The sequence below is a fragment of the Thioalkalivibrio sp. ALE14 genome, assembly GCF_000376845.1.
Classification (GTDB): Bacteria; Pseudomonadota; Gammaproteobacteria; order Ectothiorhodospirales; family Ectothiorhodospiraceae; genus Thioalkalivibrio.
In genome coordinates this window covers 112,875-168,235 of the sequence record NZ_AQXY01000030.1, presented here as the reverse complement: position 1 = coordinate 168,235, position 55,361 = coordinate 112,875, and the positions used below count along the sequence as shown (strand labels likewise).

Annotated in this window: 55 protein-coding genes (2 of these 55 cut by a window edge); 35 read left to right on the top strand and 20 right to left on the bottom strand. The window is 67.8% G+C overall.

Going from position 1 to position 55,361, the window contains the following annotated elements; all coding sequences use genetic code 11:
• From F572_RS0111955 to ubiB, 9 genes are all read left to right on the top strand, one after another.
• Positions 1-1,110, top strand: partial view of a GGDEF domain-containing protein gene (locus F572_RS0111955; protein ID WP_017942978.1) — the 3' portion only. 177 nt of this gene lie to the left of the window's left edge; 1,110 of the gene's 1,287 nt are visible here — the last part of the coding sequence; its start codon lies off the left edge, out of view; the stop codon is at positions 1,108-1,110.
• Positions 1,111-1,129: 19 nt separating this feature from the next.
• Complete coding sequence (locus F572_RS0111950; RefSeq protein WP_017942979.1) at positions 1,130-2,020, top strand: PfkB family carbohydrate kinase; 891 nt, start codon at positions 1,130-1,132, stop codon at positions 2,018-2,020.
• Positions 2,021-2,149: 129 nt separating this feature from the next.
• Entirely contained in the window at positions 2,150-2,524 is a 375-nt protein-coding gene (locus tag F572_RS0111945; protein ID WP_017942980.1) for a hypothetical protein, read from the top strand.
• A 68-nt stretch (positions 2,525-2,592) separates the two neighbouring features.
• On the top strand, positions 2,593-3,045 hold the full coding sequence (locus F572_RS0111940) for a hypothetical protein (protein WP_017942981.1): 453 nt from the start codon (positions 2,593-2,595) through the stop codon (positions 3,043-3,045).
• Positions 3,046-3,166: 121 nt separating this feature from the next.
• Entirely contained in the window at positions 3,167-4,720 is a 1,554-nt protein-coding gene (locus F572_RS0111935) for an FMN-binding glutamate synthase family protein (protein WP_017942982.1), read from the top strand.
• A 159-nt stretch (positions 4,721-4,879) separates the two neighbouring features.
• Positions 4,880-5,245 (top strand): gamma-butyrobetaine hydroxylase-like domain-containing protein, encoded by a 366-nt coding sequence (locus F572_RS0111930; protein WP_012981520.1) that lies wholly within the window; start codon positions 4,880-4,882, stop codon positions 5,243-5,245.
• A 13-nt stretch (positions 5,246-5,258) separates the two neighbouring features.
• On the top strand, positions 5,259-6,008 hold the full coding sequence (gene ubiE / locus F572_RS0111925; protein ID WP_017942983.1) for a bifunctional demethylmenaquinone methyltransferase/2-methoxy-6-polyprenyl-1,4-benzoquinol methylase UbiE: 750 nt from the start codon (positions 5,259-5,261) through the stop codon (positions 6,006-6,008).
• 7 nt (positions 6,009-6,015) lie between these two features.
• Positions 6,016-6,636, top strand: coding sequence for an SCP2 domain-containing protein (locus F572_RS0111920; protein ID WP_017942984.1), 621 nt, complete (start codon positions 6,016-6,018; stop codon positions 6,634-6,636).
• Positions 6,636-8,321 (top strand): ubiquinone biosynthesis regulatory protein kinase UbiB, encoded by a 1,686-nt coding sequence (gene ubiB, locus F572_RS0111915; protein WP_017942985.1) that lies wholly within the window; start codon positions 6,636-6,638, stop codon positions 8,319-8,321. The genes F572_RS0111920 and ubiB overlap by 1 nt, the downstream gene beginning before the upstream one ends.
• A gap of 148 nt (positions 8,322-8,469) precedes the next feature.
• Here the strand turns inward: ubiB and odhB are convergent, their stop codons facing one another.
• Entirely contained in the window at positions 8,470-9,819 is a 1,350-nt protein-coding gene (gene odhB, locus F572_RS0111910; RefSeq protein ID WP_017942986.1) for a 2-oxoglutarate dehydrogenase complex dihydrolipoyllysine-residue succinyltransferase, read from the bottom strand.
• A 35-nt stretch (positions 9,820-9,854) separates the two neighbouring features.
• A complete protein-coding gene (locus tag F572_RS0111905; protein WP_017942987.1) occupies positions 9,855-12,665 on the bottom strand; it encodes a 2-oxoglutarate dehydrogenase E1 component in 2,811 nt (936 codons plus the stop codon).
• 181 nt (positions 12,666-12,846) lie between these two features.
• On the opposite strand from F572_RS0111905, the gene uvrD reads away from it, so the two are divergent.
• A complete protein-coding gene (gene uvrD / locus F572_RS0111900) occupies positions 12,847-15,054 on the top strand; it encodes a DNA helicase II (protein ID WP_017942988.1) in 2,208 nt (735 codons plus the stop codon).
• A gap of 286 nt (positions 15,055-15,340) precedes the next feature.
• Here uvrD and F572_RS0111895 read toward each other — a convergent pair whose 3' ends face one another.
• Complete coding sequence (locus F572_RS0111895; protein ID WP_017942989.1) at positions 15,341-15,871, bottom strand: DsrE family protein; 531 nt, start codon at positions 15,869-15,871, stop codon at positions 15,341-15,343.
• A gap of 159 nt (positions 15,872-16,030) precedes the next feature.
• On the opposite strand from F572_RS0111895, the gene rpsT reads away from it, so the two are divergent.
• Positions 16,031-16,300, top strand: a complete 270-nt coding sequence (gene rpsT / locus F572_RS0111890) for a 30S ribosomal protein S20 (RefSeq protein ID WP_026143153.1) — start codon at positions 16,031-16,033, stop codon at positions 16,298-16,300.
• A gap of 219 nt (positions 16,301-16,519) precedes the next feature.
• On the opposite strand, the gene ggt is transcribed toward rpsT, so the two are convergent.
• Genes ggt through coaD form a run of 3 tightly spaced genes read right to left on the bottom strand, consistent with a single transcriptional unit; the run spans position 16,520 to position 19,012 of the window.
• Positions 16,520-18,232 carry a gamma-glutamyltransferase gene (ggt, locus tag F572_RS0111885; RefSeq protein ID WP_017942991.1) on the bottom strand — a complete coding sequence of 571 codons (1,713 nt, stop codon included), beginning with the start codon at positions 18,230-18,232 and terminating at the stop codon, positions 16,520-16,522.
• Between the two features lie 9 nt (positions 18,233-18,241).
• Positions 18,242-18,493 carry a YfhL family 4Fe-4S dicluster ferredoxin gene (locus F572_RS0111880; protein ID WP_017942992.1) on the bottom strand — a complete coding sequence of 84 codons (252 nt, stop codon included), beginning with the start codon at positions 18,491-18,493 and terminating at the stop codon, positions 18,242-18,244.
• A 30-nt stretch (positions 18,494-18,523) separates the two neighbouring features.
• Positions 18,524-19,012, bottom strand: coding sequence for a pantetheine-phosphate adenylyltransferase (gene coaD / locus F572_RS0111875; protein ID WP_017942993.1), 489 nt, complete (start codon positions 19,010-19,012; stop codon positions 18,524-18,526).
• Positions 19,013-19,109: 97 nt separating this feature from the next.
• Here coaD and F572_RS0111870 point away from each other — a divergent pair, with 97 nt between their 5' ends.
• Entirely contained in the window at positions 19,110-19,334 is a 225-nt protein-coding gene (locus F572_RS0111870) for a hypothetical protein (protein ID WP_017942994.1), read from the top strand.
• A gap of 107 nt (positions 19,335-19,441) precedes the next feature.
• Here F572_RS0111870 and F572_RS0111865 read toward each other — a convergent pair whose 3' ends face one another.
• The 3 genes from F572_RS0111865 to F572_RS0111855 form a co-directional block, all read right to left on the bottom strand.
• The gene (locus F572_RS0111865; protein ID WP_026143154.1) at positions 19,442-20,467 is read right to left on the bottom strand and encodes a PA2778 family cysteine peptidase; all 1,026 of its coding nucleotides are present in this window, start codon (positions 20,465-20,467) and stop codon (positions 19,442-19,444) included.
• Positions 20,468-20,483: 16 nt separating this feature from the next.
• Positions 20,484-20,906, bottom strand: a complete 423-nt coding sequence (locus tag F572_RS0111860; RefSeq protein WP_017942996.1) for a PA2779 family protein — start codon at positions 20,904-20,906, stop codon at positions 20,484-20,486.
• Between the two features lie 99 nt (positions 20,907-21,005).
• Positions 21,006-21,443 (bottom strand): hypothetical protein, encoded by a 438-nt coding sequence (locus tag F572_RS0111855; protein ID WP_017942997.1) that lies wholly within the window; start codon positions 21,441-21,443, stop codon positions 21,006-21,008.
• 158 nt (positions 21,444-21,601) lie between these two features.
• On the opposite strand from F572_RS0111855, the gene F572_RS0111850 reads away from it, so the two are divergent.
• Both F572_RS0111850 and merB read left to right on the top strand, forming a co-directional pair.
• Entirely contained in the window at positions 21,602-21,826 is a 225-nt protein-coding gene (locus tag F572_RS0111850) for a GDCCVxC domain-containing (seleno)protein (protein WP_017942998.1), read from the top strand.
• Positions 21,823-22,473, top strand: a complete 651-nt coding sequence (gene merB / locus F572_RS0111845; RefSeq protein WP_017942999.1) for an organomercurial lyase — start codon at positions 21,823-21,825, stop codon at positions 22,471-22,473. Before F572_RS0111850 ends, merB begins: the two co-directional genes overlap by 4 nt.
• Here the strand turns inward: merB and F572_RS0111840 are convergent.
• Positions 22,460-23,725 (bottom strand): 6-phosphofructokinase, encoded by a 1,266-nt coding sequence (locus F572_RS0111840; RefSeq protein ID WP_017943000.1) that lies wholly within the window; start codon positions 23,723-23,725, stop codon positions 22,460-22,462. The genes merB and F572_RS0111840 overlap by 14 nt on opposite strands.
• Positions 23,726-23,865: 140 nt before the next feature.
• On the opposite strand from F572_RS0111840, the gene F572_RS0111835 reads away from it, so the two are divergent.
• The 3 genes from F572_RS0111835 to chrA all read left to right on the top strand — a co-directional run bounded on the left by F572_RS0111835 (position 23,866) and on the right by chrA (position 27,322).
• Positions 23,866-24,879 carry a class 1 fructose-bisphosphatase gene (locus F572_RS0111835; RefSeq protein ID WP_017943001.1) on the top strand — a complete coding sequence of 338 codons (1,014 nt, stop codon included), beginning with the start codon at positions 23,866-23,868 and terminating at the stop codon, positions 24,877-24,879.
• 125 nt (positions 24,880-25,004) lie between these two features.
• Positions 25,005-25,976: a chromate resistance protein ChrB domain-containing protein gene (locus F572_RS0111830; RefSeq protein WP_017943002.1), complete on the top strand. Its 972-nt coding sequence runs from the start codon at positions 25,005-25,007 to the stop codon at positions 25,974-25,976.
• Positions 25,973-27,322 (top strand): chromate efflux transporter, encoded by a 1,350-nt coding sequence (gene chrA / locus F572_RS0111825; protein ID WP_017943003.1) that lies wholly within the window; start codon positions 25,973-25,975, stop codon positions 27,320-27,322. The genes F572_RS0111830 and chrA overlap by 4 nt, the downstream gene beginning before the upstream one ends.
• Positions 27,323-27,337: 15 nt before the next feature.
• On the opposite strand, the gene F572_RS0111820 is transcribed toward chrA, so the two are convergent.
• The 3 genes from F572_RS0111820 to F572_RS0111810 all read right to left on the bottom strand — a co-directional run bounded on the left by F572_RS0111820 (position 27,338) and on the right by F572_RS0111810 (position 32,007).
• Positions 27,338-28,333 (bottom strand): 2-hydroxyacid dehydrogenase, encoded by a 996-nt coding sequence (locus F572_RS0111820; protein WP_017943004.1) that lies wholly within the window; start codon positions 28,331-28,333, stop codon positions 27,338-27,340.
• A gap of 336 nt (positions 28,334-28,669) precedes the next feature.
• Positions 28,670-30,697, bottom strand: a complete 2,028-nt coding sequence (locus F572_RS0111815; protein WP_017943005.1) for a CocE/NonD family hydrolase — start codon at positions 30,695-30,697, stop codon at positions 28,670-28,672.
• Entirely contained in the window at positions 30,694-32,007 is a 1,314-nt protein-coding gene (locus tag F572_RS0111810) for an acetyl-CoA carboxylase biotin carboxylase subunit family protein (protein WP_017943006.1), read from the bottom strand. The genes F572_RS0111815 and F572_RS0111810 overlap by 4 nt, the downstream gene beginning before the upstream one ends.
• Positions 32,008-32,193: 186 nt before the next feature.
• Between F572_RS0111810 and F572_RS0111805 the strand changes: the two genes are divergently transcribed.
• The 10 genes from F572_RS0111805 to F572_RS0111755 all read left to right on the top strand — a co-directional run bounded on the left by F572_RS0111805 (position 32,194) and on the right by F572_RS0111755 (position 41,412).
• A complete protein-coding gene (locus tag F572_RS0111805; protein ID WP_026143155.1) occupies positions 32,194-33,306 on the top strand; it encodes a 4Fe-4S dicluster domain-containing protein in 1,113 nt (370 codons plus the stop codon).
• The gene (locus F572_RS0111800) at positions 33,303-33,776 is read left to right on the top strand and encodes a cyclic nucleotide-binding domain-containing protein (protein ID WP_017943008.1); all 474 of its coding nucleotides are present in this window, start codon (positions 33,303-33,305) and stop codon (positions 33,774-33,776) included. The genes F572_RS0111805 and F572_RS0111800 overlap by 4 nt, the downstream gene beginning before the upstream one ends.
• A complete protein-coding gene (locus tag F572_RS0111795) occupies positions 33,766-34,626 on the top strand; it encodes an FAD/NAD(P)-binding protein (protein ID WP_017943009.1) in 861 nt (286 codons plus the stop codon). The genes F572_RS0111800 and F572_RS0111795 overlap by 11 nt, the downstream gene beginning before the upstream one ends.
• Positions 34,623-35,417: an oxidoreductase gene (locus F572_RS0111790; protein ID WP_017943010.1), complete on the top strand. Its 795-nt coding sequence runs from the start codon at positions 34,623-34,625 to the stop codon at positions 35,415-35,417. Before F572_RS0111795 ends, F572_RS0111790 begins: the two co-directional genes overlap by 4 nt.
• Positions 35,414-36,712 (top strand): Ni/Fe hydrogenase subunit alpha, encoded by a 1,299-nt coding sequence (locus F572_RS0111785; RefSeq protein WP_017943011.1) that lies wholly within the window; start codon positions 35,414-35,416, stop codon positions 36,710-36,712. The genes F572_RS0111790 and F572_RS0111785 overlap by 4 nt, the downstream gene beginning before the upstream one ends.
• An 81-nt stretch (positions 36,713-36,793) precedes the next feature.
• Positions 36,794-37,066 carry a BrnT family toxin gene (locus F572_RS15435; RefSeq protein WP_081602054.1) on the top strand — a complete coding sequence of 91 codons (273 nt, stop codon included), beginning with the start codon at positions 36,794-36,796 and terminating at the stop codon, positions 37,064-37,066.
• Positions 37,067-37,091: 25 nt separating this feature from the next.
• A complete protein-coding gene (gene brnA, locus F572_RS0111775; protein WP_017943013.1) occupies positions 37,092-37,301 on the top strand; it encodes a type II toxin-antitoxin system BrnA family antitoxin in 210 nt (69 codons plus the stop codon).
• 204 nt (positions 37,302-37,505) lie between these two features.
• A complete protein-coding gene (locus F572_RS0111770; RefSeq protein WP_017943014.1) occupies positions 37,506-37,985 on the top strand; it encodes a hydrogenase maturation protease in 480 nt (159 codons plus the stop codon).
• A gap of 478 nt (positions 37,986-38,463) precedes the next feature.
• Positions 38,464-39,572, top strand: a protein-coding gene (locus F572_RS0111760; RefSeq protein ID WP_155983927.1) for an IS3 family transposase whose coding sequence is annotated in 2 segments (ribosomal slippage) — positions 38,464-38,716 and positions 38,716-39,572 — 1,110 coding nt in all. Because the reading frame shifts where the segments join, the coding sequence is not laid out codon by codon here.
• Between the two features lie 70 nt (positions 39,573-39,642).
• Positions 39,643-41,412, top strand: a complete 1,770-nt coding sequence (locus F572_RS0111755) for a bifunctional diguanylate cyclase/phosphodiesterase (protein WP_017943016.1) — start codon at positions 39,643-39,645, stop codon at positions 41,410-41,412.
• A 99-nt stretch (positions 41,413-41,511) separates the two neighbouring features.
• Here F572_RS0111755 and F572_RS0111750 read toward each other — a convergent pair whose 3' ends face one another.
• Positions 41,512-42,414 (bottom strand): DMT family transporter, encoded by a 903-nt coding sequence (locus tag F572_RS0111750; protein WP_017943017.1) that lies wholly within the window; start codon positions 42,412-42,414, stop codon positions 41,512-41,514.
• A gap of 310 nt (positions 42,415-42,724) precedes the next feature.
• Between F572_RS0111750 and F572_RS0111745 the strand changes: the two genes are divergently transcribed.
• A complete protein-coding gene (locus F572_RS0111745; RefSeq protein ID WP_017943018.1) occupies positions 42,725-43,858 on the top strand; it encodes an acyl-CoA desaturase in 1,134 nt (377 codons plus the stop codon).
• 55 nt (positions 43,859-43,913) lie between these two features.
• On the opposite strand, the gene F572_RS0111740 is transcribed toward F572_RS0111745, so the two are convergent.
• The 3 genes from F572_RS0111740 to F572_RS0111730 form a co-directional block, all read right to left on the bottom strand.
• On the bottom strand, positions 43,914-44,513 hold the full coding sequence (locus F572_RS0111740) for a hypothetical protein (protein WP_017943019.1): 600 nt from the start codon (positions 44,511-44,513) through the stop codon (positions 43,914-43,916).
• Positions 44,514-44,605: 92 nt separating this feature from the next.
• Complete coding sequence (locus F572_RS0111735) at positions 44,606-44,920, bottom strand: hypothetical protein (RefSeq protein WP_017943020.1); 315 nt, start codon at positions 44,918-44,920, stop codon at positions 44,606-44,608.
• 93 nt (positions 44,921-45,013) lie between these two features.
• The gene (locus tag F572_RS0111730; RefSeq protein WP_017943021.1) at positions 45,014-45,955 is read right to left on the bottom strand and encodes a manganese-dependent inorganic pyrophosphatase; all 942 of its coding nucleotides are present in this window, start codon (positions 45,953-45,955) and stop codon (positions 45,014-45,016) included.
• 316 nt (positions 45,956-46,271) lie between these two features.
• Between F572_RS0111730 and F572_RS0111725 the strand changes: the two genes are divergently transcribed.
• The 6 genes from F572_RS0111725 to F572_RS0111700 all read left to right on the top strand — a co-directional run bounded on the left by F572_RS0111725 (position 46,272) and on the right by F572_RS0111700 (position 51,600).
• A complete protein-coding gene (locus F572_RS0111725) occupies positions 46,272-46,532 on the top strand; it encodes a hydrogenase maturation nickel metallochaperone HypA (protein ID WP_017943022.1) in 261 nt (86 codons plus the stop codon).
• Positions 46,529-48,841, top strand: coding sequence for a carbamoyltransferase HypF (gene hypF / locus F572_RS0111720; protein ID WP_026143156.1), 2,313 nt, complete (start codon positions 46,529-46,531; stop codon positions 48,839-48,841). The genes F572_RS0111725 and hypF overlap by 4 nt, the downstream gene beginning before the upstream one ends.
• Positions 48,842-48,845: 4 nt before the next feature.
• Positions 48,846-49,100 carry a HypC/HybG/HupF family hydrogenase formation chaperone gene (locus F572_RS0111715; RefSeq protein WP_017943024.1) on the top strand — a complete coding sequence of 85 codons (255 nt, stop codon included), beginning with the start codon at positions 48,846-48,848 and terminating at the stop codon, positions 49,098-49,100.
• Positions 49,097-50,185: a hydrogenase formation protein HypD gene (gene hypD / locus F572_RS0111710; RefSeq protein ID WP_017943025.1), complete on the top strand. Its 1,089-nt coding sequence runs from the start codon at positions 49,097-49,099 to the stop codon at positions 50,183-50,185. The genes F572_RS0111715 and hypD overlap by 4 nt, the downstream gene beginning before the upstream one ends.
• Complete coding sequence (gene hypE / locus F572_RS0111705; RefSeq protein ID WP_017943026.1) at positions 50,182-51,186, top strand: hydrogenase expression/formation protein HypE; 1,005 nt, start codon at positions 50,182-50,184, stop codon at positions 51,184-51,186. Before hypD ends, hypE begins: the two co-directional genes overlap by 4 nt.
• A gap of 213 nt (positions 51,187-51,399) precedes the next feature.
• Positions 51,400-51,600: a hypothetical protein gene (locus F572_RS0111700; protein ID WP_017943027.1), complete on the top strand. Its 201-nt coding sequence runs from the start codon at positions 51,400-51,402 to the stop codon at positions 51,598-51,600.
• 2 nt (positions 51,601-51,602) lie between these two features.
• Here F572_RS0111700 and F572_RS0111695 read toward each other — a convergent pair whose 3' ends face one another.
• On the bottom strand, positions 51,603-52,136 hold the full coding sequence (locus tag F572_RS0111695; RefSeq protein ID WP_017943028.1) for a GNAT family N-acetyltransferase: 534 nt from the start codon (positions 52,134-52,136) through the stop codon (positions 51,603-51,605).
• A 131-nt stretch (positions 52,137-52,267) separates the two neighbouring features.
• Between F572_RS0111695 and F572_RS0111690 the strand changes: the two genes are divergently transcribed.
• Positions 52,268-53,218 (top strand): PDC sensor domain-containing protein, encoded by a 951-nt coding sequence (locus F572_RS0111690; RefSeq protein WP_017943029.1) that lies wholly within the window; start codon positions 52,268-52,270, stop codon positions 53,216-53,218.
• A gap of 37 nt (positions 53,219-53,255) precedes the next feature.
• On the opposite strand, the gene F572_RS0111685 is transcribed toward F572_RS0111690, so the two are convergent.
• Together F572_RS0111685 and F572_RS0111680 are read right to left on the bottom strand one after the other, a co-directional pair.
• A complete protein-coding gene (locus tag F572_RS0111685; RefSeq protein WP_018158466.1) occupies positions 53,256-53,801 on the bottom strand; it encodes a copper chaperone PCu(A)C in 546 nt (181 codons plus the stop codon).
• A gap of 53 nt (positions 53,802-53,854) precedes the next feature.
• Positions 53,855-55,361, bottom strand: partial view of a TonB-dependent copper receptor gene (locus F572_RS0111680; protein ID WP_017943031.1) — the 3' portion only. The gene runs 422 nt beyond the window's last position; the window shows 1,507 of its 1,929 coding nt (coding positions 423-1,929); its start codon lies off the right edge, out of view; the stop codon is at positions 53,855-53,857.

The following is a 55,361-nucleotide window of genomic DNA, read 5'->3' as shown; positions in this document are numbered from 1 at the left end:
CCTGGCGACACCGCCTGGCTGGACCGCCTGAGCGGCCAGCTGGCCGATGCCGTACGTTCCAGTGACCAGCGCCAGGATCTGGCCGAGGGCATCCTCGAGGTGGTGCGCCGCGGCCTGCACGGCTTCGAGTTTCTCGACTCCGAGGTGGACGCCCTGGCCCGTGCGGCCGACCGGCGCGACAAGGCGGAGATCGAACGCACCCTCGGGCGCCTGTTCTCGGTGTTGCACGACAAGTGCCAGCAGGCGATGACCGAGCGCGAGGAACTCACCGAGGTCGTCGGCGAGATCTGGCATCGCCTGGAGGACGTCGACACCGCGCTGTCCGAGGACGAGGCGCGCGGCGAGCGCGCCCGCGAATCGGTCTCCGAGCTGCACGCCGGGATCTCCGGCGATGTTGCGCACATCAAGGGTAGGGTCGTCGACGTCGAAGACCTGGCGACCCTGCGTACCGAGGTCACCCGCGGCCTCGACCGCATGGTGGAACGGGTCACCACGTTCCGCGATGAACAGGAAAGCGAACTGCAGACGGCCCTGGAACGCAACCGCGCCCTGCGCTCCAAGGGCCGCAGCCTGGAAGGACAGGTACAGGCATTGCGCACACGGCTGGAACAAGCCCGTGCGGAAGCAACCCGTGACAGCCTGACGGGCCTGCCCAACCGGGCGGCCTTCGAACAACGCCTGGAACAGATTCCCGGGGAGCTGAAAAAGTCCGGTGCCGCATCGCTGCTCGTCTGGGACATCGACCACTTCAAGTCGATCAACGACGAGTACGGCCATACCGCGGGCGACAAGGTCCTGCGCGCGGTCGCCGAGATCCTCGCCGAAGGGGTCCGGGAGCCGGACTTTGTCGCACGCTACGGCGGCGAAGAATTCGTGATGATCCTCTACCGCGAACCCGCGGCCGCCCATACACAGGCGGACACCATCCGCAAGGCCGTCGACCGGCTGATCGTGCGGGCAGGGAATACCCGGCTGAAGGTCACCATCTCCGCGGGTCTCGCCGGCATCAATCCGGCCGCATCGCCGGAGGCGATCTTCGACGCGGCTGACCATGCGCTGCTCCAGGCCAAGAAACGCGGCCGCGACCGTATCGAACGCGCCGCTGACTGACACACTGCAGGGAGCCCCCATGAGCGGCCCATCTCCATCCCACCTGATCTTCGGCGAAGTCCTGTTCGACTGTTTCCCCGACGGTACGCGCGTACTCGGGGGGGCCCCGTTCAATGTCGCCTGGAACCTGCACCAGCTGGGCGAGGCGGCCTGTTTCGTCGGCGGCGTGGGGGACGACGCGGACGGGCGCGACATCCGCGAACACATGGACCGCATCGCGATGGACACGCGAGGCCTGTACCGCCACCCCTCCGCGCCAACGGGCCAGGTCCGCATCGCACTTGAGAATGGCGAGCCGACCTACACCATCGTCCCCGATCAGGCCTACGACGACGTGCCGGCGGACTGGGCGCAGGCGCTCCCCGAGAGTGCCGCACTGCTCTACCACGGCACCCTGGCGCTGCGCTCCGGCAACCGCGACCTGCTGGAACGCCTGCAGGCCCGCGCCCGCCGGCGCTTCGTCGACGTGAACCTGCGCGCCCCGTGGTACGAGCCGGGCGACGTCCTCGCGCTGATGCGCGGGGCCGACGTGGTCAAGCTGAATACCGACGAGGCCGTGACGCTGGCACCGGACGTGGTCGCGCCGGAGCGCCCGGCGGCGCTCCTCGAACGTGCGGCCATCCGCTCCGCGCTGATCATCACCCATGGTGCCGACGGCGCCGGCATCCACACGGCCGACGACCAGCACCACCGCGCCCCGGCGCCCACCGTCGACGGCTTCCGCGACGCCGTGGGCGCCGGCGACGCCTTCGCCAGTGTCGCCATCATCGGCCTCCAACACGACTGGCCGTGGGCGACCACCCTGGAACGCGCGCTCCGGTTCGCGGCCGCCGTCTGCACCCTGCAGGGCGCCACCACCGACGACCCCGCCTTCTACCATCAGGCCACGCGCGACTGGACTCCGGCCTGACACGCCGGGACGGCCGGACACAAAGACCGCACTGCGCGGCATATCCCGCGGATACAGCCCCCTCTACGGTACAGGGCAGGGCGATCAATAACCGATCGCCCATTCGGAAGCCATAGACGAGGCATTGCCATGAATCATTCAACCCGTACACACATCAAGAGTCTGGCGCTGCCTATCGCGCTGGCATTCTCGACCACGGCGAATGCCGACGAGGTCACCCGCATCCACCTGGAACAGCACAACGGCTATTTTGCCGCGCAAGAGACCCTGGCCGACCTGAAGGCCGGCGAATACGAGTTCATCGTCACGAACCAGGCCGGCAAGGTGGCCGGCTTCCAGGTTCAGAACCATCGCACCAACGAAACCCTGGCCATGTTCCCGCTGCAGCCGGGCGAGACCGGATCGGCTCGGGTCACCATCAGCGAGGACGGCTTTCGCTATCGCTGCCCGATCAATCCGACCCCCTGGTACGAACTGGACAACGTCGGCCCGGCCGGCGACTGACTGACCGGCACTTCCGGGCAGCACGGACCATCGCGCTGCCCGGCATTGGCCCGTACAAGGAGTTCCACATGGCCCTGCGACATACCTATTTCTCGGCCGCCGGTTTCAATCCGCTGCCGCATATCGACCGCTGGTTGCATCCCTACCGGCTAGCGGCCGAAGTCACCCTCCGCGAGCGGACCGTCCACGTTTACTGGACCGACCGCGCCCGGCAGGCCCTGGAGGAGCAAGCAACGCCTCTCTATGTCGAGATGCAGCTCTATTTCTCCTGCGTGGTGAAGAAGCGGGTCCTGTTCCACGAGCCACCGCGGCGCTCCGATTTCGTCGAGGTCGTCCCGCAACTGTATGTCCGTGCGAGCACGGTGGAATCCGATGTCTGCTCGCCCGAGGCGTTCGCCGCCGGCTACCCCGCCCGGCGCGAACTTTCCAGCACCGGCGCCCGGCGCATGGTGCCGCGCAACCTGTGGCTGGATTACCAGGGCGGCCAGTGGGTAGGCGAGATGGCCGTCGGCGGGCTCTGAACGCGCCACCCGGACCCTGGGACACGTCTCCCGGACGCTCGACCCTTACGCCCGCGCACCGCTGCGCCAATACTCGGAGACAGATCCAGGCAAACGGGTAACCACCCGAAGAGGGGCCTCCATGGGACAGTCCGGCTGGCTGATGGGCCTGATGGAATTCATGTCGCTGCTGTTCATCTTCGTGGTAGGCAGCATCATCGCCGCGCTGTTGGTGCTCTACGTCATCGACCGCACTCAGCGTACCCAGGCGATCCGCCGAAACTATCCTGTCATCGGGCGGCTGCGCTATCTCCTGGAACACCTCGGCAAGTTCTTTCGCCAGTACTTCTTTGCCATGGACCGCGAAGAGTTGCCCTTCAACCGCTCGCAGCGCAGCTTTATCTACCTCGCCGCCAAGGATCTGGATACCACTTCGGCGTTCGGTTCCACCCGCGATCTCACACCGGTCGGCTCGGTGTTCTTCGTCAACTGCCCCTTCCCCACCCTGGCGACCGACGCCGCTGCCAGCGAGCCGCTCGTGATCGGCCCGCATTGCCCCCACCCCTATGCCGCGCCGTCGCTGTTCAATATCTCCGGGATGAGCTACGGCGCCATCTCGAAGCCCGCAGTGCAGGCCCTCGCACAGGGCGCCGCGCGGGCGGGTTGCTGGCTCAATACCGGTGAGGGCGGCCTGTCGCCCTACCACCTGGAGGCCGGATGCGATCTCGTGTACCAGATCGGCACGGCCAAGTACGGGGTGCGGACCCCGGACGGGCGGCTGGATCATGATCGGCTGCGGGAGATGGCCGCCCTGGCGCCCGTGCGCATGTTCGAGATCAAGCTGAGCCAGGGGGCCAAACCCGGCAAGGGCGGCCTGCTGCCGGGGCGCAAGGTCACCGAGGAGGTCGCACGGATTCGCGGCATCCCCGTCGGGCTAGACTCCGTCAGCCCCAATCGCCATGTCGAGGTCGACAGCGTTCCGGACCTGCTGGACCTGATTGCCGAGGTGCGTGTGACCACCGGCAAACCGACCGGCATCAAGTTCGTGGTTGGCGCCTACGGCTGGCTCGAGACCCTGTGTCAGGAGATCCTCGAACGCGGCCCGGCTTCGGCACCCGACTTCGTGACCGTGGACGGGGCGGACGGCGGCTCCGGCGCCGCCCCCGGGGCGCTGATGGACAGCATGGGGCTGCCATTGCGCGAAAGCCTGCCAATGGTCATCGACATCCTCGAGCGCTACGCGCTGCGCGAGCGCGTCCGTGTGATTGCCTCTGGAAAGCTTGTCACCCCGACCGACGTCGCCTGGGCGCTGTGCGTGGGGGCCGATTTCGCGGTGTCCGCACGCGGCTTCATGTTCGCCCTCGGCTGCATCCAGGCCATGCAGTGCAACAAGGACAGCTGCCCCACGGGCATCACCACCCACAACCCCCGACTGCAGCAAGGCCTGGACCCGACCCGCAAGGCCGTCCGGGTGGCGAACTACGTCCGCAACACCATCCACGAAGTCGAAGTGATCGCGCACTCCTGCGGCGTTCATGAACCACGCGAACTGGAACGCTTCCACGGCCGCATCGTCGCCAGCCACGGCCAGTCGGTCCCGCTGGACGCCTTCTACCCCACATTGCGGGAAATCCACCAGGGCCTTGATGTGCACTCCGGCTCGCCCGGCGCGATGCATCCCGGCGACCACGATTGAGACATGGCGTAGCGTGCGGCACGGGCAGACCCTCGACGCACAGGGAGATGCCACGACAGCGAGCGGGGCTGGTATCCTCGCAGTCCATTACCAGCCACCTTCGTGGTGGCTGAAAGATTCGGACCGGGTTCCCCCGGACCCATGGATGCTGGAGGCCGCATGAGCAGTACGCACCGTCCCACCGATATCCAGTTGCATCAGAAGTCGCGCATCCTGGAACTGACCTATTCCGATGGCTCGCATTTCGAGCTGCCCTGCGAGTTTCTGCGCGTGTACTCGCCCTCGGCCGAGGTGCGCGGACACGGCAAGGGCCAGGAGGTGCTGCAGGTCGGCAAGGAGGATGTGAACATCACCGAGATCGAGCCGGTCGGCAACTATGCGGTGAAGCTCGTGTTCTCCGACGGCCACGACACCGGCATCTATGACTGGGACTACCTGCACGAGCTCGGCACGGACCAGGAGCGTCTGTGGCAGGATTACCTGGATCGGCTGAAAGAGGCCGGGCACGAGCGCAAGACGCACTGACAACGGCACTTTGATGAAAGAAGAACCCGGCAAGACCCACTTCGGCTACCAGACCGTCCCCGAGTCCGAGAAGGCCTCGCGCGTGGGCGAGGTATTCCACTCGGTCGCCTCGCGCTATGACGTGATGAACGACCTGATGTCGATGGGCGTCCATCGCATCTGGAAGCGCTACACACTGGAGCGCACCGGCGTGCGACCGGGCATGAAGATCCTGGACCTGGCCGGGGGCACCGGGGACCTGGCCGGGGCCTTTGCTCCGCGGGTCGGACCGAAGGGACAGATCGTGGTCTGCGACATCAACGCCTCGATGCTGGAGGCCGGGCGCGACCGCATGCTGGACGAGGGCCACGTGGGCAACCTGGACTTCGTGCAGGCCGACGCCGAACAGCTCCCCTACCCGGACGACTATTTCGACCGCGTGACCATCGCCTTCGGCCTGCGCAACGTGACCCGCAAGGAGCGCGCGCTGGCCGAGATGCGCCGGGTGATCAAGCCGGGCGGGCGTGTGCTGGTGCTGGAGTTCTCGCAGCCGATGGCGCCGCTGCGTCCGATCTATGACATCTATTCGTTCAAGATGCTGCCGCTGATGGGCAAGCTGGTCGCGAACGACGCGGACAGCTACCGCTATCTGGCCGAGTCCATCCGCATGCACCCGGATCAGGAGACCCTGGCCGGCATGATGCGCGGCGCCGGGCTGGAACGCGTGGAGTACGACAACCTGACCGGCGGCATCGTGGCCCTGCACCGCGGCACGAAGTTGTAGCGTCTTTATGGCCGAACCCTTCGCCCTGCCCAGCCCGTTCACGGCCCTGATCGAGGCCACGCTGAACGAACACCTGGCGAGCGCCCCGGAGAAGGACCGGGCGCGGCTGGCCGGGCCTGCGATCGCGATCGTGATCGAGCCTCCGGGGATCGCGCTGTCGCTGGTCGGGGCCGCCGATCGGCTACAGGTCGTGGGCGGCATCGAAGACCCGGTGGATGTGCAGCTCTCGGGCTCCCCGCTGTCGCTGGCCGCCGCGATGGCGCGCGACGACCGCTCCGGACTCACCATCACCGGCGATGCCACCGTGCTCTCCGATCTTCAGCACGCACTGCGTGACGCCGGGATCGACTGGGAGGACCTGTTCGAGCGCTTTGCCGGCGCCGGGGCGGCCGGGCCGCTGCGCCACCTGCTGGACCAGGCACGCGACAGCCTGCGCCACCTCGGCCGGCGCTCTGCCGAGGACACGGCCGACTACCTGCGCGACGAACTCGAATGGCTGCCGGCCGGCGGCGCGTTCGAGGCCTTCGCCGAAGACGTGGCCGATCTGCGCGACGACCTCGCCCGGCTCGATGCCCGGCTGCGTCGACTGGAGGCAAAGCCCTCCGCACCTGACGACCGGCAGGCCTGATGCGCCGCGCGTTGTACCGGGGCCTGCGGCTGTGGACCATTGCGCGGGTCCTGGTGCGCTATCGCCTGGACGTCATCCTGTTCACGCTGAAGCCGCTGCGCCCGCTCAGCTTCCTGCTTCATCTCGCCCCCTGGAACTGGTTCCGCCGCACTGAAGGCACCCGCGGCGAGCGCATCCGCCGCGCGCTGGAGGATCTGGGCCCGATCTTCATCAAGTTCGGACAGATGCTCTCCACCCGGCGCGACCTGCTCCCGGACGACATCGCGATCGAGCTCGCGCGCCTGCAGGATCGGGTGCCGCCGTTCCCCAGCGATCAGGCCCGCGCGGTGATCGAATCGGAACTGGAACGCCCGATCGAGATCGCCTTTGCCGCCTTCGAGGACACGCCCATCGCCTCGGCCTCCATCGCCCAGGTGCACGCGGCCACGCTGCAGGACGGGCGCGAGGTGGTGGTCAAGGTGGTCCGCCCCGGCATCCTCAAAACCATCCGCGCCGATCTCGAGGTGATGCACCTGATCGCGGACCTGGCGGATCGCTACTGGTCGGAGGCCAAGCGTCTGCGCCCGCGCGAGGTGGTGGACGAATACGAGAAGACCGTCACCGACGAGCTGGACCTGATCCGCGAGGGCGCCAACGCCGCCGCGATCCACCGCAACTTCGAGGACAGCCACCTGCTGTACATCCCGGAGATCATTTGGGACTACACTCGCCGCAGCGTCGTCGTGATGGAACGCATCGGCGGCATCCCGGTGGCCGACATCGCCGCTCTGCGCGAACGTAACGTGGACCTGAAGCTGCTGGCCGAGCGCGGGGTGGAGATCTTCTTCACCCAGGTGTTCCAGCACAACTTCTTCCATGCCGATATGCATCCGGGCAACATCTTCGTCGATGCCACCCACCCGGATGACCCGACCTACCTGGCAGTGGATTTCGGCATCGTCGGCTCGCTGCTGGACTCGGACCAGCGCTATCTGGCGGAGAACTTCCACGCCTTCTTCAACCGCGACTATCGCCGCGTGGCCGAGTTGCATGTGGAATCCGGCTGGGTGCCGAAGGACACCCGCGTCGACGAGTTCGAGGCGGCGATCCGCACCGTCTGCGAACCGATCTTCCAGCGCCCGCTGGACGAGATCTCCTTCGGCCAGGTCCTGCTGCGCCTGTTCCAGACCGCGCGCCGCTTCAACATGGAGGTCCAGCCGCAACTGGTGCTGCTGCAGAAGACCCTGCTGAACATCGAGGGCCTGGGCCGCCAGCTCTACCCCCAGCTCGACCTGTGGACCACCGCCAAGCCGTTCATCGAGGAGTGGATGCACGAACGCATGGGCGTGCGCGCGTTCATCCGCAATGCGCAGCAGCACCTGCCGCGCCTGCTGGCGCACCTGCCGGAGCTGCCGATGCACCTGGAGAAGGCCCTGACGATCGAGGAGCAGCGTGCCGAGCGCGACGCCGCGCTACGCCAGCAAATCCGCGAGCTGGAAGAGGGCCTGCGCCGCCAGAACCGACGACGCCATGAGGCCTGGGGCGGCGCGGGACTGCTCGCCCTGGCGGGGCTCGCCACACAGCTGGAGGTCTCCACCTGGCTGGGCCTGGCCTGGCCGGTCTGGCCGCTGGGCCTGCTTGGTGCAGCGATGCTGTTGTTCAGCCTGCGCCCGGGCCCCTACCGTCGCCCCGTCGACCGCGGCTGACTACCTCCCTTTCCGCGGCAGCGGCCGCTGGGTGTGTTCTCCCAATAATGCGAAAGAGAGCAGCCTCTGGCGGACGAAGACCGGCGGGCGTCCGGTCGCCGGGGGGCTCGGCTCCTACAGGGGCCGGGGCGGCCGAGTCCGCCCGGGTTCAGACATCGAGCAGTAAGCGCGCCGGGTCCTCGATGACCTCCTTGATCGCGACCAGGAACTGCACCGCCTGGGCGCCATCGACCAGGCGGTGGTCGTAGGACAGGGCCACGTACATCATCGGCCGGACGACGACCTCGCCATCCACCGCGACGGGACGCTCCTTGATCGCGTGCATGCCGAGGATCGCGCTCTGCGGCGGGTTCAGGATCGGCGTGGAGAACAGCGAGCCGAACACGCCTCCGTTGGTAATGGTGAAGGTGCCGCCGCGCAGTTCGTCGATGTCCAGCTTGCCGTCTCGGGCACGCTCGGCGAAGTCGCGGATGCGCCGTTCGATGTCCGCAATCGAGGCGTTGCCGGTATCGCGCAGCACCGGCACCACCAGTCCGCGCGGCGACGACACCGCGATGCCGATGTCGCTGTAGTGGTGGTAGACGATCTCCTCGCCGTCGAGTGCTGCATTGATCACCGGAAAACGTTCCAGCGCGTGCGTGGCCGCGGCCACAAACAGCCCCATGAAGCCGAGCTTGGTGGAGTGGCGCTTCTCGAAGGTCTCCTTGTAGCGTCCGCGCAGGGCCATCGCCGCGGACATGTCGATCTCGTTGAAGGTGGTCAGCATCGCGGTGGACTGCTTGGCCTCCAGCAGCCGCTCGGCGATGCGCGCGCGCAGCCGCGTCATCGGGACGCGCTCGATGCGCTCGGCGCGGTCCGCCGGCTCGGCCGCGCGTGCCGCAGGGCGAACGGATGCGCCGGAATCCTTCGCCTGCGCGGCCGTACGGGTACCCACCCCCGTGGCTCGCTGGTCACGAACGCGCTCCACATCCTCGCGCTGGATACGCCCGTCTTCTCCGGTCCCGTCGACCTCCCCGGCGCTGAGTCCGGCCTCCTGCAACAAGCGCCGAACGGAGGGAGAGGGCGGAGGCGCACTGCTGGCTTCCTCCGTTGCCGCACGGGAGGCGCCGGACTCGGCGGCGGGCTGAGCGGCGGCGCGTACCTCCCTTGCCTCGGCGGCCTGGGCGGGCTCGGCAGGCCGCGCCCGATCCTCTGTCTTCGCCGCCGCCGGTGCTCCAGTGGCCTCGTCTTCCGGGTCCTCCGTCGCGGCCTCGGCCGCCCCCAGATAGCCCAGCACGGCATCGGCCTTGACCACGTCGCCCTCGCTGACGGACAGCTCGAGCAGGGTGCCCGGGCTGGGCGCCGAGACCTCGAGTACGACCTTGTCGGTCTCCAGCTCGGCGATCAGTTCGTCGCGCTTTACGGTATCGCCGGCCTTCTTGTGCAGGGCGATGACGGTCGCGTCGGCGACCGACTCGGGGAGTTCCGGGACCTGGATCGGGGTACGATCGGATGCCATTTCGCTTCCTTGTGCTGTACGTCAGTGTCGAAGGTTCAGGGAGTCGGGTGCGGGGTGTCGCGCGAGCTGATCGGCCCGAAGGCGCGTTCGAGCAGGTCCTTCAGCTGTGCCTTGTGCACCTCGGGATAGCCGACGGCGGGCGCGGCGGCCGGGGGCCGGGCGACCGCGTGCAGGGTCTGGCCACGCACCGCCAGCAACGGGTTGATGCGGGGGGCGACGAACTCCAGGTAGCCCTGGTTCTCCGGCTCGTCCTGCACCCATACGAACTCGTCGGCCTCCGGGTAGCGGCCGAGCAACTCGGTCAGGCGTTCCTCGGGGAAGGGGTAGCACTGTTCCAGCCGCAGGATCGCGGTATCGGCGTGCTCGCCCTCGGCCTGGCGCGAGGCCAGGTCGTAGAAGATCCGCCCGCTGGTCAGCAGCACCCGCCGCACCTTGCCGGGATCCTCGATGCGGGCGTCGTCGATCACCGTCTGGTACTGGCCGGTGGTCAGCGCCTCGAGATCGGAGACGGCATCCTTGTGTCGCAAAAGGCTCTTCGGCGTCATAACGATGAGCGGCTTGCGATAGGGCCGCAGCATCTGGCGGCGCAGCAGGTGGAACATCTGCGCCGGCGTGGTCGGCACGCAGACCTGCATGTTCTCCTGCGCCGCGAGCTGCAGGAAGCGTTCGGGGCGCGCCGAGGAATGCTCCGGCCCCTGCCCTTCGTAGCCGTGCGGCAGCAGCAGGGTCAGACCGGACAGGCGCCCCCACTTCTGCTCGCCGGAGGAGATGAACTGGTCGATCACCACCTGGGCGCCATTAACGAAGTCACCGAACTGCGCCTCCCAGATGACCAGGGCCTCGGGCGCGGCGGTCGCGTAACCATATTCGAAGGCCAGCACGCCCTCCTCGGATAGCAGGGAATCAATCACCAGGAAGCGCGGGTGGTCCGGATCCAGCCGCCGCAGCGGCACGATGGCCTTGCCGGTTTTCTGGTCGTGCAGCACCGCATGGCGGTGAAAGAAGGTGCCGCGGCTGGAGTCCTGCCCGGACAGGCGGATGCGGTAGCCATCCTGGATCAGCGCGCCATAGGCCAGGGTCTCGGCCGCGCCCCAGTCCAGCGGCTGCTCGCCCCGCGCCATGGCCACGCGGGCCTCCAGGATCTTTTTCACGCGGTCGTTGGGATGAAAACCCTCCGGGGGCGTGGACAGCTGCTCCAGCGTGCGCGCCAGCCGGTCCGCGGGGGCACCGGTGTCCACGTCCTGATCCCAGGTCTGGTTCAGGTAGGGGCCCCAGTTGGTGGAAGAACCGGCGTGCCCGTTGCGCTCGCGCAGCAGCGACAGAGCCACCGGCTTGCCGGCATCCAGGCGCCCGCGGTAGTCCTCCAGTGCCTGCTCCTGTGCGTCCTCGGTGGTCAGCCCCTCGCGGATCAGGTGCCGGGCGTAGCGCTCGCGGGTGGTCGGCAGCTCGCGGATCCGGTGGTACATGCGCGGCTGAGTGGCCGCCGGCTCGTCCGCCTCGTTGTGCCCCTGGCGGCGATAACAAACGAGATCGATGACCACGTCCTTGCCGAAGCGCATGCGGTAGTCGAGCGCCATCTGGGTCACGAATACCACCGCCTCGGGGTCATCACCGTTCACATGCAGGATCGGCGCGCTCACCATCTTGGCGACATCGGTTGCGTAATGCGTCGAACGCGCATCTTTCAGGGTCGACGTCGTAAACCCAATCTGGTTGTTCACCACCACGTGCACGGTGCCCTTGGTGGAGAACCCCCGGGTCTGGGACATGTTCAGGGTCTCCATCACCACGCCCTGCCCGGCAAACGCGGCATCGCCATGGATCACGATCGGCATCACGCGGTTGCCCTTGCGGTCGCCGATGCGCACCTGGCGCGCGCGCACCGAGCCCTCCACCACCGGGGTCACAATCTCCAGGTGCGAGGGGTTGAAGGCCAGGGCCAGATGCACGGCACCGCCCGGGGTTTCCAGATCCGACGAGAACCCCATGTGGTACTTCACGTCCCCGGTCCCGCGGTCATCGCGCGGGCGCCCCTCGAATTCGTTGGCCAGTTCTTCCGGGGACTTGCCGAACAGATTGACCAGCACGTTCAGACGCCCGCGATGGGCCATGCCGACCACGAGCTCCTGCAGGCCCCGCGCACCCCCTCGCTGGACCAGTGCGTTCAGAAGCGGGATCAGGCTCTCCGCCCCCTCCAGGGAAAAACGCTTCTGGCCGACATAGCGCCGGTGCAGATACCGCTCCAGCCCCTCGGCCGCGGTCAGGCGTTCGAGAATGGCCAGGCGCGTGTCGGAGTCGAAGCCGAAGCGGCCATGCGCGGATTCCAGGCGCTCCTGCAGCCAGCGCTTCTCGTCGGTGGCCATCAGGTGCATGTATTCCGCGCCGATGCTGGCGCAGTAGGTCTCCTTCAGGACCCTCTCGATCGTATCCAGGGAGACCCGGCCGTCGATGAACAGCGAACCGGGGTCAAAGGTCACATCGGGCCCGACGCGATCCAGGCCGTGGTGCTCGCGGCTCAACTCGCGTGGCGGCTCCGGCGACTCGCGCTCCAGCGGATCAAGGCGCGCGCCGAAGTGGCCGAGGTAGCGGTAGGCATTAATGAACTGCAGCACGCGGATCTGCAGCTGCTCGTGCGCCAGATCCGGACGATCGGTCGATCGCCGGCGGCGTTCAGGACGCCCCGCGCCCTCCAGCGAGCGAAAATAGTCGGCCCAGGCCGGCGGTACCGAGTCGGGGTCTTCGCGGTAGCGCTCCAGCAGCCCTTCGGCAAAGGCGAGGTTGTCCGGGTGCAGTTCCTGGCCGGAGACGGGGCTGTCCAGCCGGTGCCGGGATGGCATCTCGTTCATTCGCGGTCTTCCCATTCCTGATGCGCCTACCCTTGTGACTCCCTCGGCGCGCGAGGTTCCTTGGAGACACCGTGGCGCTTCGACGCAGGCTGGGTTCGAGAGTAGCGCGTTTGCCCGGCCGAAGGCACACGGCCCGCATGCGGAACGTGCGATTCCGGCGCGCTTTCCCTACCATTCGCGCATGGATGTCTCCCCCCTGCTCGATTCCCTGAACCCGGCCCAGCGCGAGGCCGTGGCCGCCCCGCCACAACCGCTGCTGGTCCTGGCCGGCGCCGGTTCCGGCAAGACCCGCGTGCTGGTGCACCGCATCGCCTGGCTGATCGGCGTCGAGGGCGTGGCCCCGCACAGCCTGCTGGCGGTCACCTTCACCAACAAGGCGGCGGCCGAGATGCGCGGGCGCATCGAATCGCTGCTGGGTCACCCGGCGACCGGGCTGTGGGTCGGCACCTTCCACGGACTGGCCCACCGCCTGCTGCGCCAGCACTGGCAGGAGGCGAAGCTGCCCCAGGGCTTTCAGATCCTCGACTCCGACGACCAGCTGCGCATGGTCAAGCGCGTGCTGCGCGGGCTGGAACTGGACGAGTCGCGCTGGCCGCCGAAGCAGGCGCAGTGGTACATCAATGCGCGCAAGGACGAGGGCTCGCGCCCGGAACACCTGCCGGACACCGGCGACCCGGTCGCGCGCCAGTGGGTACGCGTCTACACCACCTACCAGCAGGCCTGCGAACGCGCCGGCGTGGTGGACTTCGCCGAGCTGATGCTGCGCTCGCTGGAGCTGCTGCGCGACAACAAGGCCCTGCTGGAGCACTACCGCACGCGCTTTCGCCACGTGCTGGTGGACGAGTTCCAGGACACCAACGACATCCAGTACGCCTGGCTGCGCCTGCTGGCCGGTGACAGCCCGGTGTTCGCGGTCGGCGACGACGACCAGTCGATCTACGGCTGGCGCGGCGCCAGGATCGAGAACATCCAGCACTTCCAGAAGGATTACCCCGGCACCCAGGTGGTCCGCCTGGAACAGAACTACCGTTCCAGCGCCAACATCCTGAATGCGGCCAACGCCCTGATTCGGCACAACTCCGGACGCCTCGGCAAGGAACTGTGGACCGAGGACACCGAAGGCGCGCCGGTACGCCTGTACACCGCGCTGAACGAGCAGGAAGAGGCGCGCTTCATCGCCGAGACCATCGCCCGCCACGTGGACGAGGGCGGGCTGTACCGCGAGTGCGCGGTGCTCTACCGCTCCAACGCCCAGTCGCGCGTACTGGAAGAGACCTTCATCGGCCGGCGCATGCCCTACCGCGTCTACGGCGGCCTGCGCTTCTTCGAGCGCCAGGAGATCCGTGACGCCCTGGCCTATCTGCGCCTGGCGGGCAATGGCGATGACGACGCCGCCTTCATGCGCGTGGTCAACCAGCCCCCGCGCGGGATCGGCGAAAAGACCCTGGAAGGCCTGCGCCAGGCCGCCCAGGCGGCGGATACCAGCCTGTTGCAGGCGGCCACCCAAGCAGTGGATTCCGACGCCCTCCCCGGGCGCGCGCGCAACGCGGTCGCCGGCTTCGTGCAGCTCGTTCGCACCCTGCAACAGGAGCTGCCGCGCCAGCCGCTGGCGGACCAGGTGGAACAGGCGATCGAGCGCGCACAGCTGCGCGAGCACTACAAGAAGGAAAAGGGCGAACGCGGCGAGGCACGGCTGGAGAACCTGGACGAGCTGGTAGGGGCCGCGCGCGCCTTCGACATGGAGTCCACCGCCGAGAGCGAGGAAGGCGAGGGCAATCGCCTGACGGAATTCCTCGCTCACGCGGCGCTGGAGGCCGGCGAAGGTGCGGCCGATCCGCACGAGGACGCGGTGCAGATGATGACCCTGCACTCGGCCAAGGGCCTGGAGTTCCCGCTGGTCTTCCTGACCGGCATGGAGGAGGGCCTGTTCCCCAACGCCCGCTCGCTGGAGGAACCGGGCCGACTGGAGGAGGAACGCCGCCTGGCCTACGTCGGCATGACCCGCGCCGAGAAGGAGCTGTACCTGATCCACGCCGAGACCCGGCGGCTGTACGGGCGCGAGTCCTACAACGTCGCCTCGCGTTTCATCAACGAGATCCCGGAAGACGCGCTGGAGGTGCTGCGCCCGCAGGCCTCGCCGTATGGCGCCGGACGCTTCGCCGCGGCCCGACAGAAGACCGCGGGCTTCGGGTCCATGGATGCCCAGGCCGCCTCGGCCTCCGCGGCGGGCCTGGCCATCGGCGCGCGCGTGCATCACGCGAAATTCGGCGAGGGCCTGATCACCCAGTTCGAGGGTTCCGGCAACTCGGCCCGGGTGCAGGTGAACTTCGCCCACGCCGGCTCCAAGTGGCTGGTCCTCAGCTTCGCCAAACTGGAGGTCCTGGGTTAGGCTTTTTTCACCACAGAGAACACAGAGGGCACGGAGAAGGGCCAGGGCGATTTACAGGAAGGTGGGGAGACAGGAAAAGAAGGACTGGATTAATGGGGCTGGCATGGTGAGCGAGTAGGATGCGATTCGCAGCGCTCATCACATCCTACTTTTTACCGTTTTCTCCGTGTCCTCTGTGCCCTCTGTGGTGCAAACGCCCTTGACCCCCTTCGTGTCTTCGTGCGCTTCGTGGTGCAACAAAAAGCCCCGCTTCGGCGGGGCTTGTGATCATGAGCACGCGTAACGATCACTCGATCTTGATGTAGGCGAAGCCTTCCTCATTCTGCAGCTCGGCCACGCGCACCACACCCGAGGGCACGAAGTTCACGTGGTCGTAGACCAGGTCCTCGTCCAGACCGATCTGCGAACGGGTGATCTCGCACAGCTCCAGCTTCACGCCGTGGGTGGTCGCGAGGCTCATCAGGCGGCCGCGCAGCGTGTCACGCTCTTCCTTCAGCTCCTCGTCGGCCTCGAACGGGGTATCCGCCAGGTCGTCATCGGTCAGGAAGCGGATGCCGTGGGCGACGAACACGATGCGCACGTCGGCGTCGATGAACTGGTTCTGGTAGTGGGTCATCATGTTGTTGATGCTGGTCAGCATCGCGGAGAAGCGACGCGGATCGGCAAAGTCGGCGTGATAGACGACCTTCGCCTCCGGCTCGAAGGCCTTGGCCTGCGGCATGAAGGCCAGGCTGGCGACCAGCAAGGCCGCCAACAGGAAGACCATGCCCGGGACAGCCGCTGGCGCGGCCCGAAGGGTCTGTTCGAAACGGTTCATCGTAGGCTCCTTTGGATGGTTGTCTTCTCTCTAGAGTAGACGCGCCGAAAGCCTGCTGTCATTCCCGTCACGCCCCGTCTCCAGTTGACGCGCGACCCGGCCGGCGGTATGCTCTGCCGCCTTTTCCAGAACCTAGCGATTCAACGCGAGGGAAGTACTTTGGCGAATATTGCTTCTGCCCGTAAGCGGGCCCGTCAGGCGGTCAAGAACCGCGCTCACAACATGGCACTGCGCTCCCGTTTCCGTACGGCCATGAAGGCCGTTCTGAAGCCGCTGCACAAGGGCGACGCCCAGGCAGCCGCCGAGGCCTACAAGTCGGCCGTGACGGTGATCGACAAGACCGTGAGCAAGGGCCTGATTCACAAGAACAAGGCGGCGCGTCACAAGAGCCGCCTGAACGCCCGCATCCGCGACCTGGCCCAGGGCTAAGCCCCGGGATCCGGCCGGCCTCGCGCCGGCCGCGGAAAGGTGAATCGCGAAGCCGCGCCCCGCATACGGGCGCGGCTTTTTGCGTGGGCGGCATTGCGTCAGCCCGCGCCTCGAACGTGCGGATACCCGGACCCGAGACCCCGTCATCGCCAGTCGCACAGCGACGTGGCGATCTCTCGGGATACCCCGTGACCGTCACGCACCTTCCACAATGATGGTTTACCGGGGCGGGAAGACGCGCGCCTCGCCCTCGCCACGCGGATCGGAGGCGGCCTCCAGACGGCCGTCCCCAAGCTCCCACAGGATGGCGTGCATGTCGCCGAACGGGCGTACCTGCGGGACCAGCTGGTGGCCGCGCGCGACCAGCTGACCACGGAGCTCGGCATCAAAAGCACCGGTCTCGTGTTCTACGCGATCCGGCAGGTACTGGTGGTGGTAGCGCGGCGCGGCGACCACGTCGTCGATGGTCCGCCCCTCGAGCACCCCGAAGATGCCGTGCAACACCATGGTGATGATGCGGCTGCCGCCCGGGGTGCCCAGGATGGCCACCCGCTCGTCGGTCTCGACAAAGGTCGGGCTCATGCTCGACAGCGGCCGGCGCTGCGGGGCGATGGCATTGGCCTCGAAACCCACCAGCCCGTAGGCGTTCGGCTCGCCCGGCTTGGCCGAGAAGTCGTCCATCTCGTTGTTCAGCAGGACGCCCGTGCCGGGCACCACGTAGCCCGAGCCGAACGGATAGTTGAGCGTCAGGGTGGCCGCGACGCGATTGCCCTCGGCGTCGATCACGGAGAAGTGGGTGGTCTCCCGGCTCTCGGGCGCGGGTTGCGGCGGGCGTTCGGCCTGCGGCTCCACCGACAGGGGCAGGTAGCGGCTGGGAGTGGCCGTATCCGGATGGATCGTGGCGCGCAGGCCGGCCGCATAGTCGCGAGACAGGAGCCGCTCCAGAGGCATCTCGACGTGATCCGGGTCGCCCAGGTATTCGGCGCGGTCGCGGTAGGCGCGACGCATGGCCTCGATGGTCAGGTGGACGCGCATGTCCGGCGCCAGCTGCTCGAGGTCGTAAAAGGACAGGATGTTCAGGATCTGGCCGAGGGCGACGCCCCCGGACGACGGCGGCGATGCCGTCGTGATCTCGGCCCCGAGATAGTCCAGGCGGACGGGGTCACGCTCGACCACCTCGTACCCGGCCAGGTCCTCCAGCGTCCAGATACCCCCAGCCTCGCGAACGCCCTCGACCAGCTGTCCGGCCAGCTCGCCGGTGTAGAAGCCGTCGTGACCGGCGTCCGCCAGCCGCCGCAGGGTCGCGGCAAGGTCGGGCTGGCGCAGGATCGCGCCCGCGTCCGGCAGGTGGCCGTCGTCCAGGTAGATGTCACGGGCACCGGCCCCGTCGCGCAGGGCCTGATGACGAAAGCCCGCCATCTGCAGATAGCGGCCGCTGACCGGCACGCCGTCTTCGGCCAGGCGGATCGCCGGGGCCAGGCTGTCGGCGAGGGACAGCCGCCCGTAGGTACGCGCAATGTGGTCCATGCCTGCAGGCATGCCGGGGATCCCGGCTGCGAGCACGCCATCCAGGGACAGCCCGTCGATCACCTCGCCGTCGGCATCCAGGTACATGTCGCGGTCGGCCGCGGCGGGGGCGGTCTCGCGGGCATCCACCATCACACTGCGACCGGTCCCGGCCTCGTGCAGCAGGAAGAACCCACCACCCCCGAGACCGGAACCGTAGGGCTCGGCCACCCCCAGCGCGGCGGTGATGGCGACGGCGGCATCGAAGGCATTGCCGCCGTCGCGCAACACGGCCTCGCCCGCCTCGCTGGCAGCCGGATGGGCGGTGGCCACCGCGTGCTGCCCGGGCCCGGCGAAGGCCAGCGGGGCCGCCAGCGTCAGGGTGACGAGGACCGCGCCGTACAGGAGGGGGCGATGCCAGCCCATGGGGGTCGCCTACTTCGCGGCCATCAGGGCTTCATATTTAGCCTGCAACTGCTCGCGGGTCTCCTTGTGATCGGGGTCCAGCGGAATGCAGTCCACCGGGCAGACATCCTGACATTGCGGCTCGTCAAAATGCCCGACACATTCGGTGCACAGATTGGGGTCGATCTCGTAGATCTCGTCGCCCGGATAGATGGCCTCGTTCGGGCACTCGGGTTCGCAGACATCACAATTGATGCATTCATCGGTGATCATCAGGGCCATGGGCCAGTCCTCGTGTCGAGTGTCGGCCGGCTAGCGCGCCGCGCCGTTTTGTTCTGCCAGCATGCGCGCCACGCCGGGACTTACGAAGTTTGAGACGTCTCCGCCCAGACGGGCGATTTCCCGTACCAGACTCGAGGAGACAAAGCTGTATTCCTCTGCCGGCGTCAGGAACAGCGTTTCGACCTCCGGCGCAAGCTGACGGTTCATTGCCGCCAGCTGGAACTCGTGCTCGAAATCGGACACCGCCCGCAGGCCGCGCAGGATCACGTTGCCCCCCTGCTCGTGGACAAAATGCGCCAGCAGGACGTTGAAACCCTGCACCTCCACACCGGGGATCTCGCCCACCGCCTCGCGCGCCAGGGCGACACGGGTCTCGAGCGGGAAGGCTGGCCCTTTGTTCGGGTTGGCCGCCACCGCGACGACCACGCGATCAAACAGGCGCGCGGCACGCCGCACGATATCGGTATGGCCGTGGGTGATCGGATCGAAGGTGCCAGGATAGATGGCGGTGACGGGCATGGGCGAAAGGCCGACCGGGAAAACCCCCATTAGACCCCAAGCACCGCGAGCAGACAAAATACGGGTTACGCCTGTCGCCCGAATCAAGGATTGCCCCATGACTGATGACTACCGCCCCCCGCTGGCCGACTACTGGGATCAACTGGAGGCACGCTACGGCGGTAGCTTCAACTTTCACCAGATCTCGCGCGACGAACTGGCGCAGCTGGTGGAACACCTGCGTCACGCGGTAAAGGACGACCCGCAGGTCACGGACGTGGAAAAACAGAACCTGGGCCTGGTGCTCAAGCACGCCGAACAGACGCTGGAGAAACGCAAGTAGGAACCGCCACGGCAATCCCGGCGGCGTCGAGATGGTCCCCCGCGGCGCAACCGGGAGCCGTGGGGCCCCGCCGATGACCGCGTCAGGGCCCAGCCCGCCGTAAAGGCTCAGCGGGCACCGGCCTCGAGTGCGGTGGCACAAGGCGGCAATGCACGACACTCGGCGCCTCCGTCCGGGGCGTTCGCCACCGCACCAAGGGTGCGAGCATAGCGGCCCGGCCCCGCCAGGCCGGCCGCGCAACTCGCCGCCTCGCGTGCCTGCTCGCCGCATTCGCGGGCAATCAGCACATGCGCCAGGTTGTTCCAGCCCTCGTGGCGCGCCGGGTCGCGCTCCACCAGCCTGCGCAAGGCGTCCTCGGCCGTGGGCAGGTCGCCCTGGGCAAACGCCACATTGGCCCGACCCACATAGGGAATCGGCTCTTCGGGCCAGCGCTCCATCGCCGTCTCGTAGCCGGTGGCCGCCGCCGCGAACCGCCCGGTCTGCTCCAGCTCGTTGACCGCCCGCAACCAGCGCAGCGGGGTCGCCGTCGCCGGCAGGGTATCCGGCGCCATCACCAGAAACGCCCAACGCTCCCCGCGCGCCCAGGTCCGCTCGAAGCGGGCAAACGAGTTCACGTGGCGCTGGATGGGGCCGCTGCGCAGGAAGATCTCGCGATCGTCCAGGTCATAGCCGATGACCACCGCGAAGTGCCATTCAGGGATCAGGGCGACCCCGAGGTTCTGGAACACCACCACCGGGTTGCCCGCGGCGACCTCGCGCAGGATGGCCTCCAGCTGGGGCTCGATGCGATAGGCGATCTGGTCGCGCGCGCGCACCGCCGCGCGCATCTCGGTCTGCAGGCTGCCCTCGCGGGCGGGGATGTAGACCTCGTCGATGAGATCATCCAGAGCGGCATCAATACCCCGGGCGCTCAGGGCGGTGGCCAGCGCGGCGGGGCCGCACTGGTACTGCTCCTGGGGGAAGAAAGGGGTGTCGGTCAGCTCCACGCGCGACGGCAGGTCCGCCGGACGCTCGCTGGCCAGGCCCGCGCTCTGCGGTGCGGTGGCGCAACCACCCAGGCCGAGCGCGGCAAGCCCCAGACCGCAAACAAGAACGGCGAGCCCGAAGGCTCGCCGTCGACTCATCGATGTCATGGCTGGGCCAGGGAACCTAGCGGCTGCCGCGCGCCGGACCCACGAACGAGAAGATGTCGGTCACGCCCACCGCATCGAGGATCACGAACACGACGAACACAATGGCGACCACGCCGAGGGCGCTGGCGGCGCCGGCCGGGTCGGTCTCCATGTGCGCCTCCAGGCGGGCCAGTTCCTCGTCGGTCAGGCGGGCCACGCGCTGCTCGGCGCGCTCGGGATCGACACCCATCTCGATCAGCTGGGCACGGACCTCGGCGTCATTGAGCTGTTCCAGCAGATGGGCGCGGGTATCGTCCGCGCTGGCCTGCTGGATCATGCTGCCGGTATCCAGCATGCCCACGCCGGCGAAGGCCGGTGTGGCGGGAAGCAGGGTCAGCGCCAGCGCGACCAGAAAGGCCGCGGGAGCGGACAGGACTCGACGGAACGAAAGTACGTGCATGGCAGACTCCTTGGAAATGGGTCGATGGATACGAGTGTAGCGCGCCCTTGCCACAAAACGACCGGCCGCGAACAGAAATCGCGGCCGGAATCACATCGCTCAGCTTTCCTCGGGGGCCTCGACCACGTTGATCTCGTATTCCAGGACCTCGACCCCGCGCGCCCAGGCCCCGCCGCAGACGGAGTTGTCACGCGTGCGGTTTTCCGTGGCCCCCGGTGCCAGCGTGCGCCACAGACGGGTGGCCGTGCGCACGTCGTCTTCCAGTTCGCCCGGGCAGTTGTAGGCGATCTTGGTGACGCGCACCTCCAGCCAGTCGTCGGTGTTGTTGGTCGCCCGCCACTGCCCGCGTACGTTGGCGCAGCCGTACTCGCGCATGCGGTATTCGAAGGTCACCTCCTCTGGCGAGCCGTCCGCGGGCGCGAAATAGGCGCCCTGCGCGGCGACCTGGCCCGGGGCCAGGAATGCCGCGGCCAGAACGCTGGCGGCCGACAGGGCAAGCGTGCGGTTCAGGATTCGCGTGTACATCGTTTCCTCCATCCGGTATCCGGTATTTGCACCCGTCTTGCGCGGGCTTGGCAGTTTTATAGACTCCGGAATGACCTATTTTGTGCCGATCCCGTTGGTCCAGAAGGGTTTTTCATCCCCGCTTCTCCGGACGCTTGTATCCCATCCTTGCAAAGGGAGCTGAAACACACATGAACGAGATCGTGCCCGCTTCCACCCTGACCTGCCCGGAATGCGGGCATCAGAAGACCGAGACGATGCCCACCGATGCCTGCCAGTGGTTCTACGAATGCGAGAGCTGCGGCACCCTGCTGAAACCCCTGCCCGGAGACTGCTGTGTGTTCTGTTCCTACGGCACCGTGCCCTGTCCGCCGATCCAGCAGGAGGGTCCGGGCGGCTGCTGCGCGCCCTCATGAACCCGACGCGCGTAGCGCAAGCCCTGGAACGCCTCCGGGACGACTTCCCGCTGGAACAGCGCCTGCAGAAGGCCCCCGAGGCCGTGCGCGCCACGTATGTCGAAGTGCTGGGACACTGGCGCCGGACCGGACGCCCCCCCGGCGCCGATGCGCTGGATGGCACCGCACTGGAGCAACTGGCGGCGCTGGATGCCGTGGCGCATCAGGCCCATGGGCTGGGCTGCTACCCCTACAGCGCGGCACCCGCCGGGATCACGGTCGCCGCCACCGGTGACGGCCCGGTGACCGCAATGTGTGCCATTGATGCCCTGGCCATCCCCATGCTGAGCGGCGCGCGGAGCCGGATCAACGCGGCCTGCAGCCACTGCAGCCAGGCGGTCGCGCTCGAATCCGGTCCCGGCGGCGTGGCGAACACCGACTCAATCGCCGTGCATTACCGGCCGCGCCGCGCGGGCGGCGCCCCGTGCTGCAGCAGTCTCTGTGACGGCATCACCTTCGTCTGTGCGGGATGCGCACCCGCCGGGCACCCGGACTACCTGGGCCTGGCCGAGGCGGATACCGTTGCCCGACAGTTCTTCGCCTTCCAGCGGGTCTGGCTGGACGCCAGTACGGCCGACAGACCCGGGCGCAGGTTTAGTCCGTCTTGACCTCGAAGGGCGGACATCTCTTCGGCAATAGCTCGCCGCGGATGCGCGGGTAGCAGGGCAGGCCCCGTTCGAACGGCGGGGTGTCCTCGCCCTGGATCAGCGGGCGCAGGTAATCGCGCGCGGCCTGGGTAATGCCGTAGCCATCCGGCGTGATGTACTCGCGCGGCATCCCCTGTTCGATGTCGGCCACGGTCTCCAGCGGGGTAAAGCCGACGCTCCAGCGGTAGGGATCGTTGGAGTCGCGGCGGATGATGGGCATAAAGGCATCCTCGCCCGCGACCACGCCCTCCACCGCTGCCCGGCCACAGCCGTAGGCCTGTTCCACGTCCACCTTCGACGCGATGTGGCGCGATGCGCGCTGGATGTAGTCCACCACCGCCCAGTGCAGCTTGTGCCCGGTCTGCTCGCGGATCAGTTCGGCCAGGCGCGGCGCGGCGCCGCCCAGCTGGGTGTAGGCATAGACGTCATGGCTCTGGGCGACGGAGAAGAGGCTGCCGTCCGGGGTCTTCAGGCCCTCGGAAACGACCACCACGCAGTACCCGTGGCGTTCGATCGTCCGGTTGAGGTGGTCGAGGAAGTCGGCCTGATCGAACGGCGTCTCGGCGAACAGGATCAGCATCGGCGGCTGGCCGTCGAACTCCTGCGCCAGCGCCGCGGCGGCGGCCAGCCAGCCGGCGTGGCGGCCCATCACCTCCATCACGAATACCTTGGTGGAACTGGTGTGCATGGACTCGACGTCCAGGCTGGCCTCGCGCACGGCCGTGGCGATGAATTTGGCGGCCGAGCCGAAGCCGGGGCTGGAGTCGGTCACGGCCAGGTCGTTGTCGATCGTCTTGGGTACGCCGATCGCCTTGATCGGGAAGCCCATGCGGTCTCCCATTTTCGCGATCTTCAGCGCCGTATCCATGGAACCGCCGCCGCCGTTGTAGAAGAAGGTGCCGATGTCATGCGCGCGGAAGACCTCGACCAGGCGCTCGTACTGCTCCGGGTCCTTGTCGGGATCACCCAGATCAAAGCGGCAGGAACCGAACGCCCCGCCCGGCGTATGCCGCAGCGCCGCCAGGGTCAGCGGGTCCTCCTGGTCGAGGTCGATGATCTCCTCGCGCAGGACACCCAGGATGCCGTCGCGCGCCGCATAGATCTTGCCGAAGTGAGCCGGGTGGGCGCGCACCGCCTCGATCACCCCCCAGGCGCTGGCATTGATAACGGCGGTCACCCCGCCGGACTGGGCATACAGCGCGTTCTGCGGCATGGAAAACCTCTTCTTTTGTGTATGGACGCGCCAAGACGCTTTGGCGCTTTTGCTACACTACGCCGTCTTTTACCCGGCGCGGCGACGCTCCAGACCTTTCGATCGCGCGGAATCCATCGACTATCAAGGCTACTAGCATCATGCATATCGGTACCACACTGACCAACTGCATCATCGAAACCCAGCGCGGGATCCAGGGCGCGACCGGCGAATTCACCGGGCTCCTGAACGATATCTCCGTGGCGTGCAAGAAGATCTCCAACCTCGTCGACAAAGGCGACCTGGTCGGGGTTCTTGGCTCCGCGGGCTCCGAGAACGTGCAGGGCGAGACGCAGAAGAAGCTCGACATCATCACCAACGAGGTGTTCATCGAGAGCCTGAGCCACAACGGCCATGCGGCCGGCCTGGCCTCCGAGGAAATGGACGAGATCTGCGAGATGCCGGCCAACGAGCCGCGCGGCCACTACCTGGTCCTGTTCGACCCGCTGGATGGCTCCTCCAACATCGACGTGAACGTCTCCGTCGGTACGATCTTCTCCATCCTGAAGGCCCCGGAAGGTGTCACCGATCCGAAGACCGAGGACTTCCTGCAGCCGGGCACCAAGCAGGTCGCCGCCGGCTACTGCCTGTACGGCCCGTCCACCATGATGGTGATGACCACCGGTCAGGGCGTGAAGATGTTCACCCTGGACAAGGACTTCGGCGAGTTCCTGCTGACCAAGGACAGCGTGCAGATCCCGGAAGACACCCAGGAATTCGCGATCAACATGTCCAACAGCCGCTTCTGGGAGGCCCCGGTCAAGCGCTACATCGACGAATGCCTGGCCGGCAAGGAAGGCGAGCGCGGCAAGGACTTCAACATGCGCTGGGTGGCCTCCATGGTCGCCGAGGTGCACCGCATCCTGTCGCGTGGTGGCGTGTTCCTGTATCCGATGGACACCAAGATGCAGGCCAAGGGCACGGCCGGCAAGCTGCGCCTGATGTACGAGGCCAACCCGATGAGCTTCATCGTCGAGCAGGCCGACGGTGCCGCCACCACCGGGCGCGAGCGCATCATGGACATCAGCCCCGAGGGCATCCACCAGCGCGTGCCGGTGGTCCTGGGCGCGAAGAACGAAGTGGAACGGATCACCCGCTACCACAACGAGGGCTGAACACCGCCCTCCTGCGCCGGTCACCCGGCGCACCCGAAAGGCCCGGCCCCGCAAGGCGCCGGGCCTTTTTGTGCGCATGTTCCACGTATTTGTAATGTGCGTTACATCGATGATACATATATAACATGTATGCGCAGGATGCCGAATGGCAGGTACTCATCCTCGCCTTTCAGGCCGGGCAGGACTCGACCCGGGTCCGGCTGTGGCGGGCGCTGAAGGCACTGGGCGCCGCCACGCTGCGCGATGGGGTCTACCTGCTGCCCAACCGCTCGGATCTGCGCGACGGCCTGCTGGAACTGGCCGAATCGGCGCGCGCGGCAGGCAACCAGGCCTACCATCTCCCGGTCGCCGCCAACCCCGAGGAACAGGCGCATTACCGCAGCCTGTTCGACCGTGAAGCGGAGTACCGGACCCTGCGAAAGAACGCGGAAACCCTGCTGGGGCAACTGCCCGCGCTGGGCGAAGCCGAGCTGCTCAAGCGGCTGCGCCAGATCCACCGCGAGGCCGATCAGTTGCGCCGCACCGACTACTTCCCGGGGCCCGACCGCGCGCCGCTGGAGGCGCAGCTGGCCCGCCTGGAAACCGCCGCCCAGGCGGTCCTGTCACCGGACGAGCCCTCGCCCGAGCCTGACACCGGCGTACCCCGGCTGGAGCCGGCGGACTACCGCGGCCGGCTATGGGCCACGCGGGCAGCGCTATGGGTGGACCGCGTCGCCAGCGCCTGGCTGATCCGCGAATTCATCGACCCCGAGGCGCGCTTCGTCTGGCTCGCGACCCCGGCCGACTGCCCGGACGAGGCGCTCGGCTTCGATTTCGACGGCGCCGCGTTCACCCACATCGGTGACCGCGTCACCTTCGAGGTGTTGCTGGCGGCCTTCGGCCTGGAACGTGACAGCGGCCTCGCCGGGCTCGGGGACATGGTGCATTTCCTCGACGTGGGCGGGCGCCCCGTCGCCGAGGCCGCGGGCTTCGAGAGCATCCTGACCGGGGCCAAGCAGCAGTGCGCGGATGACGATGCGCTGCTGGCCCGAGTCACACCCGTCCTGCACGACCTGCGCCACGCCTTTGAACAACAGTCCGGGCGCAATCCCGCATGAATGATTTCGATACGCCCAGCACCCTCCGCCCCAGCGCGCCCACGCGCGGCGAGGCCTTTCGCTACTGGCTGAAGCTTGGCTTCATCTCGTTCGGCGGGGCCGCCGGACAGATCGGGATGATGCACGAGGAACTCGTGGAACGCCGCCGCTGGGTCTCCGAGAACCGCTTCCTGCATGCGCTGAATTACACGATGGTGCTGCCCGGGCCGGAGGCGCAGCAGCTCGCCACGTATCTCGGCTGGCTGCTGCACGGCACCTTCGGCGGCCTGATGGCCGGGCTGCTGTTCATTCTGCCCTCGCTGTTTTTGATGATCGGTTTGTCCTGGGTCTACCTGGCCTTTGGCGACGTGCCTGCGGTGGAGGCGGTGTTCTATGGCATCAAGCCGGCCGTGGTCGCGATCATCGTCTACGCCGGCTGGCGCATCGGCGGGCGAGTGCTCAACAACGGCCTGCTGTGGCTGATGGCCATCGCGGCCTTCCTGGCGATCTTCGCACTGAACATCCCGTTCCCCTACATCATCGCCGCGGGCGTGCTCGGCTGGCTGGGCAGCCGGGTCTGGCCGGAGCGCTTCCAGAGCGGGGTTTCGCACAGCGCCGGCAGCCACAAGGCCACGGGGCCGGCCGTGGTGGACGACGACACCCCTCCCGCACCCTGGATGCAGTTTCGCTGGTCGCGCGTGATCCGCTTCCTCGTGGTCGGCCTCGGCCTGTGGGCCGCCGTCTTCGGCTTGCTGCTCGCGGTATTCGGGTGGGACGCCACGCTGACCCGCATGGGGCAGTTCTTTACCCAGACCGCCCTGGTGACCTTCGGCGGCGCCTATGCGGTGCTGCCCTACGTCTATCAGGGCGGGGTGGAGACCTACGGCTGGCTGAGTCCGACCCAGATGATCGACGGGCTGGCGCTGGGCGAGGCCACTCCGGGCCCCCTGATCATGGTGGTGACCTTCGTCGGCTTCATCGGCGGCTGGACGCAGGCCTTTCTCGGGCCGGACCAGGTGCTCCTGGCCGCCCTTCTTGGGGCGCTGGTCGCAACCTTCTTCACCTTCCTGCCATCATTCCTGTTCATCCTGGTCGGCGCACCGCTGGTCGAACGCACGCGCGGGGATCTGCACTTCACGGGACCGCTGACCGGCATCACCGCCGCGGTGGTCGGGGTTATCGTGAACCTCGCGGTGTTCTTCACCTGGCACGTGCTGTGGCCAGACAGCTTTGACGGCGCCTTCGAATGGTTCTCCGCGCTGCTGGGCATCGCCGCCTTCATCGCCCTGGCCCGCTTCCGCGTCGGGATTATCCCGCTGATCCTCTCCTGTGCGGGGCTGGGGGCAGGCTTCCAGCTCGCGCTCTGATCGCAGGGAGACGCCTCAGACGATGCGGCCTTCGGGCTGCGCGTCCGGGTCCTGATGCAGGGCGGTCAGGTTCGTGACGGTGGTATCGGCGATGTTGGTCAGGGCCTCGTGGGTGAGGAAGGCCTGGTGGCCCGTCACCAGCACGTCGTCGCGCTGCATCAGTCGCGCGAGGCGCCGGTCCGGCAGACCGGCCAGCGACCAGTCGTGAAAGAACAGCCCCGCCTCGGCCTCGTAGACATCCAGCGCGAGCCCGCCCAGCTGACCGGAGTCCAGCGCGACCTCGGCGGCATCGGTATCCACCAGCGCCCCGCGCGCCGTGTTGATCAGGAATGCCCCGCGCGGCATCCGGGCGAGGGTGTCGGCGTTGATCATATGCCGGTTCTCCGGGGTCATCGGGCAGCTGAGACTGACCACCGAGGACTCGGCCAGCAGCGCATCCAGGCCGCGGTACACCACCCCAGCGGACTGCAGCTCGGCATTCGGATACGGGTCGTGGGCGAGGACCCGACAGCCGAAGCCGAGCATGATCCGGGCAAAAGCCTGGCCGATCCGCCCGGTCCCGACGATGCCCACGGTGCGCCCGACGAGGTCGAAGCCCGTCAGGTGGTCGAGGCGGAAATCGCCGCGCCGGGTCCGCTCCCAGGCCCGGTGTACCCGGCGGTTCAGGGTCATCAAGAGGGCGACCGCATGCTCCGCGATCGCGTTCGGGGAGTAGGCCGGAACCCGCCCCACGCGCACACCGCGCTCGCGGGCCCGCGCGACATCCAGGTTGTCGTAACCCGAACAGCGCAGCGCAATCACGTGGATGCCCTGATCCGCGAGCCCGTCGATCACGCGCCGGTGCAGATCGTCGTTCGTGAAGACACAAACGGCATCGGCACCCCGGGCCAGGTGCACCGTCTCCGCGGTGAGGCGTTCGGTGTGCACCACCGGGGTCATTCCGGCGGCCACCAGGGCCGGCTGGAGGAATTCGCGATCATGCTGCTGAACACTGAACAGGGCCACCCGCATGTCAGTCTCGCTTGTAAAGGGGGGTGAACGGGGATTCACGCAAGGTCTGCGCGATGGATTCCGGGACGCCTTGAAGGTGCCCCGTGCCGGTGTTCGTCGACACCGACGCCGACAGCTGCAGGGACAGAATAGCGCAGGATCGAGCCCTTAACCCGGATGTTTCATGAATTGCACGCGCCCTCGCTGGTCTGTTGTCCGCACAGGGAATTTTCCTCAGTCGGCCGTATCGCCCCATACGGCACTTCTTCGGAAAATCCCCTGTGCGACCCATATCCTGCGCGATTATCACGCGAGTTCATGAAACATCCGGGTTAAGGAGCAGGCCCCGCGTCCTGTTCACACAAGGTCGCGGGGGATCCGGATATCCCAGTTGCGAGAACACACCCGACGTTCGCCCTCGTACGCATCCAGCTGGGCGTGGATCTCGAACTCGGTGGGGGTCGAGGTAAGCACCGTTCGGGTCACCGTACGCACTTCCCATTCACCGCGCCGGAAGCCGCGCTCCCACAGTGTTTCCCCGCGCGCCGAGTTGAAGTCGTCACCCCGGTAGCTGTACCACTCCAGCGCCTTGCGCTGCATCTCCAGGTTCAGATCTTCCAGCCGGACGGTCCCCGCGTCGTTGATCACCTCCAGGGTCGACTCGTCCTCGGCCAGGTCACGAATGACCCGCCAGTTATGCTGCTGCGGCGTGAGCTGACGGGTCTCCGTCGAGGGGGGTGCACCCTCGGGGGGCGGGAAGGCGATTCGGGCATCCAGGTCTTCGCGCGGCGAGCGCCGGGGCAGAAGCAGACGGCTCGCGCCTGCCGTGATCCGTAGCCGCACCGGCCGCGGCGCCGGCCATGCCAGCGGGAAATACGAGGTCGACAGCGACAGGCGGATGCGATGTCCTGCCGGGAAGCGCTGCGCTACGTCGTTGAACTTGACCCGGACGCGATAGGTTTTACCGGGCTCCAGTGGTTTCGGGGTCTCGGCTCCTTCGCGGTGGGTCAGGTTGAGCAACCCATAGGTGACGCGGGTCGCCTTGTCGTCAGCGGCAACATCGGACAACCGCGCCGCAACCATCGCGACGGGCTGATCGACGCTCAACTCCAGCTCCAGCATCGCAGCGCCGAGGATCTCCAGGGGCTTCTCCAGCGGGGCGCTGGTGAATACCAGGGCGCCCCCATCCTCTTCGCGCTGGTCGTGCGGCAGATCGGGCGTCGCAGAATACGAACACCACTTGCCGGCGAACAGGCCCACGCTCAGCGGCGATTGCAGGCTCATCTCGCGTTCCGGTATGCCCCCCGATTCGTTCTCCAGTCGCCCCGGCCAGGCCAGGGTCAGCGGCTCGAGCTCCACGTTTGCCGAGGGCCAGTGTGGTTCGCCCACCCAGCGCCCCGGGCGTTCCTCGTAGCGGGTGGTCGGCGGGACGCTGTCCTGCATCCAGACCCGCAACATCGGTTCTTCCATGATCCCGTTTGGTTCGTCCTTCAGCCAGTGGTCCCACCAGCGCAGACATTCCTGCAGGAAGCCGATGGCCGGACCCGGGACCCCCTGGTGGGGGTATTTGTGGCTCCAGGGGCCGACCAGGCCCAGGCGAGGCCCCTGCAGGTTGTCCAGCAGGCGAAACACCGCGTTGGAATAGCCGTCGGCCCAGCCGCTCACCGCCATGACCGGGGTCTTTACCGCGGACCAGTCCTCGCAGATCGAGCCATGCTTCCAGTAGTCGTCACGGCGCTGGTGGCGCAGCCACTTCTCCAGCCACAGCCCGCTGCCCTCCAGGCGCTGGAACCACATCTCGCGCCAGCGTTCGCCCACGATCTCCGGATCCGGCGGCAGGGAGTTGTAGGCAAACATGGTCGAGGCCCAGGACAGGTTGTCGCCCAGCAGGCAGCCGCCCATATGATGGACGTCGTCGGCGTAGCGGTCATCGGTGGAACACACACTGACCACGGCCTTCAGCTCCGGCGGTTGCAATGCCGCGATCTGCAGGCCGTTGAAGCCACCCCAGGAGATGCCGATCATTCCGACATTGCCGTTGCACCAGGTTTGTTCGCCCATCCAGCGCAGGATCTCCACGCCGTCGTCCAGTTCCTGCTGCAGATACTCGTCCTCCAGCACCCCCTCGGAGTCTCCGGATCCGCGCAGGTCCACCCGCAGACACGCGTAGCCGTGACCGGCAAAGTAGTGGTGGATCGCGTCGTCGCGTAGTCGCGTGGAATCGCGCCGGCGGTACGGGATGTATTCCAGGATCGCGGGGACGGGCTGCTGTTCGGCGCCTTCGGGGCGCCACAACCGGGCGGCCAGGTGCGTCCCGTCGGCAAGCGGGATCGGGATGTATTCCTCGACCGTCACGGCGTAGGGAAAGTCGCGGACGATTTTCATGGCTGTGCCTCGTCGACGGGTTCGAACTCCATGGGCAGCCGCTCCATCACACGCGTATAGGTTCGCTCCAGCTCGGTGTTGTCCGCGGCCCCGACAAACAGGGTTGCGACCTCGTAGGAGTAGCTGTCCTGATAACACAGCTGCGACAGCAGCATGCCCTCCGCGACCTCGATCTGTACGACCACTCCCGGGAACTCGGCCTCGACGGCCGTGATCTCCCCCGGCGTGGGCATCCGCACGACCCGTGCGTCCTGGTACCGACGAACCATGAACTTGGCCGCACACGCGAATTCCCCCTGGCGATGCGGCATGGCGGGCTCGCGGCCCAGTCCGAGGTCGATCATCACCTGGTGGTGGTAGCAGCCATCGACCATGCGGAACAGCGGGGCGTGGGACTTGGAGATCCGGGTATTGATCTCCAGCAGCCAGATCCGGTCCGTGGCCTCGTCCCAGTAGAACTCCACGTTGAACGGGGCACAGTCATACCCCACCTGCCGGATCACGCGGTCCGTGATCTCGCCCATGCGCGCCTGCACGCCATCCGGCAATGTCGACGGATACTGGTAGCGCGAGAACGACGAGCCGGCCGCACCCTCGCGCAGAGAGTCGACCGCACCATAGACCCGGACTGCGCCCTGCCAGGCATACCCCTCCAGGGTGCACTGGCGCCCCTCCGATATCAGCGCCTCGGCAATGCAGTGATTGCCGTCGACGCCGGCCACCTCCGGAGGCAGCGTTGCGTGCCCCAGGACATGGTTGAAGGGCTCGCCGAAGCGGTCGATCTCCCTGCGGATCTGCTCCATGGCGCGCCGAAAGTCGTGCGCATCGTTGATGCGAAAGCCGAGGTAGGAGAGCACCGATTTCACCGGCTTGATCCAGAACGGAAAGTCCAGGGTGACCTCGCGCAATGGATCGTCGGCAAACGGGTTGACCGCGCAGAAGGCCGGGATGTGTTCGGGTGCAACGCGGGCCTGTTCCAGCCGGCTCCAGTACTTGTGCTCGCACTTCAGCACACTTTCCAGGGTCGGCCCCGGCAGGTCCCTGGCCTGGCGCAGGAGGGGCAGGATCGTACTGACCGGGAAGTCCCAGAATCCGACCACGGCGTCCACCGTGCCGGCAAACTGCGCCAGGCGTTCGCGGCCCTCGATCAGGATCCGACGCACCGGAAACCGGGCGCAGGGCTTGACCTCCTCGCGGGTGAACAATGCATGGAAGACATAGTTCTCCGGCCCGGGCAGGGCCCGGAGCTGTGCCAGATGGAAGTCGTCCAGACCGACCACGAAGATATTGCGCCTCGCCGGCGCATTCATAACTGCCATCGTTTTCCCCGAACAACGGGCCGCCAGGGCCACATACCACCCTCCATGGAGTGTGGCAGGTATCCGGGTTATTACCAGCCCGGGATGTCGCTGGATCGCGCCCCGCACTTGCCGCACTATGGACGCGTGTTGGGTCTTGCCGTACCGAACGGCTCGCCCGAGACCCAGGAGTCGTCTGTGGAAGTGATCGCACCGCAAGCCGTAGACACGCTGATCCGCCTGCTGGCCGGGGATGGCTATGAGGTGGTAGGGCCGACGCGGCGCGACGGCGCGATCGTCTACGACCGGGTGGGCGGCCTCGAGGACCTGCCGGTGGGCTGGACCGACGAGCAGGCCCCCGGGCACTACCGCCTGCGCGAACGCGACGACGACGCGCTGTTCGGCTATGTGGTCGGGCCGCATTCCTGGAAGAAGTACCTGTTCCCGCCCGAGGAGACCCTGTTCCGGCTGACCCGTCAGCCGGACGGCAGCTTCGTGACCGAGCCCGGCGTATCCGACATCCCCCGCCGCGCCTTCATCGGCATGCGCGCCTGCGAGTTGGCGGCGATCGACGTGCAGGACCGGGTGTTCCTCGGCCAGGCGGTGCAGGACCGCGGCTATGCGGCGCGCCGCCAGGACTTGTTCATGGTTGCGGTCAGTTGTGCCGAGCCGGGAGGCACCTGCTTCTGCGCCTCCATGGACACCGGCCCGCGCGCCCGCAAGGGCTTCGACCTGGCGCTCACCGAGGTGATCGACGCCACCCAGCACTTCCTGGTCGCCGAGGCCGGATCCGACGCGGGGCGTGCGATGCTCGACCGGCTGGAGCCGCGCCCCGCCAGCGATGCCGAGCAGGCTGCGGCCGAACGCGTGTGGGCCGAGGCGCCGGAAAAGATGGGCCGACAGATGCCGGCGGACGCCCGCGAGGTGCTGAACCGGGCCTTCGAGCACCCGCGCTGGGAGGAAACCGCCGAGCGCTGCCTGTCCTGCTCCAACTGCACCCTGGTCTGCCCCACCTGCTTCTGCTCGCAGGTCGAGGAGGTGCCAGATCTGGAAGGCCAGCGCACCGAACGCGTGCGGCGCTGGGATTCCTGCTTCAACCAGGAACACTCGCACCTGGTCGGCGGCGCGCACCGCGAGTCGGTGGCCGCGCGCTATCGCCAGTGGATCACCCACAAGCTGGCCACCTGGCACGACCAGTTCGGCACCTCCGGCTGTGTCGGCTGCGGACGCTGCATCACCTGGTGCCCGGTGGGCATCGACATCACCGAGGAGGTCACCGCGGTGCGCCGCGATCCGGAGGGCCGGGGATGAACGAGCTGCTGGCGATCATCGAGGAACAGCCGTTCTTCGAGGATATGGCGCCGGAGCACCGGCGCCTGCTGGCGGCCTGCGCGGCGAAGTGCAGCTATGCGGACGGGACCCGGCTGATGCGCGACCACGAGCCGACCGAGACCTTCTGGCTGATCCGCGAGGGCCAGGTCGCGCTGGAGAGCCCGCTGCGCGAGGGAACGGTGGCGTTCCAGACCTTGGGTGCCGGCGACATCCTCGGCTGGTCCTGGCTCCTGCCGCCGTACCGCGCCAGCTACGACGCGCGGGCGGTGACGGACCTCCATACCCTGCGCTTCGATGCCGGCGTGCTGCGCGAACGTATGGAGGCCGACCCGGCGTTCGGCTACGTGCTGATGAAGCACTTCGCCGCGCTGATCGTGCAACGCCTGCAGGCCGCGCGGTTGCAGGCGCTGGATATCTACAGCCACGGAGGGCCCGGCCATGGCGCCTGACGCGGTTGCAACCCTGCCGGATCAGGCGATGGCGCCAGAGCCCTGGCGCATCCACTCGGTGCGCCGCGACGTGGCCAGCAACGAGGTCTTCAGCTGGACGCTGTACCCCGAACCGGGCGTGGAGCCGGGGCCGCCGCCGGCGCCCGGGCAGTTCAACATGCTCTACCTGTTCGGCGTGGGCGAGGTGCCGATCTCGGTGTCCGCGATCACCGACGACGGCGGCATCGTGCACACCATCCGCGCGGTGGGCAGCGTGACCCGCGCGATGCAGGATCTGGAGGCCGGTGCGGTGGTTGGCCTGCGCGGGCCGTTCGGCACGGCCTGGCCGGTGGAACAGGCGCGCGGGCGCGACCTGGTGCTGGTGGCCGGCGGCATCGGCCTGGCCCCGCTGCGCCCGGTCATCCACGCGGCGCTCCAGCGGCGTTCGGAGTTCGGCCGCATGGTGGTCTGTTACGGCGCGCGTTCGCCCGGCGACATGATCTTCCGCGACGAGCTGGACGCCTGGGAAGCCCGCGACGATGTGGATCTGCGCATCACCGTGGATCGCGGCACTGCCGCCTGGCGCGGCGATGTCGGCGTGGTCACCCAGCTGGTCGATCGCGGCGGTTTCGACCGGCGCAACACCCTGGCGATGGTCTGCGGCCCGGAGGTGATGATGCGTTTCACCGCGTCCTCGCTGGAGCGCCGCGGCCTGAAGCCGGAGGACATCTTCGTGTCCATGGAACGCAACATGCGCTGCGCGGTGGGCTTTTGCGGCCACTGCCAGATCGGGTCGCACTTCGTCTGCCGCGACGGCCCCGTGTTCCCCTACCCGGTGATGGAACCAGCCTTCCGGGTGCGCGAGCTATGAGTCGGGAAAAGCCCACCCTGGCGGTGTTCAAGTTCGCCTCCTGCGACGGCTGCCAGCTCAGCCTGCTGGACTGCGAGGACGAGCTGCTGGCGGTCACCGACCGGATCCGGATCGCCCACTTCCCCGAGGCCACGCGCACCCGCATCGACGGGCCGTGGGACCTGACGCTGGTCGAGGGCTCGATCACCACGCCGCAGGCGGCGGAGGAGATCCGCGAGATCCGCCGCGCCTCGAAGTTCCTCGTGACCATCGGCGCCTGCGCGACCACCGGCGGCATCCAGGCCCTGCGCAACTTCGCGGACGTCGAGGAATTCACCCGCCAGGTCTACGCCCACCCGGAATACATCGAGACCCTGGCCACCTCGGATGCCATCAGCCAGCACGTCCCGGTGGACTTCGAACTGCGCGGCTGCCCGATCGACAAGTACCAGTTGCTGGAGGTCGTCAGCGCCTTCCTCTACGGCCGGCGCCCGCAGGTCTCCAGCGCCAGCGTCTGCGAGGAGTGCAAGCGGGCGGGACAGGTCTGCGTGATGGTCGCCCACGGCACGCCCTGCCTGGGGCCGGTCACCCATGCCGGCTGCGGCGCGCTGTGCCCTGGTTGCAACCGCGGCTGCTATGGCTGCTTCGGGCCCAAGGAGACGCCCAACGCGCCCGGCCTGTCCGGGCAGCTGGAGGCCCTCGGCATGGAGCGCGCCACGCGCGTGCGCTTCTACCGTACCTTCAACGCCGGCGCCGACGCCTTTCGTGAAGAAAGCGAACGCCAGGAACAGGAAACAGGATCGCAGTCATGAGCGAGACCCGCACCATCGAAGTCGACTACCTCGCCCGAGTGGAGGGTGAGGGCGCGATGTACGTGCGCACCGAGGGCGACCGCGTGGAGGAGGTGAAGCTGTCGATCTTCGAGGCGCCGCGCTTCTTCGAGGGCTTCCTGCGCGGGCGCGATTTCCGCGAGGCCCCGGACATCACCGCGCGCATCTGCGGCATCTGCCCCATCGCCTACCAGATGGGCGCCTCGCTGGCGATGGAGGACATCTGCGGCGTGACCGTGACCGGCGTGCTACAGGACCTGCGGCGGCTGGCCTACTGCGGCGAGTGGATCGAGAGCCACGCCCTGCACGTATTCATGCTGCACCTGCCGGACTTCCTCGGCTATCCCGACGCGGTCACCGCCGCGAAGGACCACCCGGATATGGTGCGCAACGGCCTGCGCATCAAGAAGATCGGCAACTCCATCCTGCGCCTGCTGGGCGGGCGCGAGATCCACCCGGTGAACCTGCGCGTCGGCGGCTTCTACCGCGCGCCGTCACCGGACGCGGTCGCCGGCCTGCGCGAGGACCTGGCCTGGGGCCTGGAGGCATCCTGCGAGGTGGCCGATTTCCTCGCCACCCTCGACTACCCGAACCTGGAACGCGACTACGAGTTCGTGTCGCTCGTCCACCCGGACGAATACCCGATCACCCACGGGCGCCTCGGCTCCAGCAGCGGCCTGGACGCGGCCATCCGCGACTACGACGACATCTTCACCGAGGAACACGTCGCCCACTCCAACGCCCTGCACAGCCACCGGTCGGACTCCGGCGAACCGGTGTTCATGGGCCCGCTGGCGCGCTTCGCCCTGAACCGCGAACGCCTGACCCCGCGCGCCGCCGAGCTGGCCGAACGCGCCGGGCTGGGCGCGGCCTGCCGCAACCCCTTCCGCAGCATCCAGGTGCGCATGATCGAGATCGTCCTCGCCTTCGAGGAGGCCCTGCGCCTGGTGGACGGCTACCGGACCGCACCGAGCGAACCCGCGCTGCCGGTCACCCCGCGCGCCGGCACCGGCTTCGGCGCCACCGAGGCCCCGCGCGGCATCTGCTACCACCGCTACACCCTCGACGACGCGGGCCTGATCACCGATGCGAAGATCGTCCCGCCCACCTCGGTCAACCAGCCCACCATCGAGGCCGACCTGCGCGAACTGGTCCAGAACAGCCTCGACCTGCCGGACGACGAACTGCGCCACCACTGCGAGGTCGCCATCCGCAACTACGACCCCTGCATCTCCTGCGCCACCCACTTCCTCGACCTCACCGTCGACCGCCAGTGAGGCCCAGCACAAGACGGGACGCTTGATTCTGCGCGAGCCAAGATCGTCGTTCTGTTAGAGTAAAGGTATAATTTCTATACCATTCATTCATTCGAGTTCGACGAACGGAAGAGTCGATCGAATCTGGAGAAACACGGCATCGACTTCGTGACCGCCCAGGCCCTCTGGCGGGACCCCGATCTGCTCGAGGTCCCCGGCCGCACGGAGGACGAACCCCGCTTTCTGGTAATCGGTCGCATCGAAAGAAGGCTCTGGACCGCCGTTGTCACTCACCGAGAGGCCTGCGTCCGTATCATTTCGGTACGCAGGTCGCGCAAAGAAGAGGTTGCGCTGTATGAAAGCGAAGACATTTGACGAGCGCTTTGACAGCGGAGAAGAGATGACCGATGTCCTGGACCTGTCCAGGGCCCAACGCCCGCTGCGCAAACAACGGCGGGTGAACGTGGACTTCCCGGACTGGATGGTCGAGTCGCTGGACCGAGAAGCCAGCCGACTGGGTGTCACCCGCCAATCCATCATCAAGATCTGGCTGGCGGAGCGGCTGGAAACGACCACTGCCGCCCGGAAAAGCGAGGGCACGCCCCGTTAGCCACCGCCAGGTATCGACCGGGAGCGCTCCGTGGCACGACCATCCGGACAGAACCCTCAGGAACAACGGCTGTCTGCGGCCTCCGAGACCGACGCGTGGCACTCGGATCTGAGCGACGAACGCCGCGAAGAAATTGTCCAGGCGGCACGAAACACCCCCATAGCCCCGGAACGCACGCAAAAGGCAATGGCTACGGCTCCCACCATGCCAATCACCGGCAAAGCGCCGTTGGTGATCGGCATCGGCAACCCCTGGCGCGGCGACGACGGCATCGGGCACGCCGTGGTGGACGCGCTGGCCGACACCCCGGGCCTCGCCACCGCCAAGAGCCACGGCGAGCCTGCCGAACTCATGGAGCTGTGGCAGGGACATGATCCGGTGATCCTCGTCGACGCGATCGTCACCGGCGCCGCCCCCGGCACCCTGCACCGCCTGGACGCCCGCGAGCCGCTGCCGCGCGGTGCCCGCTACTCCTCCCACGGTATCGGCCTCGCCGAGGCCGTCGAACTCGCCCGCTCCCTGGGCGAGCTCCCGGCGACCCTCATCGTCCACGGCATCGAACCCGCGTGTCTCGAAGACGGCGCCGATCTCTCGCGCGAGATCCGCGACAGCCTTGCCCGGGTCGTCAACCGAATCACGGGCGATCTCGCCGAGGCGGTATCCGGATCCCGCCGCACTCCCTGAATCGGTTCAGCCCAACGCCAGAATGCGCCCCCTTTCGCAGCCCCGCAGGCGTTACGGGAAAGGGCGCACACTTGTTGTTCGCCCATCCGGATCGGTGAGCAACAAGCGGATTTAATGTTAACGCGATACCGGCAACACCCGTTGACGTTGATTTTCGGACCTTTCTTGAACACAAGCGGGATCGGACGACTGGGTAACCCCGAAACCTCCAGCCGAAAGGTCCCGGGGTCATACCTGGCCTTTTTGCCACTGCCGAGGTCTCGCAAGCGGAAGGCAGGCCCCATGGGCGGAGGTATTCGGGCCCGGGTACGGCTCCCACGGGTCACCTGTAGCGGATATTGGACAAGGGTCGCCGTTGAATCCACTCTGCTATAACCAAAATGAGTTGATGTGCTTTGATGCGCGTGTCGCCTTCCCGTAAATTCGGTCCATTGAAAACTGGAGGTCTCCGGGCACACTAGAGCCAAAGGAGGCCGAGATGCGCAAGAGTCGGTTTACGGAAAGCCAGATTGTTCAGACGCTGAAGCAGGTCGAAGGCGGCCGGAAGGTGAAGGACGTGTGTCGGGAGATCGGGGTCTCTGAAGCGACCTACTACCAGTGGAAGTCGAAATACGGCGGCATGGAGGCAGCCGACGTCCGACGGTTGAAGGAGCTGGAGGACGAGAACAACCGGCTCAAACGGATGTATGCCGAGCTGGCCCTGGAGAACACGGCCCTGAAGGACGTGATCACAAAAAAGCTCTGAGCCCGGACGAGAAGCGCCGTGTGGTCACTGCGTTGACGCAGGACCACGGGCTGAGTCAGCGCCGGGCCTGTCAGGCGGCAGGGGTTGCGCGGTCGGTGGTGCGGTATCGCAAGCAACCGGACCGGGACGATGCGGTGATCGCGCTTCTGCAGGAGCTGGTGGAGCGCTATCCGGAGCGGGGCTTTGGCAAGCTGTTCAAGCTGATCCGGCGTCGGGGCATGCCCTGGAACCACAAGCGGGTCTGGCGCGTGTACTGCGCCCTGAAGCTGAACCTGCGGCGCAAGGGCAAGCGCCGTTTGCCACCACGGGAGCCACGGCCCCTGGCGTCGACCGAAGCCCCGAACGTGGGATGGTCAGCGGACTTCATGTCGGATGCGCTATGGGACGGACGGCGCTTCCGCACCTTCAACGTCGTGGATGACTTCAACCGGGAAGCGCTGGCCGTGGAGATCGATCTGAACCTGCCCGCACCCCGTGTGATCCGGGTGCTGGAGCGTATTGCCGCCTGGCGGGGCTATCCGCAGCAGCTCCGGCTGGACAATGGCCCCGAGTTCGTCTCGGCCGCGATCTCCGACTGGGCCGAACAGCGCGGCGTGGAACTGAGCTTCATCCAGCCGGGCAAACCGATGCAGAACGGCTTCATCGAACGGTTCAACGGCAGCTACCGCCGTGGGGTCCTGGATCTCTACGTCTTCCGAACGCTGACCGAAGTCCGGGAACACACCGAGCAGTGGCTGCAGGACTACAACGAAACCATCCCTCACGAGTCGCTGGGGGACCTGACGCCGGTCGAATACCGGCAGCTACACCACCCGGAAACCTCTAGTTATGCGTGGACCTAATCCGGGGAAGTGGACACGCGCGGGCGCATCGGCCCCCTTGTGCGACCGTCGTTACCTTGAGGGAGAACGAATGGAATCCGGTGACAAACCCAGCATCCTGGAAGCGATCATTGGGCAGACCGACTATGCGGTGGTCATCACCACCGCCGAGCTGCACCCGCCTGGACCGGCCTTCGTCTACGTCAATGATGCCTTCGAACGCATCACGGGCTATACGCGCGAAGAGGTCCTCGGCGCCACACCCCGCATCCTGCAGGGGGAGGCGACCGAACGTTCGGTTCTGGAGCGGCTCAAGGCGAACTTGCGCGCCGGCGATTCCTTCGAGGGATGCACCTGGAATTACCGCAAGGACGGCTCGCCCTACCAGGTCGAGTGGACCATCACGCCCTTGCGCCTGGAAGATGAAGGGATCGAGTATTTCTTTTCTGTCCAGCGGGAGGTCTCGGAAAGGCACCCGCCCCAGGATAGCCTGGCCACCCATACCCGGCGATTGAGCGCCTTCCTGAACGCGGCCGGAACCACCCACGATCCAATCACCGGCGCCCTGAACCACCGGGGCATGCTGTTACGGCTCCAGCGCCTCATGGCCGAGCCGAACGTCGACGAGACGACCGTCGCACATTCTGTGACGGGGGTCGTGTCATTGCGCTTCAGGCGCCTGGACCGCGTCGATCAGGCCTTCGGCATCGAGGCGCTCAACCAGCTGTTGAACGATATCGGCGAGCGCCTCGGTAACCGGCTCGAGGCCAATGAATCCCTTGCGCGCTCCCACGAGCACACCTTCGCGGCCCTCATCCCGGTGGGTACCGACGAGGCCGACGACGCGGATCGCCACCTGATGGCACGGGCCCATGCGCTGGTCGCCGCCGTGACGGAAGCGGGCTTCGAGGTCGCCGGTGACACGCTCCAGGTCCAGATCTCCGCGGGGGTCGCCCGCGCGCCGCCTGACACCCGCGACGCACAGGAACTCGTCCTCCGCGCGGAGGAGGTCACGCAAGGCCGGGCCGACAGCGACACGGAGCTCGTTCGCTGGGCGGATCACACGATCAAACCGGCACAGCGCCAGCAGATCAAGTTCGAGAGCAAGCTGCAGCGTGCCGTCAGCGAGCGGGAACTGGTGCTGCACTACCAACCGATTGTGGATTTGGCCAGCGGGGAGATGGTGGGGGCCGAGGCCCTGGCACGCTGGCCTCAGCCTGACGGCCAGGCCCCCATCGGGCCAGATCAGTTCATCCCCCTGGCCGAAGAGCTGGGGCTGATGGGTCGTCTCGGTGCCCAGGTCTTCGAGGACGCCTGCCGCCAGCTGCATCGCTGGCAGGCGCACCCGGGCAACGTGGAATTCTGGGTGTCCGTCAACGTCGCCCCGGCCCAGTTCCGGGATCCGGACATCGCCGAGCACTTCAGGGCCATCGCGCGGGAAGTGGGCGTCTCGCCCGCGCACGTGAAACTGGAAATTACGGAGAGTGCGCTGGAACACGGCCTGGACGAGGTGATCCACGCCATCGACGCGCTCACGGCCGCGGGCTTTCCCCTCGCCCTGGACGACTTCGGCACGGGGTATTCGTCGCTAAGGCGGCTGATCGACATGCCGTTCAACATCATCAAGGTCGACCGGAGCTTTGTCTCGCAGACCCCGGATGGACGCGGGGCGGGCGTCGTGGCAAGCCTGTCGCAACTGAGCAGCCATCTCCACCTCCACGCCCTCGGCGAGGGCGTGGAAAACGCCGTGCACGAGGCCTTCCTGCGCGCAAATAACTACCGTTTCGCCCAGGGCTATTACTACGCAAAGCCCATGGCGGCGGCCGACTTCGCGACCTGGTCGGGATGGCCGACCGACTAAGCCACCTTTGGCGGCAATCGGACTCCAGCTCCCCGGGCCGCGCCGGGAATGCGGGGCCGCTTTCCGGGCCTTCACACCACCCGGGTACCAACGGGCGGCCTAGTCGGAATCGCGCTCCCGCTCGGGAATGGGCGGGGTGGCGCGGGACTTGACGCTCAGCGCGGTGACGGTGACGAGGATCAGGACCATGCCGATGATCTGCACGAGCGCCAGGCTTTCGTGCAGGATCACGACGCCGAACAGCGTGGCGGTGACCGGTTCGATCATCGCGACGATGGAGGCGACCGCAGGGGCCGTGGTCCGGAGCCCGTTGATGTAGAACGCGAACGAGAGCCCCGCCCCGAATACGCCCAGGGCCAGGAACAGCGGCCAGTCCGTGGTCGTCAGTACCGACACCATCTGGGTGTTGTCCCCCGGCAGCATCAGGAGCAGGACGAGCACGCCGAAGGCGATCGACAGCACCGCCTGCGGGCTGCCGTGCGCGCCGGCGTACTTGAAGCCGAAGATGAAGATGGCGTACGACAGGCCCGCCAGCAGGCCGGCCCCGGCGCCAATGAGGGTCACAGCGCCCGCGCCGGTATCGTAGATCTGGGTGAGCATCACGATGCCGACCATCACCAGCGCGATCGCCACCAGCTTGAGCGTGGTGGGGCTTTCCAGCTTCAGGACGAAGGAGACCAGGTAGACGAACACCGGGGCGGTGTACATCAGCGTGGCGGCGACGGCGACGCTGCCGTTGGCGATACTCACGAAATAGAACGCGAAGTTGCCCGCCACGCCCAGGCCGGCCACCGCGGACCAGAACCAGAGTTTGGGACTGCCGAGTCCGCTGCCGCCCGGCCGCCAGGCGAGCCAGGCCAGCACGAACACCAGGCCGATGGCGCCGCGGTAGAACGAGACGACGAAGGCATCCCAGCCCTCGGCCATCAGGATGCCGCCGATGCCGCCGGACAGCCCCCAGAAGAAGGCCGCCAGCACCACGAGTCCAACACCCAGGCCCATCAATCACTCCCTTTGATCGCTGCATGTAACGGGCCGTCGTCGGTGACTCGACGTGGCCAGAAATGGCGGGCAGTCGGCCACGGGACCGACCGGGCTCGACCTTCGAAACGAGCGTCACATCTTACAGGGAGGCCCGACACGGTTGGAAAGACCCGGCGCCGAGCGTCGGCTCCGGTGGAATCCACCGCATCCGACCGGTCGCTTGGGCCGACCTTCCGGCACAAGGGCATTTTTTGCGCGCGCGGCGGTCTCATACAGTATGGAATGGACGAGCACCCTGGCTCGCCCCGATCGTCAGCAGGTCTCCCCGATGTCCGAACGCTCCCCACCGATTGCCTGGACCCCGGCAGTTTTCTTCGTACTGACCAACCTGGCCGCAGTCACGCTGGTGCCGTGGTGGTGGCTCACCCAGGGCTTCAGCGGCGCGGCCTGGCTGTTCTTTGGCCTGTTCCTGGTGCTGAGCGGGCTGGGCATCACGGTCGGTTATCACCGGCTTTGGGCGCACCGCACGCTCAAGGCGCGCGGGCCCCTGCGCGTTCTGCTGGCGCTGAGTGGTGCCCTGGCGCTGCAGAACAGCATCTACAACTGGGGCGCGCGGCATCGTGTTCATCATCGCTACGTGGATGACGTGGACCGCGATCCGCATTCGATCAAGCGCGGTTTCTGGCACGCCCACATGGGCTGGATGCTGCGCAACTGGCCCACCAGCGAGCCCGACTATTCGCGCGTGAAGGACCTGGCGAAGGACCCGGTGGTGATGTGGCAGCACCGTCATTACTGGACACTCGCCTGGGGGCTGAACCTCGGCCTGCCGCTCCTGCTGGGCCTGGCGTTCGGGGACGTGATCGGCATGCTGCTCCTGGCCGGCGTCCTGCGCCTGGTGCTCAGCCACCACTTCACGTTCTTCATCAACTCCCTGGCGCACTGGTGGGGTCGGCGTCCCTACAGCGACGAGAACACCGCGGTGGACAACGGCCTGGTCGCCCTGCTCACCTGGGGCGAGGGGTATCACAACTTCCACCACGCCTTTCAGGCGGACTACCGCAACGGGGTGCGCTGGTGGCAGTACGACCCCTCGAAGTGGCTGATCAATCTTTTTGCCTGGACGGGACTGGTGTATGACCGGCGCTGGACGCCGCGCTTCAAGATCCTGCGCGCGCGGCTGCACACCGAGTTTCGCCGGCTGCTTAACGCCGACACGGCCGGAGCGATCCACGACAACTGGCGCGCGACCCTGGAGCGCGAGTACCAGCGCTTCCGTGAAACCGTGAACCAGTGGCAGGAGGTCCATGCGCGCAACCTGCGCGCCGGGCGCGAGGTCCTGAACGATCGCTGGCTGCGCACGGAACTGCACACCCAGTTCAATGAACTGGAGTATCGCCTCAAGATGCAGCGCCGCCGCTTGCGCGCCCTGTCGGCCTCTCGTCGCGCGGCGGCCGCCTGATCCGAAGGCGGTAGAGGCATCCGGAAAGCCCTCGCCGGGAACGCAAGCGAGGCGGTCAGAACCCGGCGCGTTCCCCGTCGCGCATTTCGACGGACTCGATCCAGTCGGCATCGGACCGGAGCGTGATCTCACGCCGGCCCTCATCGGCCGCACGCGCCTCGAAGGTGACGAGGATCGGGTTGCTGGAGTCGGCGGCTGGCAGCGCAATGCCGTTGGCGGCCAGATCCGCCAGCAGTGCTTCGGTGCCGGCGGTACCCGGCCCGCCACTGAACGCGGGCCGTACCGACTCGATGGCAACCGAGAACCGGCCCGGTTCGCGGTCCTCGATCAAGCCGCTGACATGCAGGGCCATGCTCACAGGCTCGCCGCGAAATTCCAGCGCGGGGCTGTCGAATTCGCTCATGTCGCGGGGTTCGGTCCGCAGCTGGAAGGCGATGGTGCTCAGGTCGAGTTCGGCCTCGGGAAAATGCAGTCCACCCAGCAGCGTGGCCTCGCCGCGCCATTCCATGCCGCGCATGCCGATGTCGCCGAGGTCAAAGGCTTGACCGGCGTCGGGAGCGGTCGAAGGGTTCTCGGTGGAGGCCTGTTGTTCATTACAGGCCGCCAGCAACAGCAGTGCGAGCGGGAGGGCCAGCGCCAAGCGAATGAATGTCATCCTTGATCTCCATATTTTCCGTGCGGGATACCGATAACGTACCACGGTCTGTCCGATAGGTGAGTCCGCCCCCTCCCTTGCACAAGACCAGCTCAGGAGCCCGCTTCCACCCTGGCCACAACGCGGTCGGCCACCTTGCCGCGGACCACGACCTCGTCGGCGCCCGCCTGGCGCGCGGCCTTGAGCATCGCCCCTTCCACGTGCGGACCAAAGGCCAGGATCGTTGCGTCCGGGCAGCGCTCGCGCCAGCTCGATACCGCTTCCACGCCACGGCTGCCGAGGTCGACCACCACCAGGTCGGGCTGCTCCGGCGCCTGACTGCTGGTAACCGATGCGCCGGCCGAACGCCAGCGCGACTCCAGCCGTACGCGGGTCATCAGGTCAGGCGTATCGAGATGGACGTGCATCGGCGCGACTCCACGCTGGGTGCTGGATGTTGATGTTGGACCCGGACGGCCGCACCTCCTACGGAGTGCGGGCTCGCAAGGGATCTTGTGGCGTCAAGCGGGAGCGTCCGCGTCCGAGAAAGCCCGGTCAAGCAGGGGGAGGAGCTGTTTCTTGCGCGACATGAAGCCGGGCATGTGGACCCGTCCATGGCGCAAGGGACCGACGCAGCGCTCGAAGCGCTCCAGCCCGTCCCCCTCAACCCACAGGTCGCTGGCACCGGCTGTCACGTCGGTCACCATCAGGATGATCTGCAACAACCCGGCGGACTCGCGCAGGGCGCGCATCGCCTCGCGGATCTCCTGCTCTCGGGTTGCCAGCACGCCGGCGTCCACGAGTTCGACCTGTCCGACGCCAACCCGCCCGGCGGCAAACTCGAACGCCTTGTAGTCTTCCCGGATCAGATCGTCCGCGCTGCGCTGCGCCGCCGAGTCGGCCTTGCGCTGGAGCATCTGCTCGCCGAACCCCGCGTCGACGCCCGCGAGCCCTTCCAGGCGCGCCGCCATGTTCCGATCCTTGTCGCTGGTCGTCGGCGAACGCAGGTTGACCGTGTCCGACCAGATGGCGGCGAGCAGCATGCCCGCCATTGCACGTGAAGGCTCAATCCCGTGAAGGTAGTACTGCTCGCCGACCAGGGTGGCGGTGGCGCCAACCGGTTCGCAGTGGAACACGATCGGGCCCGACGGGCGCAAGTCGCCGAGACGGTGGTGCTCCCATATCTCGAGAATGTTGGCGTGCTCAATGTTCGCCACCGCCTGCGCGCGTTCGTTGTGATCAACCAGGATCAGGTCCCGCCCGGTCGCATCCTCGAGGCATTCGGGCTCGGGTACACCAAAGTGCCGCAGAACGAAGGCCGTCTCGGCATTGAGCTCGCCCGCCCGGGCCGGCAAGACGTTGCCATGGCCAAGGCGCTGCTTCAGTTCGGCGAAGGCGATAGCCGAACAGACGCTATCCGTGTCCGGATTGCGATGCCCCACAACATATACCGTCGGTTCCACGACTTCTCCCGGGAGATACGCGGGTGGCATGGCCCTTCCAAAGGGAAGGGAACCCGAACGCAGCCGCTCGCGGGCACCCCGCTTGTCCCACCGAGTCTACCAAATGTGTATGCGCGGCTTGCCACCGAGGCCTGGCTTGTCCGGCAAGGATCGTCCTGCGCGGGCCGGAGTGGATGCGGTGAACCCGGTCCGGGCGGCGACCCGAACACGACGCGCTCCATCCCGTGGGGCATACCGCCCAGGACCCGGTTGTAGGCCGGGTCGAACTAAGGGAAGCTTGGAGCATTGCAGCTGGATGCCAACGACCGGGGGGCCCATGCACGAGTTTTCCCTGATGGCCGACCTGATGCGCAAGATCGAACAGGTAGCGGCCGACAACGGCGCCGAGCGGGTCACCCGGGTGCGGGTGTGGCTGGGGGCGTTGTCGCATATCACGCCGGAGCATTTCCGCGAGCACTTCGAGGACGGCACCCGCGGCACCCTCGCCGAGGGGGCTGAACTGGAAGTGGAGACCTCGGACGACGAGGCCGACCCCGAGGCCCAGCAGATCGTGCTGCGGAGCCTGGACGTGGCGTGAGCGACGCCGCCACACGCGGTGCACTTGTTGCTCGCTGGTGCCTCGTCGTCACCGGTCGGGTTCAGGGCGTGGGCTTCCGGCCGTTCGTCGCGGACCGGGCGCTTCGGCTCGGGATCAGCGGCTCGGTGGCCAACACGCCGGCCGGCGTGGTGATCGAGGCCGAGGGCTCGGAGGCAGCGCTGGTTACGCTGCGGGACGCACTGGAGCAGGAGGCCCCGCCGGCCGCACGGGTCGACGCGATCCGCGTGACGGCAACCCACCCCGTTGGCGAGATCGCCTTCCGCGTGGTGCAGGGCCCCGGCGAGGGCGGAGCGCCAGCCCTGGCGCCGGACCGCGCGCCCTGCCCCGACTGCCTTGCGGAGATCCGTGACCCGGCGGCGCGCCGCCACCGCTACCCGTTTACCGCCTGCACGGCCTGCGGGCCTCGCTGGAGTATCGCTTTGGGCCTGCCCTGGGACCGCGCGCGCACCACGCTGGCCGGGTTCCCGCTGTGTCCGGCCTGCAGGGCAGAATTCGCGGCCCCGGGGGACCGACGCTTTCACGCGGAGGCAATGGCCTGTCCGGACTGCGGACCACAGCTGACGCTGCGCGGACCGGACGGCGGCGAACGCGCCTCCGGCGATGCGGCCCTGCGTGCGGCGGTGGCCGCCCTCCGCGCGGGGCAGATCCTGGCGCTGAAGGGCCTGGGCGGATTTCAGCTCCTGGTGGATGCGACCGACTCGGATGCGGTGGCCCGCCTGCGCGCGCGCAAGCAGCGCCCGGAAAAGCCGCTGGCGGTGATGCTGCCCGGCGGCGACTGGCTGGAGCGTGTGGCCCGAATCACCGAGGCCGAACGGGCGCTGCTGGACTCGCCAGAGACACCGATCGTGCTGGTGGACCGCCGAGCCGTGGCCCCATTGGCCGAGGGCGTGGCGCCGGGATTCGCCCGGCTGGGGCTGATGCGGCCGGCAACCCCGCTGCATCACCTGCTGCTGGACGACTTCGGCGGCCCGCTGGTCTGCACCTCGGGCAACCGCAGCGGCGAGCCGCTTTGTGTCGATGCCCATGAGGCGGTGGCCCGGCTGGGGCGGATCGCGGATCGGATCCTGGACCACGACCGGCCGATCGCGCGGGCACTGGATGACTCCGTGTTCCAGATCGCGGCGGGCAAGCCCCAGTGCCTGCGCCTGGGCCGCGGGTACGCGCCGTTTCGGGTGCCTATGCCCGAGGCCGGTGCCATCACCCTGGCGCTGGGGGGGCACCTGAAGACCGCCCCGGCACTGGCGCTGGAGAACGAGATCGTAGTCGGCGCCCACGTGGGCGACCTGGACAGCGAGGCGTCCCTCCACCGGCTGGCCGGCGAGGCCCGGGCTCTGGGCGAGCTGTGCGGCGTGGACATCGCGCGGATCGCCAGCGACCGCCATCCCGACTACGCCTCCACGCCGCTGGCCGGGGACTGGGGGCTTCCGATCGTCGCCATCCAGCATCATCACGCCCACGCGGCGGCCTGCCTGGCCGAGCACGGGGTGGATGTACCCGCCCTGGCGCTGGTGTGGGACGGTATGGGGCTGGGCGACGACGGCACGACGCTATGGGGTGGGGAATGCCTGGCCATCGACGCAGATGGGGGCTTTCAGCGGCGCGGTCATCTACGACCCTTCCGCCTGCCCGGGGGCGAGGCCGCGATTCGCGAGCCCCGACGCGCCCTGCTGGGCCTGCTGTATGCCCACTTCAACGGCGACCCGGCCGCACTGGAGGCAAGCCCCGCGCGGGCCTTGTTCACCGGCGCGGAATGGCAACCACTGCTCGCGGCACTTGAGCGGGGGATCAACGCCCCCTGGACCTCCAGCGTCGGGCGACTGTTCGACGCGGTGGCGGCGCTCGGCGGCCTGCGAACCGGTGCCGGCTTCGAGGGACAGGCGGCCATGCTCGTGCAGCAGGCGGCGGAGGTCGCGGGATACGGACTCGGCACCGCCGGCATTGCGCTGGATACCGCAACGGCACCCTGGCAGGCCGACTGGGGCCCGCTGGTCGCGGCCCTGCTGGCGGACCATGTCGACGGCGCCGGGGCCAGCCGTATGGCCGTCCGCCTGCACGAGGCGCTGGCCGGGTTCGCGGTCGAGGCCGCCCGGGCCGGGTGCACGGAAACCGTGGCGCTGACCGGCGGATGCTTCCAGAATCGGTGGTTGCTGCAACAATGCGCGGACGCCCTGCAAACCGCGGGCTTCCGTCCGCTTTGGCCGCAGCGCATCCCGCCGAACGACGGCGGGCTGGCGCTGGGCCAGGCGGTGATCGCGCGCGGGGCCGCTATGCCCCCGAACGGAGACTGAGCCCATGTGCCTTGCCATCCCCGGTCGTATCGACAGCGTGGAAGGTGACGACCCGCTGTTCCGCCAGGCGCGCGTCGCGTTCGGTGGCGTCACCCGCACGGTCTCGCTGGCCTGCACCCCCGAGGCCGGGCCCGGCGACTACGTGCTGGTGCATGCCGGCATCGCGATCGCCACCCTCGACGAGGCGGCCGCCGAACGCACCCTGGCGGCGCTGCGCGAGATCCCGCGGCATGACCCGCCCGCCCCGGAGGGCTCGTGAAGCACCTCGACGAATATCGTGATCCGGCGCTGATCCTGCGCCAGGTCGAGGCGATCCGCGGTGCCTGCACCCGGCGCTGGACGCTGATGGAGGTCTGCGGCGGGCAGACCCACGCGATCCTGCGCCACGGGCTGGATGAACTGCTGTCGGACTCGGTCGAGCTGCTCCACGGGCCCGGCTGCCCGGTTTGCGTGACCCCGGCCGAGACCCTTGATCAGGCGGTACTGCTGACCCGCCGTCCGGAGGTGATGTTGTGCACCTTCGGCGACATGCTGCGCGTGCCCGGGGCGCTGGGCGACCTGAATGCGGCACGCGCGGCCGGGGGCGACGTGCGCGTGATCTACTCGCCGCTGGATGCTGTCGCACTGGCGCGGGAACACCCGAAGCGCGAGGTGGTGCTGCTGGCGGTGGGCTTCGAGACCACCGCCCCGGCCGCCGCCATCGCGGTGCTGCAGGCCGAGGCCCTGGGCCTGACCAACCTGTCGCTGCTGGTCTCGCACTCACTGGTGCCGCCCGCGATGGAGGCCCTGCTCACCGACCCGGACAGCCGCATCCAGGGCTTTCTGGCCGCCGGGCATGTCTGCACCGTGGAGGGCGCGGCCGCCTACCAGGCGATCGCCGAACGCTTCCACGTCCCGATCGTGGTGACCGGCTTCGAGCCGGTGGACCTGCTGGCCGGCATCCATGCCTGCGTGGAGCAGCTGGACCGCGGTGAGGCGCGGGTCGAGAACCGCTACGGCCGGGTGGCCCGCGACGACGGGAACGCGGCCGCGCAGGACGCCGTCTGGCGGGTCTTCCAACCGGTCGAGCGCGAGTGGCGCGGCATGGGCCGTCTGCCGGCCAGCGGCCTGGGCCTGCGCCCGGAGTACGCGCACTTCGACGCGCTGAAGCGTTTCGACCTGTCCGGCACCGCATCCGAAGGCGACAGCCCCTGCATCGCCGGCAAGGTGCTGCGCGGGCTGAGCCGACCCACCGACTGCCCGGCGTTCGGCCGCGAATGCACGCCGGACACCCCGCTGGGCGCACCGATGGTCTCCTCCGAGGGGGCCTGCGCGGCCTACCTCCACTACCGAGGCGAGACATGACCACCGAGGTCGTGCGGCTGGCGCATGGTGGCGGGGGCCGGTTGCAGGCCAAGCTGCTGGACGAGGTGATCCTGCCGGCACTGGGCGCCCGGGCCCTTGGCGCCCCCGATGCCGCCGTGCTCGACACCCCGGGCGGACGCCTGGCGATGACCACCGACAGCTTCGTGGTGCGCCCGCTGTTCTTCCCCGGTGGCGACATCGGCCGGCTGGCGGTGCACGGCACGGTCAACGATCTGGCGATGGCCGGGGCACATCCACTGTGGCTGACCCTGGGGCTGATCCTGGAGGAAGGACTGCCGCTGGACGACCTGCGGCGTGTCCTGGCCTCCGTGCGCGCGGCCGCCGACGAATGCGGCGTGCGGGTAGTCGCCGGCGACACCAAGGTAGTCGAGGCCGGGCATGGCGACGAGGTCTACATCAACACCAGCGGGGTGGGCGTGGTCCCGGACGGCATTTGCATCGACCCGGCGGCGGTCCGGCCCGGTGACGTGCTACTGGCCAGCGGCGATCTTGGGCGCCACGGCGTGGCCATCCTCGCCGCCCGCGAGCACCTGGGGCTGGAGCCGGCGATCCCCAGCGACAGCGCGTCGGTCGCCGCGGCCGTGGCCGCGCTGCTGGAAGCCGGCGTGCCCGTGCACGCGCTGCGCGACCCGACCCGCGGCGGCGCGGTCGCCGCCCTGCAGGAACTGGCTGACGCCTCCGGCTGCCGCCTGGTGCTGGACGACGCCGCGATCCCGGTGCGCGACGACGTGCGCGGGGCCTGCGAGATCCTCGGGCTGGACCCGCTGCATTCGGCCTGCGAGGGGCGCTTCCTGGCGGCCGTCCCGGCGGGTGACGGCGACCGGGCGCTGGCGGTCCTCCGGTCCGTTCCGGTGGCCACCGGGGCAGTCGCGATCGGCCGGGCCGAACCGGGCGAACCGGCCGTCATCCGGCGTCTCGCGACCGGCGTGGAACGCCGCGTGATCCTGCCGGCGGGCGAGCAGCTGCCGCGGATCTGCTGAGCTCTTCGTACGGGGCCGTTCCAGGGCAGCGGGAACCGCTCGGCGCCAGCGCCTTGCGACCCCGCCGCACGGGTGTCCCTGGAGATCGCCACGTCGCTTCGCGACTCGCGATGACGGAGTGGCCACGCGCATGGTGGCTTACCTTCAACGGGCATGACGCCGGCCCCAGCCAGCGTTAAGGTGGAAGCGTCGATTGCCCCGAAGGAGTCCGCCATGCGCCCGCTGATCCCGATGCTTCTTGCCCTGGCCAGTGCGCCGGCCCTGGCTCATCCCGGCCATGGCCATGGCGAGGGCTTCTCGCTGAGCCACTGGCTCAGCGCCCCGGAACACGCTTGGTCGCTGGGCCTGCTAGCCATGGTGATCGTCGCGGGGCGGTTTGCCCGACGGTGGCAACGTCGGCGCTCCCGGCGCTGAACTCAGGCCGCCGTGGGCGCGCCCTCCGCCGACCACCAGTAACGCTGTTCGTAGTCGCGGTCGCGATCCCGGACCGGGACCGGGACGAAGCCCATGGCCTCGAAGAACCCGGCGGCCGTGGCCTGGGCCTTGACCAGCACCCCGGCCACGCCGGCTTCGCGTGCGGCTTCGTGACAGGCCGCGACCAGTTGCCGGCCCGCCCCTTGCCCGCGTGCGGAGCGCCCGACGTAGAGCCCGTGCAGCAGGAGGCCGTCCGCGACGCCCTCCGGCAACTCCCGGGAGCCGGCCGCCTCCCAGGCCGCGACACCGACCACCTGGCCTTCGCGTTCCAGCACGATGACGTCGAGGAACATCCGGTCGGCCTCGGTATAGCGATAGGCCGGCAGGGCCAGCCGGCGCACCCGCTCCGGTAGCGGCCAGTCCTCGATGGCCTCGGCCACGAGGCGGTTGATGGCGTCGAGATCGCCGGCAAGGGCCGGACGGAGCGCGGCAGTTGAGTCAGGACCTGGAGATTGGGGCATCGATTTGCGGGGCATCGGCATGGTTCCTGCTCGGACCCTGTCGACGGGCCGAAGTGCCGTGCGGAGTCCCCGCGAAGGGCTTCACGACAACGCAATGCCCGATCGGGGATAATCCGCGTCGCACCGAAAGGAGACGACACCGCACCATGACGGAACTGAAGAAGGCGATCGAGCACCAACGCGACTACCTCGAGGACAAGCTGCAGGAGCCCCTGGCGGCGGTCGCCCGCCGTCTGTCCACGGTCTGGCCGCGCCGCGAGGAACTGGACTCGATCCTGGAAGAGGCGATCCGCCAGATCCCGGAGGCCACCTTTGTGTATGCCCTGAACACACGGGGCATCCAGCTCTCCGACAACATCTCGCGCAGCGGGGTACTGCCGGAACACTTCGGGCGCGACCGCTCCCAGCGCCCGTACATGAAGGAAGCCGTCCCCGCGGACGGCTTCCTGCTGTCGGATGCCTACATCAGCCTGCTCGGCAGGCGGCCGTCGCTGACCGCGTTGCAGCTGGTCCGCGACAGCGACGGGAATGCGCTGGGCTTTCTCGGGGCGGACTTCGACCTGCGCAACCTCCCCGACTTCTCCGAAGATCTGTACGAAGAGCCTAACGAGTGGCGCCAGATCAAGGGCGATCCGTCCATCCGCGGCACGCTGTTCCTGCAAAGCCGCACCGAAAGCCTGATGGACCAGAACATGGACACGGCCCTGGCCATCATCGAGGAGCTGTTCACCGAGCGCGGTGTGTTCCAGGGCGTGTTCCACTTCTCCAGCTCGCGCGCCACCCTGTGGACCACCGAGGACCCGTATCGCTACCGCATCCTGACCCACGAATCCCTGGGCGACCCGGACGTCTGCCTGGCCTTCCCGCACGAGCCGTACCCCGAGGAGGCCCTGATCCCGAAGAACAAGGTCGGCCCCGTGCTCGAGGGCCTGAAGGCACTGCGTTATGCCGATGAAACCGTGTACCTGCGTTCCGCCTCGATCAACCTGTTCAACGGTATGATCAGCCTGACCTTTTCCTGCGACGGCTCGCACTACATGACCTGGGACGAATTCCTCGGCCGCTCCATCGAGTTCTGGATCGGCGCCACCGGGTAGGTGTCTGCCCCCCTGGGGGTACTTGCTCCCTAACGGGTCAGTGATGGTGATGGCCACCGGCCCCATGTCCATGGCCCTGTCCATGGCCCATCCCTCCATCGGCCCGCCGGACTTCGGCCTCCACGGTGAACACCTCGCCTGAGCGGGTATGCAGCTCGATGGAGACTTCCTGGCCCTTCTGCAGGGGCTCGTGGAGGTCAATCAGCATCACGTGCAGGCCGCCCGGCTGCAGCGCAACTTCGCCACCGGCCGGAATGGTGATGGCTTCCACCTCGCGCATCCGCATCACGCCCGCGTCGTCTTCCACGTGATCATGAAGCTCGGTGACCGCCGCCACCGGCGACGACCCGGACACGATCTCGATGTCTTCTTCCGTCGTGTTGCGCAAGGCCATGTAGCCCGCAGTGCTGGGCATTCCGGGGGGCATCAGGCGCACCCAGGGTCGGTCATCGATCTCAACGCCCTCCATGCAGTCACAGAACCCCGGCTCTTCGTGGCCCTCAACATGATGGGCATGTGCACCGGATGTGGCGAACAGACCGACCACCGCGAGTGCGCAAAGCGTGCGAATGGATGTGTTCATTTCTTGCTTCCTCGTAGTGGAGCACCAACGAAACCCGTGCGCCCGATGATGGATCAGAATTCCACGGTCCAGTTGGCCCATAGCGTGCGCCCCGGCTCGTTGATGGAGCGTGTCGCGGTGCCGAGCTCGGCCTGACCGCGCTGGATATGCTCGCGGTAGCTGCGGTCGAACAGGTTGTCGATACCGAAGGTGACCCGCGAGTTTCCGAAGACCTCCATCCCGGCATAGACCGCGGCGGTGGCAAATCCGGGCGTTTCCTCGGTATCCAGGCTATAGATGGTGCCGTGATCGAGGTGGACGCGGTCCTGGCGCGCAACGCCGCGCACCTGCGCCCCGGCAAAGCGGTTCCCGGCCGCGTACTCCAGGCCCAGGGTGAGCTCGGCGGGGGGCGTCTGTGCCAGGGGCACGCCATCACTGTCATTCTGGGCGCGCACCCAGGCTGCGCTGGCGCGGGCGGTCCAGTGCTGGTGCAGCGCCCAGGCCAGGTCCAGCTCTGCGCCATAGGTGGTGGCATCGACGTTACGCGCCTCGGGGGCCTCGCGGGCGATCAGGATGTAGTCATCGAACTGACCGTAGAACACGGCCAGCGACCCGGTCAGATCGCCATGATGCACCTGTACGCCCAGATCGAGCTGGGTGAGCGTCTCGGTCTCCAGCTCGAACACGCGACGGCGTTCCCAGAAGTCGGCGGCGCGTTCGGCCCGCCCGATACCCAGGTACCCGGTGGCCGGCCAGGCCGCGAAGTCCTGTTCGACCCGCAGGAAGCCGCTCATCTGGTTGCTGCTGTCGACGCTCCCGGCCGCGGCACCACCGAACCCGTTTTCGGCCTGGGCCTCGGCCCGCGAGCGATCCATGCGCAGCCCCGTGACCAGGCGGCGGGTGTCCGTCAGCGGATACTCCAGCTCCGCGAACACGCCGGTATCGCGGAACCGGGCGGTGGCGTTGCGTGGCACGTCTCGCCAGCCGAGCGCCGCCATGCCCATCAGGCGGTTGCCGCGGTGCCGGTTACGCTGATATTCGGCCCCCGCGTGCAGCAGGGCCTCGCCCGGCAGCACGAAATCAGCGGCGAGGCGCGCCCCGGTCGTTACACGGTCGGGGTAGCTGACCATCGGCATGCCCGGTGGCTCGCGCAGCGTGAAGTTGTCCATCACGTGGTCGATTGCGTTGTAGAAGACCCGGGCCTCGATCTGGTCGAGCCAGGGTGCGAGGCGCTCTCGGGTCACGGCCAGGCTGTAGCCGGTGCGCTCGAATTGCGTGCCGTCCATGCCCCGATCGTCGTATGCGGCTTCGGCATCCGAGCGGTCCAGGGTGAACTCGACCAGGGTGTCGTCATCCGGGCGCCATCCGACAATGCCGGTGCCACTCCAGCGCGAGTACTGCGAGTGCACGGTATTGCCGTCACCATCGCGATAGTCGGACTGGTCGGACAGGGTGCCAATGCCGCGGATGTAGCCGTGCTCGTTCCCGGTCGCGATATCCGTGATTAGATCGAAGCGGTCGAAGCGACCCACGGTGATCCCCGTAAAGCCCCGGACCTCTCCGGCGGTTTCAAACTGGGGG

What these genes read in the sequence shown, in the direction of transcription:
- F572_RS0111870 (WP_017942994.1), top strand. Translation starts at nt 19,110, where the DNA reads ATGACTGATGACTACCGCCCCCCGCTGGCCGACTACTGGGATCAACTG.
- F572_RS0111865 (WP_026143154.1), bottom strand. Translation starts at nt 20,467, where the DNA reads ATGACATCGATGAGTCGACGGCGAGCCTTCGGGCTCGCCGTTCTTGTT.
- F572_RS0111690 (WP_017943029.1), top strand. Translation starts at nt 52,268, where the DNA reads ATGACGGAACTGAAGAAGGCGATCGAGCACCAACGCGACTACCTCGAG.
- F572_RS0111745 (WP_017943018.1), top strand. Translation starts at nt 42,725, where the DNA reads ATGTCCGAACGCTCCCCACCGATTGCCTGGACCCCGGCAGTTTTCTTC.
- F572_RS0111840 (WP_017943000.1), bottom strand. Translation starts at nt 23,725, where the DNA reads ATGCCGCAGAACGCGCTGTATGCCCAGTCCGGCGGGGTGACCGCCGTT.
- F572_RS0111855 (WP_017942997.1), bottom strand. Translation starts at nt 21,443, where the DNA reads ATGGAGGAAACGATGTACACGCGAATCCTGAACCGCACGCTTGCCCTG.
- F572_RS0111895 (WP_017942989.1), bottom strand. Translation starts at nt 15,871, where the DNA reads ATGAACCGTTTCGAACAGACCCTTCGGGCCGCGCCAGCGGCTGTCCCG.
- coaD (WP_017942993.1), bottom strand. Translation starts at nt 19,012, where the DNA reads ATGCCCGTCACCGCCATCTATCCTGGCACCTTCGATCCGATCACCCAC.
- F572_RS0111950 (WP_017942979.1), top strand. Translation starts at nt 1,130, where the DNA reads ATGAGCGGCCCATCTCCATCCCACCTGATCTTCGGCGAAGTCCTGTTC.
- F572_RS0111715 (WP_017943024.1), top strand. Translation starts at nt 48,846, where the DNA reads ATGTGCCTTGCCATCCCCGGTCGTATCGACAGCGTGGAAGGTGACGAC.
- ggt (WP_017942991.1), bottom strand. Translation starts at nt 18,232, where the DNA reads ATGGGCTGGCATCGCCCCCTCCTGTACGGCGCGGTCCTCGTCACCCTG.
- hypE (WP_017943026.1), top strand. Translation starts at nt 50,182, where the DNA reads ATGACCACCGAGGTCGTGCGGCTGGCGCATGGTGGCGGGGGCCGGTTG.
- odhB (WP_017942986.1), bottom strand. Translation starts at nt 9,819, where the DNA reads ATGGCATCCGATCGTACCCCGATCCAGGTCCCGGAACTCCCCGAGTCG.
- F572_RS0111725 (WP_017943022.1), top strand. Translation starts at nt 46,272, where the DNA reads ATGCACGAGTTTTCCCTGATGGCCGACCTGATGCGCAAGATCGAACAG.
- F572_RS0111880 (WP_017942992.1), bottom strand. Translation starts at nt 18,493, where the DNA reads ATGGCCCTGATGATCACCGATGAATGCATCAATTGTGATGTCTGCGAA.
- F572_RS0111940 (WP_017942981.1), top strand. Translation starts at nt 2,593, where the DNA reads ATGGCCCTGCGACATACCTATTTCTCGGCCGCCGGTTTCAATCCGCTG.
- ubiE (WP_017942983.1), top strand. Translation starts at nt 5,259, where the DNA reads ATGAAAGAAGAACCCGGCAAGACCCACTTCGGCTACCAGACCGTCCCC.
- F572_RS0111785 (WP_017943011.1), top strand. Translation starts at nt 35,414, where the DNA reads ATGAGCGAGACCCGCACCATCGAAGTCGACTACCTCGCCCGAGTGGAG.
- F572_RS0111850 (WP_017942998.1), top strand. Translation starts at nt 21,602, where the DNA reads ATGAACGAGATCGTGCCCGCTTCCACCCTGACCTGCCCGGAATGCGGG.
- brnA (WP_017943013.1), top strand. Translation starts at nt 37,092, where the DNA reads ATGACCGATGTCCTGGACCTGTCCAGGGCCCAACGCCCGCTGCGCAAA.
- F572_RS0111935 (WP_017942982.1), top strand. Translation starts at nt 3,167, where the DNA reads ATGGGACAGTCCGGCTGGCTGATGGGCCTGATGGAATTCATGTCGCTG.
- F572_RS0111930 (WP_012981520.1), top strand. Translation starts at nt 4,880, where the DNA reads ATGAGCAGTACGCACCGTCCCACCGATATCCAGTTGCATCAGAAGTCG.
- F572_RS0111905 (WP_017942987.1), bottom strand. Translation starts at nt 12,665, where the DNA reads ATGAACGAGATGCCATCCCGGCACCGGCTGGACAGCCCCGTCTCCGGC.
- F572_RS0111820 (WP_017943004.1), bottom strand. Translation starts at nt 28,333, where the DNA reads ATGCGGGTGGCCCTGTTCAGTGTTCAGCAGCATGATCGCGAATTCCTC.
- F572_RS0111695 (WP_017943028.1), bottom strand. Translation starts at nt 52,136, where the DNA reads ATGCCCCGCAAATCGATGCCCCAATCTCCAGGTCCTGACTCAACTGCC.
- F572_RS0111755 (WP_017943016.1), top strand. Translation starts at nt 39,643, where the DNA reads ATGGAATCCGGTGACAAACCCAGCATCCTGGAAGCGATCATTGGGCAG.
- F572_RS0111815 (WP_017943005.1), bottom strand. Translation starts at nt 30,697, where the DNA reads ATGAAAATCGTCCGCGACTTTCCCTACGCCGTGACGGTCGAGGAATAC.
- chrA (WP_017943003.1), top strand. Translation starts at nt 25,973, where the DNA reads ATGAATGATTTCGATACGCCCAGCACCCTCCGCCCCAGCGCGCCCACG.
- uvrD (WP_017942988.1), top strand. Translation starts at nt 12,847, where the DNA reads ATGGATGTCTCCCCCCTGCTCGATTCCCTGAACCCGGCCCAGCGCGAG.
- F572_RS0111830 (WP_017943002.1), top strand. Translation starts at nt 25,005, where the DNA reads ATGTATGCGCAGGATGCCGAATGGCAGGTACTCATCCTCGCCTTTCAG.
- F572_RS0111700 (WP_017943027.1), top strand. Translation starts at nt 51,400, where the DNA reads ATGCGCCCGCTGATCCCGATGCTTCTTGCCCTGGCCAGTGCGCCGGCC.
- F572_RS0111795 (WP_017943009.1), top strand. Translation starts at nt 33,766, where the DNA reads ATGGCGCCTGACGCGGTTGCAACCCTGCCGGATCAGGCGATGGCGCCA.
- F572_RS0111740 (WP_017943019.1), bottom strand. Translation starts at nt 44,513, where the DNA reads ATGACATTCATTCGCTTGGCGCTGGCCCTCCCGCTCGCACTGCTGTTG.
- F572_RS0111800 (WP_017943008.1), top strand. Translation starts at nt 33,303, where the DNA reads ATGAACGAGCTGCTGGCGATCATCGAGGAACAGCCGTTCTTCGAGGAT.
- F572_RS0111735 (WP_017943020.1), bottom strand. Translation starts at nt 44,920, where the DNA reads ATGCACGTCCATCTCGATACGCCTGACCTGATGACCCGCGTACGGCTG.
- F572_RS0111920 (WP_017942984.1), top strand. Translation starts at nt 6,016, where the DNA reads ATGGCCGAACCCTTCGCCCTGCCCAGCCCGTTCACGGCCCTGATCGAG.
- F572_RS0111835 (WP_017943001.1), top strand. Translation starts at nt 23,866, where the DNA reads ATGCATATCGGTACCACACTGACCAACTGCATCATCGAAACCCAGCGC.
- F572_RS0111770 (WP_017943014.1), top strand. Translation starts at nt 37,506, where the DNA reads ATGCCAATCACCGGCAAAGCGCCGTTGGTGATCGGCATCGGCAACCCC.
- F572_RS0111790 (WP_017943010.1), top strand. Translation starts at nt 34,623, where the DNA reads ATGAGTCGGGAAAAGCCCACCCTGGCGGTGTTCAAGTTCGCCTCCTGC.
- merB (WP_017942999.1), top strand. Translation starts at nt 21,823, where the DNA reads ATGAACCCGACGCGCGTAGCGCAAGCCCTGGAACGCCTCCGGGACGAC.
- F572_RS0111810 (WP_017943006.1), bottom strand. Translation starts at nt 32,007, where the DNA reads ATGAATGCGCCGGCGAGGCGCAATATCTTCGTGGTCGGTCTGGACGAC.
- F572_RS0111945 (WP_017942980.1), top strand. Translation starts at nt 2,150, where the DNA reads ATGAATCATTCAACCCGTACACACATCAAGAGTCTGGCGCTGCCTATC.
- F572_RS0111750 (WP_017943017.1), bottom strand. Translation starts at nt 42,414, where the DNA reads ATGGGCCTGGGTGTTGGACTCGTGGTGCTGGCGGCCTTCTTCTGGGGG.
- F572_RS0111860 (WP_017942996.1), bottom strand. Translation starts at nt 20,906, where the DNA reads ATGCACGTACTTTCGTTCCGTCGAGTCCTGTCCGCTCCCGCGGCCTTT.
- F572_RS0111685 (WP_018158466.1), bottom strand. Translation starts at nt 53,801, where the DNA reads ATGAACACATCCATTCGCACGCTTTGCGCACTCGCGGTGGTCGGTCTG.
- ubiB (WP_017942985.1), top strand. Translation starts at nt 6,636, where the DNA reads ATGCGCCGCGCGTTGTACCGGGGCCTGCGGCTGTGGACCATTGCGCGG.